Below are 42071 nucleotides of genomic sequence, written 5' to 3'. Positions count from 1 at the left end.
CCCGGCGGGGAACCGTTGCTCCCGGGTGCCGGCGGGCCCGCCGGCGACCTTGCGGCGGTGGCGATGGAGCCGGCGGGGGCGGCGCTCCGCTCGGTGGCCGGCGAGCTGGCGGACTCGCTCCAGCAACTGACCGGCCCCCGCCGCGCCTCGTACGGATTCGCCCAGCAACGTGTTCGTAGCACTGAAGTGGTCTCCTCGGCGGGCCTGCACCGCACGCACACCTCAACGTCCGCGCTGCTTGATCTTTCCGTGCGCGAGCCGGACGGTGACGCTGCCGCGTGGACCGGTGCGGCAGGCGTGGACGTGGCGGCGCTGGGCTTGCGGGAACGCCATCAGGCACTGACCGACCGGCTCGACTCGGCGCGCCGCAAGGTGGAACTACCGGCCGGGCGCTACGAACTGTTGCTGGCACCCTCGTGCGTCGCCGACCTGATGGTGCGCTTCTATCTCGCCGCCGGGGCGCAGGACGCTCTCGACGGGATCAGCGTTTTCTCCTCCCCCGGCGGTACGCGGCTGGGTGAGCGGCTCACCGATCTGCCGATTACCGTCCGCAGCGACCCGGCCGAACCCGGGCTTGGTTGCCGGCCGTTCACTGTGGTCCGTTCCCCGGGCTCGCTCGGCAGCGTCTTCGACACCGGCGTGGCGCTGGCACCGACCCGATGGATCGACAACGGCGTGCTGAACGCTCTCGTGCAGACCAGGCACTCCGCGCGGATCTGCCGGGCTCCTCTCACGCCCTGGATCGGCAACCTGGTGATGGACGGCGCTCGCGGCGCCGGCAGCCTCGAGGACATGGTCCGCGGCACGCGCCGGGCGTTGCTGGTCACCTGCCTGTGGTATCTGCGCGAGGTGAACCCGGCCAAGCTCATGCTGACCGGGGTGACCCGTGACGGCGTCTACCTGGTCGAGGACGGTGAGGTGACCGGCACGGTACGCGACGTGCGCCTCAACGAGAGCCCGGTCGAGCTGTTGTCCCGCATCACCGAGACCGGCCGGACCGTGCCCGCGCTGCCCCGCGAGTGGACGGACGTGCCAACCCGCGTGGCGATGCCGCCCGTGCGGGTGAGCGACGTGGCCGTGTCGTGAGCGCCGGTCAGCCCAGCGGTCCGGTCACCGCCGTGACAGCACCGTCCGGCAGCCAGCGCTGGGTGCCGCCGTGGCCGTCCATGCCGGGCATCACGAGGCGGGAACTCGCGAACAGACGTACGGGCGTCGGATCCGCCGCTTCGGCACCGGCGAACGAGCGGTAACCGCCGGTGCAGGCAGGATCTTCGGGGAAGACCTCGTGCAGGGCGGTCAGATAGGCGTGTGCGGCCGGGCTGCCGGGGTCGAAGTCGAGACCGGTGACCTGACCGGCCGGCACGTCGAGCAGTTCCGCGCTGAGCAGCCAGGGGGCCAGGTAGACGCCTTGGGCAGGCAGCACGTCGGCCGCCACCCGCCGCAGTATGCCGTCGGCCGTGGACCAGCCGGAGGTCAGCAGATAGGGCACCCGGGAGTCGCCCGGACCGGTGATCCGGACCCCTGCGGCACGGGCGCGTGCCCGGACCGCAGCGGCTGCCTGCACGCCACGCGGGCTGGTGTCGCTGGCCAACGCGATGGCCGGCACGTCACGGCCGGCGAGGAAGTCCACCGTGGCATTCAGTGCCCGGACGTCGGCCGGCGCGAGCTGCTCGTCCGGGCAACCCCGCCACGGCACGGAGCGGCCCGCGATCAAGCCGCCCGCAACGGTGGCGGCGCACTCGGGCAGATCGGCGGCTACCGTGGCGGCGGGAGCGGCCTCCCCGGCGTCGAGGTCGATCGACGTCAGCACGCCGGCCGCCCGCAACCAGATGCGGTTGCGGCCGGGAACGAGCCGGACCTCGGCCCAGCCGGCGCCGGCGCCGGGGCGCGCTGCCGTCGCGATCAGCGCATCGGCACGAGTGCCGGCTTGCGCGCCCGCGGTGAGCAGGTGAACGACGTTGACACCGGGCCGTCCGGGCACCACCAGGACCGCCGGGGCGCCCGGAAGCGAGGTGAGGTGGCGGAGTACGGGGGTGGCTGCGGGCTCCGGGAGCCGGGTAGCCGCGGGACGGTTGACCAACATGCCCACGATGACGACGACAGCGGCGAGGATGGCGGCGGCCGGGGTTGCTGGGCGTCGTACCAGTACGGCCGCGGCCACAGCCGCGAGGGCCACGCCCAGCGTCACGACGACCGCCGTGGCCGGCCCCGCGAGCCATGGGCGGATGGTGTCGTCACTGAGCACGAGAACGGCGCAGGCGGCAGCGCCGAGAACCAGCAGCGCCAGGGCAGCGTGCAGGAAGCGCCACAGCCGCGCGCGGTCAACGCGTGCTGACGCTCCCGTCAGCACCGTGGTGGCTACACCGGCAGCCAGCACGGCGGCGGCTGCGAGGGGTTCGGCTGCGCCGGCGATCTGCCACGCCCGTCCTGCGCCGCCGGTGTGCAGCACCGTGACACCGGGCGCCAGCATGACGGCCGTGGCCGCGGCTGCGATCAGGCGTACCCGGCGGGACACCCGGCGGTCACCGGCCAGCACGACGACGACAACAGCCAGCAGCACGACTAGCGGCGACCACCGGCCGGTCGCGCCGGCGCTCAGCAGCCATGCCGCACCCGCGGCCAGCGCGGTGCCGCGGTGCGTCAGCCGGGTCTCGGGCGGGTCATCGTCGCTGCGGTTGCCACCGAGCAACGTCAGACCCGCGGCGGTCAGCGACGAGACGACGGCTACGGCGGACAGGGCCATGGCCGCCGCCGGGGCTGTCGTCGTCGAGGCAGCGGCCAGCACGAGGCGAAGCGTCACGGCATCCGTCCCGCCGGTGTGCCGCAACCCGCGTGGTCATCATCATCGGACCGCTGCACCGGCCGCCGGTCACGTCCGGCACCGGCGGTCCCGGCCGCGCCGGCATGCCGCCGGTCAGGGTGGGTGCCGCCGTCCAGCGACCCCGGTTCCGGCCAGGATGCCAGGGACAGAAACGTCTTGCTCGACACGGGTGACTCCTCCAAGATCGGTCAGTCGATTCCGGCATCGGGGCAGGCCCGCAGGCACGCCATGAGGGTGCGCGCCTGCACGTTGACGCATCCGCCCAGCCGCACCAGATGCAGCAGTTGGTGCGGGGTCATCCAGCGGTAGTGCTCGGTTTCCGGCACCGCGGTATCCACCTCGACCACCAGGTACCGGTTGCGGGCGTGGTACAGCCGCCCGCCTTCCTCGGACAAGGTGACCTCGACCAGCCGCCGCCGCGGTCCGGCCGCCAGCACGGCGTCAAGATGAGGCGGGCGCCGGGCCGCGTGCAGGGTTGCCGCCCGTTCGGGCACACATTGCACGGTCGGCGCGAGTTCGACCCGCCCGGGCAGGCCCGCCTCGAACCGGGCATGGACCAGCAGGTTCAGCACGCCGTACCGCCGCACTGCCAGGAAAGCGGCCAGGCCGGTCGCGACGGGCCGCAGAATGGGCTGCGCCCAGCGATCGATCTCGCGCCCCACCGCCCGCACCTCCACCCCGATGATCTCGAACAGCGGATCGCCTGGACGGTGGATCCGGTGGCTGTCGTGGCGCCATCCGGTCAGCGCCCGCAGCGGTACGGCGGTGGCCGACAAGGGGCAGCCGCGGCGCACGTCGGTGAGCCACGCCCGCAGTTCGGAGCCGGGATGGGTGGCCCGGGGCGCCGGCCGGGCGGGCGGCAGGCACGACAGCACGGAGCGCGCGGACATGTTCACCACATCGTTGAGCTGCATCAGGCGATGGATCTGGGCCAGGGAGAACCATCGGTACGTTCCCGGCGCGTCGATCTCGCCGACGTTCTCGACGATCATGTTGCGATTGCGCTTGCGCCAGAACCAGCTTCCGTGCTCGGACTGCGCGACATCGACCAGCCGGGGTTGCCGGGCTCCGCGGAACAGCTCGGCGAACAGCACCTTCCGGCCGTGATGGGCCCGCAGGTAGTTGCTGCGGGTGGCCTGCACGGTCGGCGCCAGCTCAAGCCCGTGGCGATTACCGGGCTCGGCCTTCGCCTGCAGCAGGAACTCCCGGCCGGCACCGGTCCCCCGGCTCAGCAGACCCAGAATCCCGGTCTCCGGCTGAACGAGAACCGGCTGCTCGAACTGTGCCGGGCCGGCACCGGGCTCGTATACAGCCAGCCCGGAGACGGCGAAGAAACGCCCGCTGTCATGGCGCAGGTCGCCGGTGTGCGGGTCACTGCGCCACCCCGGCAACGACGTCAGCGCGGTGCGCCGTACGTCCATCTGCGACTGGGCACGCACCGCCGAGAACCACGCCATCACATCGCTGCGGACGTCGATCCCCATGCTTTAGTATTAGATAGCCATACGCGACGACGGTCAATGGCTGCGCTACTGCTCGGCGGCTGTGCGACTCAAGGGAGCTGACCAAGGTATGGACTACGTCTATCTGGGTCGCAGTGGCCAGCAAGTCAGCCGGCTCGTGCTGGGAACCTTGAATTTCGGTGTGCGAACGTCCAAGAAGGAAAGCTTCGAGCTGATGGATGCCGCGCTCGACGCCGGCATCAACTTCTTCGACACGGCCAACGACTACGGATGGCAGCGGCACCGCGGGTTCACCGAGGAGTTGCTGGGTGAATGGTTCTCCCTCGGCGGTGACCGCCGTTCCCGGATCGTGCTCGGCACCAAGGTCTGTCATCCCATGAGCGACTGGCCCAACGACCGGGGTCTGTCCGGCCGGCACATCATCGCCGCCTGCGACGATTCGCTGCGGCGCCTGCGCACCGATTGGATCGATCTTTACCAGATGCACGACGTCGACCCGCACACCACCTGGGAGGAGGTGTGGCAGGCGATGGAGGTGCTGACCCGAGCCGGCAAGATCCGCTATGTGGGCTCGTCGAACTTCGCGGGCTGGAACATCGCGGCGGCCCAGGAACGCGCGATCCGCCGGGGCGGTGTCGGCCTGGTTTCCGAGCAGTGTCTCTACAACTTGGTCGACCGGCACGTGGAAGCGGAGATCATGCCGGCGGCCGCGGCGTACGGGATGGCCGTTGTAGCGTGGTCACCCCTGCACGGCGGGTTGCTCGCCGGCGTGCTGGAGAAGATGGTGGCCGGCACGGCGGTCAAGTCCGCGCAGGGACGCGCCCAGGTGACGTTGCCCCGGGTTCGCACCGCGGTCGAACGCTTTGAGAATCTGTGCCGCAAACTGCGTCACTCACCGGCCGACGTGGCGCTGGGCTGGGTGCTCAGCCGGCCCGGCGTCGATGCGGCGGTCATCGGCCCGCGCACCCGCGAGCACCTCGATGGCGCCCTGACCAGCCTGCGCCTGGAGCTGTCCGACGAGGTGCTCGGCGAGCTCGAAACCCTGTTCTGGTAGCCGGGCATGGACATCGTCGGCAACGGCTTCCTGGCCCGCAACCTGGCCGGCCTGGCCGGGCGGCACCGCGGCGTGGTCGCCATCGCCGCCGGAGCCTCGAGCACCGCGGCGACCGGGCCTGAACTGGACCGCGAGGCCGACCTGGTCGCTGCTGTGGTACGCGAATGCCGTCAGGACCGCCGTACCGTCATCTTCTTTTCCACGGCCTCGCACGCCCTGTATGGCAGCACCCGTTCTCCCGCGCGGGAGAACGGTCCGGTTTGCCCGGCCTCCGCGTTCGGCCGCCACAAGCTGCGCATCGAGCATCTCATCGCCGGAAGCGGTGTGGCCTGGCTGATCCTGCGGCTCAGCCACGCGGCGGGCCCGTATCAGCGGTCGCACCAGTTCTTCCCGGCCATGGTGCACGCGGTGCAATCCGGTTCGGTTCTGGTGCACCGGCACGCGGCCCGCGATCTGATCGATGTCGCCGACGTGGTACGAGTCGTCGATGCCCTGGTGCAGGCGGGCGTCAGCGGCGAGGTGATCAACATCGCGACCGGGCGGCCGTACCCCGTGCTGGATGTTGTTGCTGCTCTGGAGTCGGCGCTCGCTCGCCCCGTGGACATCGAGTTCGCCGATCGGCCACCGGCGGCAGTGACGGTGTCAGTCGCGAAACTGCACCGCCTGCTTCCCGGTCTGCGCCTGCCCGAGGGCACAAACGACGACCTCGATGACCTGGTACGCCGCTACGCCCCGCTGTACGCCGGGAGCCCCGCATGACCGGCGAGCGGGTCCTGGTCACCGGCGGCGCCGGGTTCATCGGCTCGCACTACGTACGCCGGCTGCTCGCCGACCCCGGGGATCGCGACCTGCGAGTGACCGTGCTGGACTTGTTGACGTACGCCGGGCGGCGCGCCAACCTCGCCGAAGCGCAGCACGACCGCCGTTTGACCTTCGTGCACGGCGATGTGTGCGACCCCGTGCTGACCGCCCGCCTGGTCGCAGCCCACGACACAGTCGTGCATTTTGCTGCGGAAACCCACGTCGACCGGTCGATCGCGCGGCCCCACGATTTCGTGCGGACCAACGTGCTCGGCACCCAGTACCTGCTCGACGCGGCCCGGCGTCACCACGGCGGACAGGCCGTGTTCGTGCACATCTCCACCGACGAGGTTTACGGCTCGATCGAGGAGGGCGCCTGGCCGGAGACCGCCCCGCTGTGCCCGACCTCGCCCTACGCTGCCGCCAAGGCCGCCGCCGACCTGCTGGTGCTGGCCTACCACCGGACCTACGGCCTGGACGTAAGGATCACCCGCTGCTCCAACAACTACGGCCCTCGCCAGTACCCCGAGAAGCTGATCCCCTCGTTCATCATCAGCCTGCTGGGGGGCCGGCCTGTGCCGCTCTACGGCGACGGCCGCCAGCGCCGGGACTGGCTGCACGTCGAGGATCATGTCGAGGCCGTCGAACTGGTCCGGCTCAAGGGACGGCCCGGCGAGGTCTACCACGTCGGCGGTGGCACCGAGTTGTCCAACCGTGAGCTCACCGAGAAACTCGTGGAGCTCTGCGGAGCCTCTGCGGACCTGATACGCCCAGCCGCGGACCGCCTCGGCCATGACCGCCGTTACCGCCTCGATGACAGCAAAACGGCCGGCGAACTCGGCTACGCCCCGCGGCACACCTTTGATCGGAGCTTGGCCGCCACGGTCGAGTGGTACCGCGTCAACCGGACCTGGTGGGAACCGCTCAGGTGAAGGCCGTCATGGTCGTGGGACCGCAGCGTCTGTCCTCGACAGTGGCCGGCAGGTCACCATAATGCCCGGGTCTCGCCCTCACTGGCGTCACCACAGTGGATGACCAGGCCGGAGAAACATCCACCGAAAGGGGGCCCTCCCAGCGCCGCGACACGCTAGCGTCAGATCGAGAGAGATTAATCTATGTGACTCGGGGAGGTCCGGATGAACTTGAGCAGGCAGATCGCAGCCGCCACCGGCGCGCTGATCATGCTGGCAGCACCGGTGGCGCTCGGGACGGCGTCCGCCGCTTCCGCCGCGCCGCCGGGACTTCAGCGGGGCATCACCCACGCGGAGAATCCCCGCGTTCCGCAGGGCGCAGTGTGGACGGAAGCCTACTTCCCGTCAGCGGACCACAGCGGGGTCGAGTTGCACGCCGACGTCCTGCGGCCGGAGCACCTGCCCGCCCACGCCCGGACGCCGGTGATCCTCGCGGTCGGCCCCTATTTCAGCCACGCGGGTCAGACCGGACCGCAGGGGTTTCCCCAGACCGGGCCGTCGAACCGGTTCGAGGACTTCACCAGCGGCACCGACCTGTTCGCGCGCGGGTACTCGTACGTCATGGTGGACCTGCGCGGGTTCGGTGGGAGCACCGGCTGCCTGGACTGGGTGGGGCCCGGCGAGCAGGCTGACGTGAAGGCGGCGATCCAGTGGGTGGCGAGCCGGCCGTGGTCCACCGGCAAGGTCGGCATGTACGGCAAGTCGTACGATGCGGTGACCGGTCTGGTCGGTAACAACCTGCGGTTGGGAGCACTGAAGGCAATCGTCGCCCAGGAGCCGGTGTGGAACATGTACAACTACCTGTTCAGCAACGGCGTCCCCCGGCCCAATGTGACGGGCACCCCGAACGCCTACAACGGCATCGCCACGATGGCGCAACTGCCCGACGACTCCGAGCACTACCGGGCGAACGCAGCGTACGAACAGAGCCACCCCGAGTGCCTCGCGGACAACCTCACGAACAACAACAACCCCGATCTCGACTCGCGCTACTGGCGCGCCCGCAACCTGGCCGCCCAGGCCAAGGGTACGAACACCCCGCTGTTCATCACCCAGGGCTTCATCGAGAACAACACCAAGCCGGAGGACGTGCAGGAATACCTTGCCAACCACCGCGGCACCGAGCGCGGCTGGATGGGCCAGTGGGAGCACGTACGCGGTAACGAAACCAACCAGGGGCAGCTGCTGCAGGGTCGCGCCGGCTTCTTCGACGAGGTCATGCGCCTCTACGACCGCTATCTGAAGGGCATCCAGCCCGCCGTGCACGACCCCGCCTTCGCCCTCGAGGACAACACCGGCCGCTGGCGTGCGCAACCGGCGTGGCCCATCTGGTCGTCCACGACCACGGCGAGGTTGCAGGACGGACGGTACGTCGACACCGGCGGCCCCTCGGCGCTGGCCGCCCCGGCCGGTCAGCAGTGGGACATGGAGCACGCCACCGATCCCCTCCCGCCCACCGCCCGCAGCCTCGCACCGGCGCCCGCAGGCGGCTACGTCACCTGGTCCACCCCGGTACGGCAGCGGCTGAGGATCACCGCCACTCCCCGGATCTCGCTGCGGGCCGGGGCTTCCGGCAACGTGATGGTGCGGCTGTGGGATGTTGCCCCGGACGGCACCGCGGTGATGTTCGACGAGAACGTGGCGCTGATCGAACGGGCCGGACGGGTTGCGTTCGACCTCAAGGCGACCGACTGGACCCTGGAGGCGGGTCATCAGCTCGGCGTGCAGATCGGCACGATCGGCAGCGGGAGCTGGCTGGACACCCCCAGCGGCAATACGATCCGGGTCACGCAGGCGCGGCTGAACCTTGCGCTGCAGAACCCGCGCTCCGACGTGCCGGCCCAGGGCGACCGGTCACCGTTTCTGGACACCTATCTGAGGCAGTACACCCAGACGCTCACCGGCTCCCGGGAGGGAACCTTCCGGCTCAGCCTGCGCTGATCCGGGTAGATCGGCGCAGCCCCCGCCCCGCCGTCATCAGGCGAGTTGGGTGCGCTGCGCCGGGACGACCGCCGGCACCCGCACCTGGGCCGTGAGCGCTTCCGGGCGAACCGGGGTGCGCGGGAGAGCCGGCCGGCCGGAGCGCAGCAGCGGGCGCAGGTCGGGGGCGACCAGGTGGGCGAACGCCGCCGGGCTGATCACCCGCAGGGACGCGTTGAGCTGCTCGATGACTACGCGCGCCAGGAACGCGTTGTCGGGCTGGTCCACGTACAGGATCGAGGTGATCCGGCCGAGGAAGGCACGGCAGGTCGCCGGGGCCTCGAGGCGCAGGCGGCCGTCGAGCCGGGCGAGGATCTCGGTGGGCAGGTGCGGAGCGAGCAGTTCCGCGGCGCGGGGTGGGAGGACGTCGGTGAGGGCACCGGTCACCCCGCTGACCACACGAAGGCTTTCGCGGCGCCCGTGCAACCGAGCCCTGCGCTCGACGCTGGCCAGAAGAGCATCAATTTCCACCGAGGCGTCCTTCCAAACCTGTCGGGGTGTTGCCAGAGTGCCCCAGAGAAGAACGGTCAAACAGCGATGAGGCGGACGTCACCCCACCCGGCCCGCGCTCAGACCCGGGCGTCGCCCCAGTGATTGGCCGGCCGGCGTCGTGGGACGGGCGGGCGCCCGGGACCATCGAGGCGGGTGGCGATGCGGTGCAGCGCTCCGGCGGCGAGGCGCCGGATCCGGCCGGGCGCCGGGGCCGCGACCACCGGGCTGTCCGGCAGGGCCGAGGTCATGAGCCGAGGTGACGTGCCGTCGACCAGGGGAACCAGGGCGAGCTCGTACATCGACTTCTCCCTTCGCTGATGCGGGCTAAGCTTGCTTCGGTAGCAACATACCGCAGATGATGCTACCCAAACACCTTTGAGGGGGATCAGATGTCCGGGACGAGCTTTCCCACCCGGTACGGCGAGCTGTACGGCGGGCTCCCCTGCCTGGACTTCGCCAACACTTTGGACGGCCGTGCCACCGCCAACGCCATCGAGCTGCTGCCGGCCTGGCCCGACCTGGTCGACTGGTCGCACTACGCCGGACTGACCGGCCCGTCCACCGCCCAGCGGCTCACCGCGGCCCCGCCCGCTGCCGCCGGCGCCGTGTTCGCCACCGCGATCGAGTTGCGCGAGGCAATCTTCGAGGTCTTCGCCGCGATCGCGCACGACCACCCCGTCCCGGGCGGATCCCTGGCCCTGCTGCAGGCCCGCTACGCCGAGGCGACCACGCAGGCCCGGCTCGCACCGGGCGCAACCGCCTTCACCTGGCAGTACGACGGCGACACTCCCGGCCGGGTCTGGTGGCCGGTGGCGATCTCCGCCGTCCACTTGCTCCTCACGGGCCCGCTCGACCGGGTGAAACTCTGCGCGGCCGAGGCCGGCTGCCGGGGTCTTTTCCTGGACGTCAGCAAGAACCACAGCCGCCGCTGGTGCGGCGAGGGTTGCAGCCTCGAGGCCAAGATTCAACGGCAGGCACACCGCCGGCGCAGTGCCCGCACCGAGACCGCGCGCGTCCCGTGAAACGGTTACAGCGTCCGCTCCACGGTTGGCGAACCCTCGCCCGGCGTGATCGGGTAGGGCATGCTCTGGAGCCGTAACTTCCTCTATTTCTTCGTGGCCCGAACGGTTTCGGTATTCGGTGACGCGATGTTCACCGTGGCCTCCGCCCTGGCCATCGGCGCGGTCTACGGCTCCACCGGAGTCGGCTTCACCCTCGCGGCGTGGATGATTCCGTTCCTGTGCTGCATCCTGCTGGGCGGGGTCCTGGCCGACCGGTTCAGCGCCCGCCCGCTGATGATCGGCGCGGACGTGGTCCGCCTGTTCGCCCAGGGCACCATCGCGGCGGCCTTCTTCGTCGGCACGCCGTCGTTGTGGCTGCTGGTGGTGTGCTCCGCGGTCAGCGGCGCAGCGGCCGCCATGTTCCAGCCCGGGGTCAACAGCATGGTGCCGCTGGTGTCCTCGGACCCGCACCGCGCCAACGCGGTGATCAAGGTGGCGTACTCGTTCGCCCAGCTCCTCGGCCCGGCCGCCGCCGGTTTGCTGTACGGGCTGTTCGGCGCGGCCCCGGTGTACGTCGTGGACTCGGCCACCTTCGTCATCAGCGGCGTGTGCCTGGCGCTGCTCCGGCTTCCACCCGTCACCGCGACCGCCGGTTCCACCATGCTGCGCGACCTCAGCGTGGGCTGGCAGGAGTTCCGGTCCCGGACGTGGATGTGGAGCGTCATCCTGGTCTGGGCGGCGTACGGGATCGTCCTGATCGGACCGCTGGTGCCGCTGGGGTCGGTGCTCATCAGCGAACGCCTCGGCGCGCCGGCCTACGGGTGGATGCAGTCGGCCATCGGCGCCGGCACCATCATCGGGGGCCTGATCGCCCTGCGGGTGCGTCCGATCCGGCCGCTCGCCGCGGGCGCCGTCGCGATGTTCGGTTACGCGCTGCTGCCGCTGGCCATCGCGCTGCGCGGCTCGTTCACGATCCTGCTCGTCGCCGCCGCCGTCAACGGGTTGGCCTGGGCCTTCTGGGGGGTCATGTGGCAGACCACCGTGCAGACCCAGGTGTCGCCGGAGGTGCTCAACCGGGTCACGTCGTACGAGGTGTTCGGGTCCAACGGCAGCCTGCCGATCGGTCAGGCGCTGTCCGGGGTCATGATGCGCTTCGTCGGCGGTGAGCGGATGCTCGGCATCTCGGCGGTCATCAGCGTACTGGGCTGCGCGGTCCTGCTGTGCATCCCCGCCGTCCGCAACCTGCGTCAGGCCCCCGCACCGCAGCGCGACTTGATGCTCAAGCCGAGCTGAACCGGCCGCTTACGGTAAGGCCATGACGAAAGCCGAGGCCGTGGGCGAATCTGTGGTGGTGATCGGCGGTGGCATCCTCGGGCTGGCCGTCGCCCGTGAGCTGATGACCCGGGGTTCGCCCGTCACGGTCTGCGAGAAGGAGGACCGCTGGGGCGCGCACCAGACCGGGCACAACTCGCAGGTCGCGCACGCCGGGGTGTACTACGCGCCCGGTTCGGCCAAGGCGCGGCTGGCGGTCGACGGCAACCGCTCCATCGTGGCCTACGCCCGCGAGAACGGTGTCGCCGTGCAGGTCTGCGGCAAACTTGTCGTGGCCACCGAGCCGGGCGAGGTGGGCCGGCTCACCGCGCTGGCTACCCGGGCCGCAGCCAACGGGGTTCAGGCTCGGCTGCTGGACCGGGCGCAGGCGGCAGAATTCGAGCCGCATGTCGCGTGTGTGCGGGCCCTGCATGTCGCCTCCACCGCGGTGGTCGATTATCCGGGGATCTGCGCCCGGATGGTGGACGAACTCACCGCGGGCGGCGGCGATCTGCGGCTCGCGACACCGGTCACGGCGATCCGTCAGCACCGCAGCCGGGAGCTGGAGGTGGACACGCCGGGCGGGGTGATCCGGGCCGGACGCCTGGTCAACTGCGCCGGTCTGCAGGCCGACCGGGTCGCCCGGATGGCCGGGATCCAGCCGGGCGTTCAGATCGTGCCGTTCCGCGGCGAGTACTACCAGCTACGCGACGAGGCCAGCCACCTCGTTCGGGGGCTGGTCTACCCGGTCCCTGATCCGGCCCTGCCGTTTCTCGGGGTGCATCTGACCCGGATGCTGGACGGCACGGTTCACGCCGGCCCGAACGCGGTCCTCGCCCTGCGCCGCGAGGGGTACCGCTGGCGGGACATCTCCGTGCGCGACCTCGCCGCAGCCGCGGGTTATCCCGGCCTGTGGCGCTTGGCCGGGCAGTATCGCCGCAGCGCCACCGAGGAACTGCTCCGGTCGCTGTCGCGGCGCCGGTTCGCCGCCAGCCTCGCCAGGCTCGTACCCGGTATCGGGCCCGCCGACATCGTGCGGGCCGGTTCCGGCGTCCGCGCGCAGGCCTTGAACCCTGACGGCACACTGGTCGACGACTTTTTGTTCCGCGAGGCCCCCGGCCAGGTGCACGTGCTCAACGCGCCCTCCCCTGCCGCGACCGCCGCGCTGGAGATTGCCCGGACCGTCGCCGACCGCGTCCTCAAGTCCTGAGTTTCAAGTTCTAAGCCACGCCGGGGCCGGTGCCCCAGATGGCGTCGAGTTCGTCGCGGCGGTCGATGCCGAGCTTGCGGTAGATGCGGGTCAGGTGCTGCTCGACGGTGCTCATCGTGATGTAGAGCATGCTGCTGATCTCGCGATTGGTGTAGCCCTGCGAGGCCAGCCGGGCCACCTTTGCCTCGGCGCGTGACAGCGGGCCGCGGCGGGCCTTGCGGGCCGGGTCGGTGGGGTTCACCGGTTCTGGCGCGCGGCTGGCGGTGCGGCTGCGGGACACCTTCTCGGCGCGGCGTTGCACGCTGCGGCCGGTGGCCAGTTCACCGGCTTCCTGGTAGGCGCGGGCCATGGCGTCCAGGGCGCGGGCGTGCTCCAGCGACTCGCCGCGCTTCTCCAGCAGGGTGACGGCTTCCCGCAGCAGTGGCAGACCTTCCGGTTGGGGCAGGGCCTGAGCGAGCAGGCGCAGCGCCCGGCCCCGGCTCCACAGGCCGCTGGCCGGGATCGCGTCGAGGTGCTCGCGGGCCAGCCGGCGGGCCGAGTCGAGGTCGCCGAGCCGCAGCGCCGCCTCGGCCAGGTCGGCGCGCCACGGCAACAGCCCGGGCGCCTCCAGTTTCCAGGCGGTAAGGATCTCGCCGATGGCGCGGAAATCGTCGGCGGCGGACTGCCGGGCGTTGGTCGCCAGGTGATGCTGGCTGCGGGCCCGCAGATAGAGCAGTCCGTACGGGCTGCGGGTCAGGCACTGCGGCAGTGGCGCCGCGAACGCCGCAGCCACCTCGTCGTGGCGGCCCGTCTCGGTGAGCGACATCAGCAGCACCGCGCGGGGCACCGCCGCCAGCACCCCCCATTCGAGGTCGCCGACCAGGTCGATGGCGGTGCGGGCGCGCCCGATAGCGGTATCGAAGTCGCCGGCCCAGAACGCCACCTTGGCCTGCGCGGCGGCGACCAGCGAGTGCCACTGCGGCGGGTCACCGGCGCTGAGCTGACCCGCAAAGCGCCGGGTCCACGCCAGGATCTCGTCGGTGCGTTCCAGCGAGAGCAGCGTGAACAGGGCCAACTGACCGACTTCCAGGTCGGACTCGTGCGGCAGCACCCGGTGCAGCACCTCGACCGCCTCGGCGGTGGCCGCTTCGGTGTCCCCCGCGGCCAGCAGCCTCATCAGGGCCACGGCGCGTGGCAGCCACGGGTACATCCCGATGATCAGCTCGGGGCGCAGGTCGGAGCCGGGCAGGGCGGGCGCCTCGGGGAACACGTGACGCACCCACAGCCGGCTGACCGCCAGCTCCACCTCAGCCCGGTCGTCGCCGGCCCGGTCCGTTGCCAGGTCGAGCAGTTGGCGGGCGCCGGGGGTGCGGCCCTGCCAGGCGAGCAACTGGGCCAGCCGGGCAATGCGGTGAGCGGGCAGCTGACCGTCCAGGGCACTGGCCGACACCAGCGCGAGCATCTCGCCGACGCGCCGCGGTTGTGCCGCCCAGGTGAGGTCGAGCAACCGCGCCCGCAGCTCCGCGCGTTCGTCGCGCCCGGCCGTCCAGCCCAGGGCCAGGTTCAGAAAGCCGGCGGCTTCGTCGAAGTCGCGGGACTCGATGGCCTGCGCGGCGGCATCGCGCAGCACATCCAGCGCCCAGGGTTGCATCGCCTCGCCGGTGGCGACCAGGTGCTGGGCCACGACCCGCATCGGCGCGCCCTCGGCGTGCAGCACCTCGGCGGCCCGGCGGTGCATCGGGCGCATCGCCTCGGGTTCCAAGCCGGCGGCCACCGCGGCCTGCACCCAGGGTCGCAAGGTATGGTCCGGGGCGAGCAGGGCAAGCGCGATCAGGTCATCGAACACCGCGCCGAGGCCGGGCAGGGAGAGTTCCAGCACCTGGCTCAGGGTGGCCGGGTCGTAGTGGTCACCCAGCACCGCGATGGCCCGGGCGGCGTCCGCCAGATCGTGTTTGGCCAGGATGTGGTGCGCGGCCCGGCCGAACGCGGGACCGGCCTCGGTCATCCAGTCGTGCACCGAGTCGGCGGCGGCCAGGTCGTCGAGGGCCGCGTCGACGAGCCTGGCGTTGCCTCCGATGTCCAAGGGCAACTGCGCCAGCACGACATCGTCAACCTCGCCGGCTAGCGCCCCGCGCAGGATCTGCTCGACGGTGGCGGCGGTCAGCGGACGCAGCTTGGCACGGTTGGCCGGCGGGGCCAGGCTCAGCGTCTCGCCGTGCTCGGACATGCCGCTGCGCCAGGCGTACACGGCGAAGACGGCGTCGGGGGCGATGCGGTGCGAGAGCTCTTGCAGGAACGCTCGGCAAGCCTCGAGGTCCAGCGCGGCTTCGTCGACGATGACCGCCACGGGCATGCGGTGCCCGAGCCGGGCCAGCCGGGCCGCCACATCGGCCGGCTCGCGGGAACCACCGTCGGCCAGGCGCGCGGAGGGGGCCAGCAGCGCGGCCACGTCGGTGGTGGCCGACGCGCCCGCGAACAGCATCCGGGGATGCCGGTCGGGGAGCGCGCGCCGGGCGGCGCGTACCAGCACCGGCCGGCGCAAGGCGTCGGAACCGGCGACCACGGTGATCCCGGCCGTCTCCAGGCCGCGCAGGACCACCGGGTCGGCGAGCACGATCAGGTCGTCACCGCGTACGTCGGCGCGGACCTCGAGGCGCACCGCCGGCGCCGCCAGGGTGAACGCCTGAATCGAAACCACTTTTGCAGCCGCTTCCTTACGCAAGCAGAACTCCAAATTCCGTCCTCCGCCATAACTCCGGAGGTTTGACCAGGTCAGCACCGCCGCGGACGGCTGCGGTAAACACGTTGCCTGAACGGTGCGGCAATAGAGATGCCGGGGTTTGACCTCGGCTTTTACACGTTGTTAACAAAGCGTTTTTCACCAGGCCGGCGAACTTTTGACGAATGGGAACGCTATCACGATTGAAACTACAACGTCTAATACAAGGAATGTCCATGAGCGACACTACGGTCCGTTACCGCACCTGGCCCGTAAGACCGGCTGCACGCTGCACTTCCATCCTGACAGGGCTGTGATCTGCGGTAATCGCTACCACCCGCGCCGCAGGCGGCGAACTCCGTGACTCCCGGCGAGCCCGCGCGCACAGGCGTTAACATCTGCACGCCCAAAGTCTTCATAATCAGCTGAGGATCAAAAGGGCAGCAGTGGGCAACCAAAAGACTCTGACCACCTCCCCGGCGCCGCAGTTGGAGCCCCTCAGTCCCACAGACATTGAAAGTGGCCATTACCGATCGCCACCACAGCGCCCGCGCAAAGGGGGAACTGGGGGTTTTCAGGGGTGCCTAGGGGTGTTTCACCAGCGCATTCCTCTTGTTCGCTGGTCGGATCGAGCCGCCGCTGACATTGAGGAATCCATGACCGAAGCCCTTGAGCCCGTCGTTGTCGCCGGTACCGCGCCGGATGCCGGGGCCGCAGCGGTCCCCGCCGCCCTGCTCTGGGCGGCCCTCGAGGATGCCGGGATCGTGGTGTCGGCGGCCGAGCCTGTCGTCGCCTTTCTCACCTCCCCCGCCCCGCAGCTCGACGGCATCGCGGGGCTCTCGGTTCGTCTCGCCGCCGACCCTACTGCGGCCGCCGAGGCGGCAGTGCGATCCGGCGAGGTGCGTTTCGCAGTGGCGGCCGGGCCCGGTCGGACACCGGCCACGGTGGTGACCCGGCCCGGAAGCGAACCGGCGCCGGCGGCCGGCGGAACACCCCTCAGTGAGCAGCCGTTTGTCCCGCCGTTGCTGGTTTCCGGGCGCACCGAGGCCGGATTGCGGGCGCACGCGCGGGCGCTTTCGTCCACCTTGGAAGCCCGAGCAGATATCCGACTCAGTGACGCCGCCTACACCCTGAACGCCTCCCGGGTCGTCTGGCCTCGCCGGGTTGCCGTCAACGCGATGGACCGCGAGAACGCGATCACGCTCCTGCGCGAGCTGGCCGACGGAAGCACCCCAGTGCCGGCTGCCGGTGACGCTGGGCCAGGCGTGGTTTTCGTCTATCCGGGCCAGGGTGCTCAGTGGACCGGGATGGCCACCGAACTCGCCTCGGTGGCACCGGTGTTTCGTGAGGCGCTCGCCGAGTGCGCCCGGGAGCTGCGCCCGTGGACCGAGTTCGAGCTGAACGACGCGTTGTCCGGCGCGATCGCCATGGACCGGGTCGAGGTCATCCAGCCCGCCCTGTTCGCGGTCATGGTGGCGCTGACCCGGCTGTGGAACGCGCACGGGGTCACCCCTGCGGCCGTGGTGGGGCACAGCTTCGGCGAGATCGCTGCGGTGACCGCGGCGGGTGGGTTGTCGGTGGCCGACGGGTGCCGCCTGGTCGCCACGGTCAGTAAGGCGCTGGCCGGGTTGCAGGGCACCGGGGACATGGTGGCGGTGGCGATGTCCGAGCCGGAGATCACCCGGCGGGTCACCGAGTGGGAGCTCGATCTGGCCGTGGCGGTGGTGAACGGGCCGCGCTCGACGGTGGTGGCCGGTCCCAGCGCGGCCGCCGCCGAACTGAAGCGCCGGCTTGAGCAGCAGGGCGAGCGGGCCTGGATCCTGCCGATCAACATCGCCGGGCACACCGGTCACATGGAACCGATCCGCGACTACCTGGTAAGCGAGGTGGCGGCGATCCAGCCCCGCGCGGCCGCCGTGCCGGTGCACAGCTCAACCGCACCTGAGCCGCTGGAGACCGCGGGTCTGGACGCCGAGCACTGGTTCGACAGCCTGCGGGAGACCGCGCGGTTCTCCCGGGTCACCGAGACGCTGCTGCACGCCGGGCACCGGGTGTTCATCGAGATGAGCCCGCACCCGGTGCTGACGGTGTCGATCACCGAGACCGCGGCGCAGGCCGGCCGGGACGTGGTCGTGCTGGACACCATGCGCCGCGACGACGCCGGGTACGACCGCTTCGTCCGCGCGCTCGCCGACTCGCAGGTGCACGGGACCACGCCCGACTGGGCCAGGGTGCTTGCCGGGGCCGGCCGGGTCGCGCTGCCGGCGTACCGGCCGGATTTCGACAGCGCCGACGCCGCCGGGCCGACCCTCGCCGACCGGCTGCGGCCGTTGCCACCGCACGAGCGGGTGGCCGAGGTGACCCGGATGGTGACCGGGCTGCTGGCCGGCGGCGTCGAGCCGGATCGCGATTTCCGGTCGCTGGGCGTGGATTCGGTCGGGGCGCTCGGGTTGCGCAACCGGCTCGTCGAGCTGACCGGAGCACGGCTCGGGGTCGGTCTGCTGTTCGATCACCCGACACCGAGCGCGGTGGCCGGGGAGGTTGTGCGCGTGCTGTTCGATGACGCTGAGGACGTACCGGATGAGGATCTCGCTCCGGGTGATCCCCAGGAAGCGATTGCGATCGTCGGCATGGCCTGTCGTTTCCCCGGTGGGGTGGAGTCGCCGGACGAGTTGTGGCGCCTGATCGTCGAGGGGCGCGACGGGGTGGCCGATTTCCCGGCCGATCGGGGCTGGGATCTGGTGACGCTCAGCGATGCGGACCCCGAAACGCCCGGCACGTTCTATCCACGTCAGGCCGGGATGCTCACCGATGTGGCCGGCTTCGACGCTGATTTCTTCGGTATTTCCCCGCGTGAGGCGCTGGCGATGGACCCGCAGCAGCGGTTGCTGCTGGAGACGTCGTGGGCGGCGCTGGAGGACGGCGGCATCGACGGCACGGGCCTCAAGGGCAGCCGCACCGGCGTTTTCACGGGCATCATGAGCTTGCCGTACGGAGCCCCGCCGCACCGCGCCCGCCCCGACCTCGAGGGCTACGTCGTCACCGGCACCCTGTCCAGTGTGGCCTCGGGCCGGCTGTCCTACGCGCTCGGGCTGGAGGGCCCGGCGATCACGCTGGACACGGCTTGCTCGTCGGCGCTGGTGGCTCTGCATCTGGCCGTGCAGGCGCTGCGCCGCGGTGAGGCGGACCTGGCCCTCGCCGCGGGCGCCACCGTGATGGCCGAGCCGGGGCTGTTCATCGAGTTCAGCCGGCTGCGCGGGCTCGCCCCGGACGGGCGGTCCAAGCCGTTCTCGGCTGAGGCTGACGGGTTCGGCATGGCCGAGGGCGTCGGCGTGCTCGTGGTGGAGCGGCTGTCCGACGCGCAGCGGCTGGGCCACCGCGTGCTGGCCGTCGTACGCGGTTCGGCGGTCAACCAGGACGGCGCGTCCAACGGGCTGACCGCGCCGAACGGGCCGGCCCAGCGCCGGGTGATCCGGGCTGCGCTGCGTGACGCGGGCGTGGAGCCGGGCGAGGTCGACCTGCTGGAGGCGCACGGCACCGGCACCAAGGTCGGGGACCCGATCGAGGCGCAGGCGCTGCTGGCGACGTACGGGCGGAACCGGGTCGAGGGGCGGCCCGTGCATCTGGGGTCGGTGAAGTCCAACGTCGGGCACACCCAGTCGGCCGCCGGGATCGCCGGGGTCATCAAGGCAGTGCAGGCGATGCGGCACCAGGTGCTGCCGCGCAGCCTGCATGCCGAGCAGCCCACCGCCGAGGTGGACTGGTCGGCCGGCACGGTGGAACTGCTGGCCGATAACAAGCAGTGGACCTCGGCCGGGCATCCGCGCCGCGCCGGCGTGTCGGCGTTCGGGATCAGCGGCACCAACGCGCACGTCATCCTCGAGGAATACGAAACCCCGGCCTGCACTACCCAACCCCCCGCCTGGGTTGCGACGGCGGTGCCGCTGACGCTGTCAGGCAAAACCCCGGAGGCGGTACGAGCCCAAGCCCACGCCCTGCGCGACCACCTGCTGGCCCATCCCGAGCTACCGCTGGCCGATGTCTCGTACACGTTGATGCACGCCCGCTCAGCCTTCGCGCACCGGGCCACCGTCGTCGGCGACCGGGATCAGCTGCTGCGCGAGCTGGGTGCGCTTGAGTCCGTACCGGCCGGGGCGGGGCGGGTGGCGGGCGTGTTCTCCGGGCAGGGCTCGCAGCGCACCGGCATGGGACATCAGCTCGCCGCGGACTTCCCGGTGTTCGCCGGCGCCCTGGACGAGGTGTGCGCGCACCTGGACCCGCTGCTCGACCGGCCGCTGCGCGAGGTGATGTGGGGCCAGGACGACGATCTGCTTGCTCGTACGGAGTTCGCTCAACCGGCCATCTTCGCGTTCGAGGTGGCCCTGGCCCGGCTGTGGCAGTCATGGGGCGTCAGCTTCACCGCGCTGGCCGGGCACTCGGTGGGTGAGATCGCCGCAGCCGTCATCGCCGGGGTGCTCACCCTCAACGACGCCGCCAAGCTGGTGGCGGCCCGCGGCCGGCTCATGGGCGCCCTGCCCACCGGCGGTGCCATGGCCGCGATCAACGCCCCGGCAGCCGAGGTGGCCGCGACGCTGACCGGCGACGCCACGCTGGCCGCGGTCAACGCCGCGCAGGCCGTCGTGGTGTCCGGACCCGGGCAGGATGTCGACGCGATCGCCGAGCTGTGGCGCGAACGCGGGCACCGCACCACCCGGCTGCGGGTCAGCCACGCCTTCCATTCGGCGCTGATGGAACCGATCCTCGCCGACTTCACCGAGGTGCTCGCCGGGCTCACATTCCACGCCCCGGCCACCCCGATCAGCCCGTCGGCCGACACCGCCCACCCGATTGACAGCGCCGACTACTGGGTCGATCACGCCCGCAAGGCGGTGCTGTTCGCCGACGCCATTGACGGCCTGCCCGAGATCGACGTGCTGCTCGAAATCGGCCCGGACGCCGCGCTGACCCCGCTGCTCGACAACGCGATCCCCAGCGCCCGGCGCCGTCAGCCGGAAACCCTGGCCCTGCTCACCGCCGCCGCCCGCGCGTACGACCACGGCACCCCCCTCACCTGGCGTGCCCTGCACCCCACCGGCAGCCTGGTCACCCTGCCGCACTACGCCTTCCAGCACGAGCGGTACTGGCTGAGCGAACCCACCCCGGCCGGTACGACCCACGGCGCCGACACCTATGCGCACCCGGTGCTGACCGAGCGCACCGACCTGCCCGGCAGCGGCGGCGTCGTGCTCACCGGCCGGCTCGACCCCGGCACCGACCCCTGGCTGGCGCATCACGTGGTGATGGACACCGTCCTGTTGCCCGGCACCGGCTTCGTGGAGCTGGCCCTCGAAGCGGCCCGCGCGGTCGGCGCCGGTTCGGTGGACGAGCTGGTGCTGCGCGCCCCCATGGTGTTCCCCGCCGGGCGGCCCCGGGAGGTGCAGGTGTGGGCCGGGCCCGCCCAGGATTCCGGCCGGGAGCTGCAGCTCCGCACCCGGGAACCCGGTGGCGAGTGGACCCTGCATGCCGGTGGCCTGCTGGCCGCGCACCGGGCCGGCACCGCTGACCTGCCGGCCGGCTGGACCGAGCCGGTGTGGCCACCGGCCGGGGCGAGTAAGGTGCCCGGCGGCTCGTTCTACCCCGGCCTTGCGGCCCGTGGCTACGAGTATGGCCCGGCTTTCCACGGCGTGCAGGCGCTGTGGGTCCGCGGCAACGAGCTGTTCGCCGATGTCGTGCTCCCCGAGGGCCAGCCGACCGGCTTTGGCATCCATCCGGCGCTGCTCGACGCCGCCCTGCACGCGCTGCCGATCACCGGGGCGCTGTACGACGGCGATGACGACGTGCGGCTGCCGTTCTCGTTCAACGGTGTCTCGCTGCTGGCGGCCGACGCCCGGCAGGTGCGCATGCGCATCCTCGTGGACGAGCAGGCCGGCACCGCCCGGGCCTACGCCACCGACGTCGCGGGCAACCCGGTGCTGGCCATGGAGTCGCTGGTCATCCGCTCGGTGCAGCGCTCGCAGCTGCAGGCCGCCGGTGGCGTGGAACCGGCGGCCCACTTCACCGTCGGCTGGGAACGCCTGCCGCTGACCGCGGCCGCCTCGGTGCCCGGCTCCTGGCGGCTCATCGGCGACCTGCCCCTGGCAGTCACCGCGATGCTCACCCCGAGCGGGGACACCCCGGCCGACGGCGTCCTGATCGCAGCCCGCACCGCCGAAGAGCTGCTGCACGCCCTCGCCGAGGTCGGCTCGGATGGGCCGGTCTGGTGCGTCACCACCGGCGCGACCGCCGACGACGTGGCCGCTGCGGGCGTCTGGGGGCTGGGCCGGGTCGCGGCGCTGGAACGCCCGGAGCAGTGGGGCGGGCTGATCGACCTGCCCGCCGAGCCCGACGCGACGACGGCCGGTCTGCTCGCTGCCGTGCTCACCGCGGACGGCGGCGAGGATCAGGTGGCGATCCGCGACGGTGCCGTGCACGCCCGGCGGCTCTCGCCCGCACCGGCGAGCCAGCCGGGTGGGCCGTGGGCGCCGAAGGGCACGGTACTGATCACCGGCGGCACCGGCGGGCTCGGCGGGCACGTCGCCCGGCGGCTGGCCACCACCGGCAGCGCCGACCGGCTGGTCCTGGTGTCAAGGCGTGGCCCGGAGGCGCCCGGCGCGATCGAGTTGCGCGATGAGCTCCGCGCCGCGGGTACCGACGCCGACGTGGTGGCCCTGGACATCACCGACCGCGACGCCGTCACCGCCCTGCTGTCCACTCTGGAGGTGAGCAGCGTGGTGCACACGGCCGGGGTGGTCAGCGACATCCCGATCGGTGAGCTCACCGCGGAGCGGCTGGCCGCCGAGACCGCGGCCAAAGTCGAGGGTGCCCTGGTGCTCGACGAGCTGCTGCCGCAGCTGGACACCTTCGTGCTCTTCTCCTCGATCAGCGGCGTCTGGGGCGCCGGCGGGCAGGCCGCGTACGCCACTGGCAACGCCCAGCTCGACGCGCTCGCCCGGCGCCGGCGCTCCCGGGGTCAGGCGGCCACCGCTGTGGCGTGGGGGCCGTGGCTGGGCGGGGGCATGCTGACCGACCGCGACGAGCGGGAGTTGCGCCGCCTCGGCCTGGCCCCGCTGGCCGTGGACAGTGCGCTGCGCTCGCTGGATCAGGCGGCCGGGCCGGGGGTCACCGAGCTGGTGGTCGCCAACGTGAACTGGCCGCGGTTCCTCCCCGCGTTCACGGCGGCCCGGCCAAGCCCCCTGCTGGCCGGTCTCGCCCCGGCCGAGGTGCCCGCGGCGCCCGCCGCCCCCGGTGGGTCCGCGGTCGACCGGCTGACTGGCCTGGCGCCCGAGCAACGCCGCGCGGCACTGCTGGAGCTCACCCTGGCTCAGGTCGCCGCGCTGATCGGGCAGGCCGACCCGGCGGCGATCGACCCGGCCCGGGCTCTCAAGGATCTCGGCTTCGACTCGCTGATGTCGGTCGAGCTGCGCAACAAACTCATGGCATTGTTCGGCATCAGGCTCTCGGCCACCCTGGTATTCGATTATCCGACGCCCGACGAACTCACCGACTATTTGCTGGCCCAGCTCGATCTCGATGACAACAGCGCGGCGCAGGTGCCGTTGCTGACCGAATACGAATCCGTGGAATCAAAAGCGCTGTCGCCTTTCGTCGACGGTGCGACCCGCGCCGAGCTGGCCCGGCGGCTGCGCTGGCTGCTGGAGCGCCTCGACCGCCCGGACCCCGCCGCACCGGCCACCATCAGGGCCGATGACCTGGGATCGGCCAGCGCGGCCGAGCTGATGAGCTTCCTCGACTCGGTCTGAGCGGCCCCTACCCCTCAAGCCCCCTAACCGTTTCTAGGGGGCTTGAGGGGATTGCCGCCAGCAGTCGCGCGGTGAACTAATCCAACGGATTCCCGACCTGGAGAGAAAGCAGGCTCAATGCATCTTCTCGTCAACGGGATAGGCCATCGGGTGACCGGTGAAATCGACGTCCCGACTTCGAAATACCACGCCCACCGGGCACTCATTCTCGCCTCGCTGGCCGAGGGCGTCAGCACCATCCGCGGGCACTGCGACGCGCGGCACGTGCACTACACCGTGCAACTGCTGCGCGGTCTGGGCGTGACCATCACCCGCCGCGGCAACGCGTACGAGGTGCACGGCCTCGGCGGACGCTACCGGCCCCGCCGCGCGTCGGTCTCGGCCGGCAGCTCCGGCACCACGCTGTACTTCATGCTCGGGCTGGCCTCACTGGCCGACCGTCCGGTCACCGTCACCGGTCAGAAGTACTTCCGCCGCCGCCCGGTCGAGCCGCTGCTGCGCGCGCTCAAGCAGATGGGCGTCGAGTTGCAGTCGGCCGACAACTGCCCGCCCGTGCACATCGCCGGCGCCCGCCCGGCCGGCGGGCACGTGAAGATCCCGGGCACGCTGTCGCAGTGGATCTCCGGGCTGATCCTGCTCGCGCCGTTCGCCACCGGACCCAGCACCATCGAGGTCGAGGGTGAGCTCAACGAGCGCACCTATCTCGAGCTGACCGTGGCCATGATGCGCCAGTTCGGCCTGCAGGTAACCGTTTCCGCCGACTGGCGCCGCTTCGACGTGGAGCCGGACCAGCAGGCCCGTCCGGTCGACCTGAGCCTGCCGCCGGACATCGGCTCGGCCGCGTTCGGGGTGGCGCTGGCCGCGCTGCACCCCAGCGAGGTGCTGCTGCGCGGGCTCACCAGCCTCGACGGAAGTGCCGCGGACCACCCCGAGTTCCATTTCCTCGACGCGGCGCGGGCCATGGGCGTACCGATGCGGGTCACCGGGGGCGGCACGCTGATCCGCCAGGACGCGCCGCGGCTGCGCGCCATCGACTGGGATCTGCGGGACATGCCCGACATGCTGCCGATCCTGTCGGCCATGGCGGCGTTCGCCGACGGGGAATCGGTGTTCGGCAACGTCGCGCACACCCGGCTCAAGGAGTCGGATCGGGCCGCGGCGATGGTGCAGCTCAACGCCATGGGCGCTCAGGTCGAGCTGAGCGGCAACGAGCTGCGCATCCGCGGGGTCGATCGGCTGCGGGCGGCGCGGCTGCGCTCGTACAACGACCACCGGGTGCTGATGTCGCTGGCGATCGCGGCGACCCGGGCCGACGGCGGGTCCACGCTCACGTACCCGCGGGCTTACCGGATCTCGTACCCGGGGTTCCTGGACGCGGTGAACGGGGTGGGGGCCGAGATGTCGGTGCCGGGCAGGGAATCGGAGGACGTTTCGCGGGTGACGTTGCCGCAGTGGCTGCGACGGCGGGCTCAGGAGCGGGCCGATGAGGTCGCAGTTGTGGACGTACGGCGGGATTCCGATCTGGTTGTGACCTGGGGTGGTCTGCAGGACCGGGTGGATCGGGCGGCTGCGATGCTGCTGCGCCTGGGCGTGCGCCGCGGTGACAACGTGGCCTACCAACTGCCCAACCGCATCGAGTTCGTGGTGCTGTCGCTGGCCGCGTTGCGCATCGGTGCGGTGTGCTGCCCGATCATGCCGTTCTTCCGCGAGCGCGAGATCGCCTTCGTGCTGGGCCGGGCCCGGGCTCAGGTGCTGGTCGTGGCCGACCGCTACCGCAACCGCCGGCCCGCGCAGGAAGTGGCAGGGCTGAGCGAGCAGGATCGCGCCGGGTTGCGGCACCTGGTCGTGCTGTCCGAAGCAGACGGTACGGCCGAACTCCCCGATACCTCCGGGCTGGCCGTGCACGACTGGGACCAGGCGCTGACCGGAACCGTTGCCGACCGGGCCGTGCTCGACGAGCAGAACCCCACCCCCGACCTCCACGCCCAGCTACTGTTCACCTCGGGCACCACCGGCGAACCCAAGGGCGTGCTGCAGCCCTCGCACAACCTGGTCCGGGCCGCCGCGATGGAGATCCGTTTCCTGGGCCTGGGTCCCGACGACGCCATCTGGGTGCCCTCGCCGCTGGCCCACCAGACCGGCTTCCTGTACGGCATGGTGCTGGCCCTGGTGCTCGGTGTACCGCAGATCCTGCAGTCGGAGTGGAATGCCAAGCGGGCGCTGCGCTCGCTCAACGAGCACCGGGCGACGTTCGTGCAGGCGGCCACGCCGTTCCTGAGTGACCTGGTGGAAGCCGTCGAGCAGAGCGGTGACGTACCCGAGCATCTGCGCATCTTCGTGGCCACCGGCGCGACGGTGCCCCGCACGCTGGCCGAGCGGGCCACCCGGGTGCTGGACACCGCGGTGTGCGGCGCGTTCGGCACCACCGAGACGTGCCTGGGAGCGCTGGCCACGCCGGACAGCGAACCGGCGCAACGCTGGGGCACCGACGGGCGCGCCCTGGACGGGGTGGAGCTGCGCATCGTCGACGATGAGGGCCGCGCCCAGCCGCCCGGCGTCGAGGGCAACTTCGAGCTGCGCTCGGGGACCATGTTCGGCGGCTACCTGGACCGCCCCGGCCTGACCGGGGAGGCGTTCACCCCCGACGGCTTCTACCGCACCGGCGATCTGGCCACCCTCGACGAGCACGGCTATCTGCGGATCACCGGCCGGGTCAAGGACGTCATCAACCGCGGCGGCGAGAAGATCCCGGTGGCCGAGGCCGAGCAGTTGCTGTTCGAGCACCCGGCGGTGGCCGACGTGGCGATCGTGGCCATGCCCGACGAGCGGCTGGGCGAGCGGGCGTGCGCGTTCGTGGTGCTGCGCGAGGGCGCCGAGCTGACGTTCGCGCAGATGCAGGAGTACCTGGACGGCCGGCGGATGGCCAAGCAGTACTGGCCGGAGCGGCTGGAGGCGATCGAGGCGTTGCCGCGCAACCCGATCGGCAAGGTGCAGAAGTTCAAGCTTCGCGTGGTGGCCGCGGACCTGCGGCCGGTGAACAGCCGTACGACAGCAGAGAAGGCGATCGACATTGATGGATGAGCAGCAGTTCACCGAGCTCCGGTCCCGGGTCGAGCTGTGGGTGCGCGGGCCGGGCGAGCACTGGGCCGAGCACATCGAGGCCACCGGCGAGGCGCCCGAGGAGCTCTGGGTCGAGCTCAACGATCACGGCTTCCTGCGGATGGCCGCGCCGATCGAGTACGGCGGCCTGGGCCTGGGCTTCACCCGCTGGATGCAGCTGATGGAGATCTTCTCCCGCTCGCACGGCTCGGTACGGATGATCGTGCACGTCGTCAACGGCATCTGGCGCTCGATGGACGGCCACGCCGACGACGAGCAGCGCAAGCGTTTCGTCATCCCGTCGATCACCGGCGACATCAAGATCGCGTTCACGCTGACCGAGCCGGGCAACGGCACCGGCGCCGACATCACCACCTCCGTGGTGCGCGAGGGTGACACCTACTTCCTGTCCGGCCGCAAGCATCTGATCACCTTCGGCGTGCGCTGCGACTACTACCTGCTGGCCGCCCGCCTTGAGGGCAGCAGCGGCAAGGACGGCACGGTGGCGCTGCTGGTGCCACGCCACGCCGAAGGCATCACCGTGCAGGACACCTCGAACACGATGGGCGTGGTGGGCACCGACCACGCCACGCTCACCTTCAACCGCACCCCGGTGCCGGTAGCCAACCGCCTCGGCGCCGAGGGCGACGGGCTGGCCGTGTTCCTCGGTGGCTTCCTCACCCCCTCGCGCATCTCCGTGGCGATGAGCTGCGTCGGGCTGGCCACGCGGGCGCAGGAGCTGGCCATCGAGTACGCCCGCACCCGGGTCACGTTCGGCAAGTCGCTCACCGAGCGGCAGGCCATCCAGTTCATGCTCGCCGAGAACGCCGCCGACATCGAGGCCGCCCGCCAGCTCGTGCTGCACGCCGCGCGACGCTTCGAGCAGGGCGCCGCCGACGCGTCCATGCAGTCCTCGATGGCCAAGATGCACGCCGTCACGATGCTGACCGCCGTGACCGACAAGGCCCTGCAGGTGCACGGCGGGCTGGGTTACTGGAAGTCGCAACCCATCGAGCGGGTCTACCGCGACGCCCGGGCGCAGCGCTTCGAGGAAGGCACCAACGAGATCCAGAAGACGGTTGTCTTCCGGGAGCTGCTGCGCACCACCCCGAGCCCGGCACCGGGCCGATGAGCCTCGAAGGAGATCAGCCCATGTCCGAGCAGCGACAGATCACCGTCATCACCGGGGCCTCGCGGGGCATCGGGCGGGCCATCGCGGTCCGCCTGGGCGCGCGCGGGCACAACGTGGTGGTCAACTACAAGCGCAACTCCGACCTCGCCGAGAAGGTCGTCGCCGAGGTGGCCATGGCCGGCGGGCACGGCATCGCGGTGCAGGCCGACATGGAAACCGTCGAGGGTGTGGCCACGCTGTTCGACACCGTGGCCGGGGAGTACGGCCGGATCGACAACTTCGTGTCCAACGCGGCCGCCAGCGCGTTCAAGAACATCGTCGACCTGGGTCCGCACCATCTCGACCGCTCGTACGCGATGAACCTGCGCCCGTTCATCCTGGGCGCGCAGGAAGCCGTCAAGCTGATGGACGCCGGTGGCCGGATCGTGGCGATGAGCTCGTACGGCTCGATCCGCGCGTACCCGACGTACGCGACGCTGGGCGCGATGAAGGCCGCGATCGAGGCGTGGGTGCGCTACATGGCCGTGGAGTTCGCGCCGTACGGCATCAACGTCAACGCGGTGAACGGCGGGCTGATCGAATCCGACTCGCTGGACTACTTCTACGACGTCAAGGGCATGCCGCCGATCGAGAGCGTGCTGGAGCGGATTCCGGCGCGGCGGGCCGGCAGCGCGGGTGAGGTCGCCGAGACGGTCACCTTCCTGCTGGGTCAGGGCGCGGCCTACATCACCGGGCAGACCATCGTCGTGGACGGCGGGCTGAGCGTGGTGGCCCCGCCGTTCTTCGCCGACGCCGGCCCCGAGCTGGTGCTGCCGCCGCGGCCCACCCGTCAGCCGCAGCGGGCCTAGCACGTTGCTCACGCACGTCTTCCGGCCCGGCACCATCGGCACCCTGCGGCTGGCGCACCGCATCGTCATGGGCGCCATGCACCTCAACCTGGAGCAACGCGATGACGACGGTGCTGCGCTGGCCGCGTTCTATGCCGAGCGGGCCCGCGGGGGCGCCGCGCTGATCGTCACCGGCGGCGTCGCGGTCAGCGCGCAGGGCGCAGGCGGTCCCGGGTACGGCGTGATCAGCGCCGACGCCACCCGGGTTGCCGTGCGCCGAGTCGTGGAGCAGGTGCACGCCGCCGGTGGCCGGCTGGCGGTCCAGCTGTTCCACGCCGGGCGGTACGCGCTGCCCGGCGTGCCCGGCGTCCAGACGAGCGTGGCCCCGTCCGCGGTGCCGAGCCGGTTCGCCCGCTCGACGCCGCGGGAGTTGAGCGCGGAGCAGATCACCGAGACGGTCGGTGACTTCGCCCGCGCCGCGGTGATCGCCCGCGACCTCGGCTGCGACGCCGTCGAGATCATGGGTTCGGAGGGTTACCTGATCAACCAGTTCACCGCGCCGCTGACGAACCTGCGCGACGACGCGTGGGGCGGTGACGCCGAGCGGCGACGGCGGTTCCCGGTGGCCGTGCTGCAGGCGGTACGCGCGGCGGTGGGCGCCGAGTTCCCGGTGCTGTTCAGGATGTCCGGTGCCGACCTGGTCGCCGGTGGCACCCCGGACGACGAGGTGGCGGCGCTGGCCGTCGCGCTGGCCGGGGCCGGGGTGGACGCGCTCGCCGTCGGGGTCGGCTGGCACGAGTCGGCCGTACCGACGGTGCAGGCCCAGGTGCCCGCCGGGGCGTGGGCGGGGCGGGCCCGATCGGTCAAGCAGGCCCTGCGCGCGGGCGGGCACGGCAAGGTGGCGGTGATCGCCGCGAACCGCTTCGACCAGCTCGACCGGGCCGACGCGGAACTCGCTGCCGGGGATGTGGACTTCGTGGCGCTGGCCCGCCCGTTCCTGGCCGACCCGGCGATCGTGGCGAAGTCGCGCGCCGGGGCTGCCGGGTCGGTGGAGCTGTGCATCGCCTGCAACGAGGCGTGCATCGACCGATCGTTCGGCACCGAGACGGTGTCCTGCCTGGTGAACCCCCGCGCCGGCTACGAACTCGAGTTCCCTGTGGTCAGGGCCGCCCGCGCCGGCCGGTATGCGGTGATCGGCGCGGGACCGGCCGGGCTGGAAGCGGCGCGGGAACTGGCTCGTCAAGGCCATGACGTCACCGTGTACGAAGCCGCGCCCGAACCAGGCGGCCAGTTCCGCCTCGCCGCCGCCGTACCGGGCAAGTCCGCGTTCGGCGAGACGGTGCGACGCCGCGTCCGTGAACTGAGCACCCTGGGCGTCGCCCTGCGGCTCGGGCACCGGGTCGGTCCGGGTGACCTGGGCGAGCTGGCCTCGTACGACGGCGTGCTGCTCACCACCGGCGTGCGACCCCGGCGCCCCGAGCTGCCCGGCCTGGACCTGCCCCACGTGTTCGACTACCCGCAGGTGTTCGCCGACCCGGGCGCCCTGGGACCCCGGGTGGTCATCATCGGCGGCGGTGGCATCGCCCTTGACGTCGCCCACCTGCTGACCGCGCGCCCCCTCACCACCGGCTTCCCGTCCGGGTGGCCCCCGCCGGGTCCGGGGCCGGTGGCGGTGACCCTGATGCGCCGCGGCGGCCGGATCGGCCAGGGCGTCGGCGCGTCGACGCGCTGGGTGGTGCTGGCGGAGCTGCGCGCGGCCGGGGTCGAGATGCTGACCGGGGTGCAGTACCGGCGGATCGTCGCCGAGGGTGTGCAGGTCATCGGCGCTGACGGGCAGGACCGGCTGATCCGGGCGGACCACGTGGTGCTCGCCACCGGGCAGGAACCCGAGCCGGGCGTGGCGCAGCTGCTGCGAACGGCCGCGATCCCGTTCCTGGCGGCCGGGGGTGCCGCCGGGGCCGAGCAGCTGAACGCCGTACGGGCCGCCGCCGAAGGTTTACGCGCTGCGCGTCACGCCGGTGCTCTCGTCGCAGCCGGCGAGTGGCGGCCGTGACGGCGTACCCCGACGAGCTCGTGGTGGCGCCGGTGACGATCACCCCCACGAAACCGCTCACCCCGACACACCTCAAGGGTCTGCTCTGGACGGACGTGTTGGTCAAGGCCAGCCGCCAGCGGATCAGCACCCGGCTGGTGTGGAACCCGCGGATGGCCCACCTGACCACGCAGACCACCGCGTTCTGGCGGCATCTGGACGTCGCCGAGCCGGAAACCGACTGGAGCCGCGAAAGCGAGGCGGCGATCGGCCTGCGCTACGTCGCCTTCCACCAGGGCCGCCCGGCGATGACGGCGCGCGAGCTGGATCCGTACTTCGAGCGGGTGGAGTCACGGGCGTGGATCCACCCGGCGAGCCGGCGGCTGCTGGAGTTGTGGCGCGCGCAGATGGCCCACCTGCACGTGACCGATCCCGGGCTGACCACGGCGCGACCGCTGGCCAGCGACGCCGGCACCGCGCTGGCGCTGCTGCACGAACGGCGGCTGCTCGTGGACCACCGCCGGTTCGGCGGGCCGGTGCTGGTCGACGGCACCCGCTGGGGTCTGCCCGTGCGCCAACTGATCGGGGCCGACGGGCACGCCAACTACCTGCTGCCGATCCTGCGGGAGCTGCTGCCGGCGATCCGGCCCGGCCGGCGTTTCCTGCTGGTGCACGACAACGGCTTGCACGCCGATTATCTGCTGCTCGACCGGGTGCTGACCGTGTTCGGCGCGAGCGTGGCCCGGCTCGCGCTGAGCCGGGTTCAGGTCGCGGGTAAGGCGCAGTCGAGCAAGCTGGGCGGCTGGGGCGGGGTCACCTTGGGCGATCTGGCAGCGACCCCCGGATCGGCGGACGTGGCGGCGTACCGGCTGGGCATGCGGTTGTATTTCGTCGGTCTGCTCGACCGTGTCTCGGCGCAGGACTTCCGGCTGGACCTGTTGCGCCGGTGCGTCGGGCGGGCGGCTCGCATCCTGGCCCAAGAGCCCGGCGAGTTCAAGCCCGGCACCGTCCCGGACCATCCCGGCGGGTACGCCGACCCGCACCGCCTCACCGTATCGCTGCTCGGCCGCCGGGTCCGCGGCCTGCCCCCCGAACTGCGGGAGATCTTCCTGTGACCGACTTTCAGGAGTTGCTCGTCGCCGGCGCGCTCGCCCGCGTGGAGGCCGTCGGTGATCAGGCCGGTGGCGGGTTCGGCGCGAGCGTGGTGGTCGAGGACTACACCCCGCAGCAACTGGTGCCCGGCGTGGTCGCCTTCGTGCAGGCCCTGTCCGAACCCGACGCCGGCACCTGGACGCGAGCGTTCACCCGAACCGCCTTCCTGGCCGGCAACCCCAGCAGCCTCGCCGGGCGGTTCCCGTCCGCGCTGCGCAGCGCCGACGGCAAACTCGCCTGGTACGGACCCGGCCCAGACGGCGAGCGGCGCACCATGTCGCGGATGCTGCGCACCTTCGAGGGCCCCGGACCGGTCCCTTGGTGCGGCGCACCACCGATCGTCGTGCGGCTACCCGGCGCGGCCACCGGGGTGCAGGTCCGCGCCGAGATCGCCACGGACGGCGTGTCCGCTGCCGCCTATCTCGTGCACGTGCATCACGCGTTCGCCGAGGCTGCCCTGCGCGGGCTGGTCGGACCGGGCGACACCGTGCGCATCGAACACCACGGCGAACTCGCCGGACGCCGGCACCATGCGCTGCTCGACCCGATGGTGGCGCATGGTGTGCAGCCACGGATCAGCCAGGACACCCGCGATCCCAGCCGGCTGCGCCTGTACGCGATGTTGACCTCGAAATGCCGAAGGGGGCACCCATGCTGACCGTTGCGCTGCCCGCCGCCTGCCGGTGGCACAGGATCACGGTGGAGGTTGCGGGATGAGCGGCGTCGTCCCGGGCCGGGGCCTGTACACCGAGGAGGCCCGGCAACGCCGCCTGGGCTGGCTGCGGGATCGCACCGGACTGCCGCTCGCGGTGGCCGGGCGCACCTCGCTCGACGCGCAGGCGCTGACCGGCAACATCGAGAACTTCACCGGCTCGGTGGAGATCCCGGTCGGGCTGGCCGGGCCGCTGCTGTTCACCGGTGACACCGCGGTCGGCGAGATCGTCGCACCGCTGGCCACCACGGAGGGTGCGCTGATCGCGTCGGCGGGCCGCGGTGCGCGAGCGGTCAGCGAGTCCGGCGGGGTGGTCACCCGGGTGCTGTCGCAGCGCATGGCCCGCGCGCCGGTGTTCGAGTTCGACGGCATCGCGCGGGCTGTCGATTTCACCGCCTGGGTGCAGGAGCACCGCGAGGACCTGGAAACCCAGGTACGGCTGGTGTCCCGGCATGCGCGGCTGGTGGAGCTGGATCCGTACCAGATCGGGCGGTTCCTGCATCTGCGCGTGGTGTTCGAGACCGCGGATGCGGCCGGGCAGAACATGACTACCGCCGCGACCTGGCAGATCTGCCGGTGGATCGAGTCCACGCTGCGCGACGACGACCGGTTGCGCCCGGTGGCCACCATGCTCGAAGGCAACATGAGCAGCGACAAAAAGGTCAGCGCGGTGTCGATGCTGGCCGGGCGCGGCACCCGGGTCACCGCGGAGTGCCGCCTGACCGCCGAGGTGGTGCGCTCGGTGCTCAAATGCGAGCCGGAAACCGTGCTGCGCCGCCACCACGCGGCCCTGCTCGGCGGTCAGCAGGCCGGGATGACCGGCTACGGGGTCAACGCCGCCAACATCATTGCGGCGCTGTTCGTGGCCACCGGGCAGGACATCGCCAGCGTGCACGAGTCGGGCGCCTCGATCCTGTCGCTGGAACCCGACGGTTCCGGGCTGCGCGCCACGATCCTGCTGCCCAACCTGGTCATCGGTACGGTCGGTGGCGGCACCGTACTACCCCACCAGCGCGAATGGCTGACGGTGCTGGGCTGCGCGGGCGAGGGCGGTCTGCGGCGCTTCGCCGAGATCGTGGCCGGGTTCGCGCTGGCGCTGGATCTGTCCACGATCGCGGCCATGGCCGGCGGGCAGTTCGCCGACGCGCACCGCCGCCTGGGCCGGGCCCGGGCCGTCGAGTGGCTGCTGGCCGCCGACCTCAACGCCGAGTTGCTGCAGCCACCGATGGCCGAGCGGGCCGGCGATCCCGCACTGGTGGTGCAGTCGGTGCGGCTCGGCACCCAGCTACGCGGTGAGGGCATTGCCAGCGAGCTCGGCGAACTCGGCGAGCGCCGCAAACTCACCGGCCTGCACCCGATGCGGGTGCGCTGGCGCCCCGGCACTGGCACCGGGACCACCACCGATCTGGTGGCCAAGGTCAAGCCGCGCGGCGACGAGGTGATCAGCGGCATTGGCATGATCACCTCGCTGTGCGGGCCGGAGCTGGCGCAGGCGTGGCAACGCTGGGGGGCGCGCAGCGACTTCGCCGGCACACATCGGCGGGAGCTGGCCGTCTATCGCCGTGACGAGCCGGAGCTGACCCGGTTGCTGCCCCGGGCGTACGGCATCATCGAGGACGACCGGCGCGAGGCGTACGTCATCCTGATGGAACGCTTTGCCACGCCCGGTGGTAGCTGGGATGCCGCGCGCATCGACCGGGCGTTGCGAGCGATCGGTGCGGTGCACGGGCGCTGGCTGGGCTGCGACGAGCAGGTGCTGGCCGAGGGCTGGCTGCACCGCGAGACGGGCACCCGGACGCTGGTCGAGGCGCGCGAGCTGTGGGAGGCGCTGGCCCGTTACAACGCCGCCGAGCTGCCCGCGCTGGCCGGCGGTGAGCGCCACAAGGCGGTGCTGGAGATGGCTGCCAGCGTGGACTTCTGGGAGTCCGAACTCGCGGCCATGCCGCAGACGGTGGTCCATAACGACTTCAACCCGCGCAACGTCGTGGTGCCGGGCGAGCGTGTCATCGCGTACGACTGGGAGCTCGCGACCATCGACGTCCCCCAGCGTGACGTCGCCGAGTTGCTCGCCTTCACGCTGGGCCCGCAGGCCACGGCGGCGCAGGTGGAGCATCACTTGCGCGTGCACCGCGAAGCCGTCGCTGCCGCCTCCTCCGAGGCCGCCGCCCTGGTTGCCGCCACGGACTGGCACCAGGGCTACCGGCTGGCGCTGCAGAAGGCGATCCTGACGCGCTTCCAGCTGTACGCGACGGCGCACGTGCACCGCGAGCTGGCGTTCCTGCCCGCCCTGCTGACCTCGGCGTTCCACTTGTGGGAGATCGCGTGAGCGTGGTGCTGACCGGCATCGACGGCAGCGGCAAGAGCACGGTGGCGGCACGGCTGCGCGAACGCGACGGGGTGGCGGTCGTGCACGCCATCCGGGCGCATGAGGACCCGCTGAGCCCGTACGCCGCGCTGTCGCGGCATTTGGCTGCCGCCTCCGCCGTGGCCGACCGCCTCGGCCGCGCCCCGCTCAAGATTGCGACGCTGTACCTGCAGTTGTGCCTGTACCCGCCGCAGGAGCAGGCCGCCCGGGCCGGGGCACGGACCGTGGTCGCCGATCGGCATCCGCTGGTCGACCCGATGGTCTATCTGCCGCTGTACGCCCGGATGCGCGACACCGCCGACCCCGGAACCGACGCCGCGCAATGGTGGGCGGGCCAGCCGGAGGAAACCGCAACCACGGTACGCACGTGGCTGACCGAGTGCACCGGCGGTGACGACGTCTGGGCGCTCGGACTGCGGCTGCTCGATCTGGCCGCGCTAGCCCTGCCGCAGCTACTGGCCGAGCTGACCCGGCTCTTCCCGGTGCCCGCCCCGCAGCGGGTGGTGCTGCTCGATCTGCCGGTCGAGGAAGCCCTGGTCCGCATCAAGGGCCGCACCCCGGCCGCGGAGCTGCACGAGTCGGCCGGCGCGCTCACCGCCATCGCCACCGCCTATGACCGGGTGCTGACCTGGCTCGCCACCTCGGTGCCGGTGGTGCGCATCGACTGCGCCGCACGCACTCGCGACGACGTGACCGACGAGGTGGCCCGCGCGCTGTGACGCGCGGGCCCCTCACCGCCGTCTACGCGTCGCCGAATTCCCGGTCGATGAGGTCGAAGATCTCGTCATCCTCGGCCGCGTCCAGGTCGTCGGACGCCTCGGCGCCCGGTCCGAGCATCCGAGCCAGCGCCTGCAACCGGGCCGCCAGCCCGGCGCGCAGCGCATCGCCGGCGGGCAGCGCCTCGATGCGGGCGGCCAACCGGTCGACGTCCTGCTCGATCCCTGCGCCGGCGCCGTTGCCGGCCGGAGCCAGGTCGGTGCCGAGCCGCTCGGCCAGCGCCCGCGGGGTGGGGTTGTCGAAAACCAGCGACACCGGCAGCTCCAGCCCGGTGGCCCGGCGCAATCGGTTGCGCAGCTCGACAGCGGTCAGCGAATCCACGCCGAGCTGACGGAACGACTGATCGGTGTCGACCGCCCCGGCATAGCCCAGCACCGCAGCCGCCTCGCCGCGCACCAGCGCCAGCAGAGCTTCGTGGCGTTGGGTCTCGCCCATGGTGGCCAGCCGCTCGCGCAGACCGGAGTCACCTCCGGGCGTACCGGTGGCGGCGGCCCGGCGTCGTACCGGGCCGGTGAGTTCCTGGAACAGTGCGGGCAGATGGTCGCGGGATCGCAGCGCGGCCACGTCCAGCCGGACCGGGGCGAGCACGCCGTCATGGCCGGCCGCCAGCGCCGCGTCGAACAGCTCCAGCCCCCGCTCGGAGGGTAGGGGCAGCACCCCCGAGCGGTGCAGGCGACGCCGGTCGGCCTCGTCCAACTGGCTGGTCATGCCGCTGGCCTCGGCCCAGAAGCCCCATGCGAGCGAGAGCCCGGGCCGGCCCTGCGAGCGGCGCAACGCGGCCAGGGCGTCGAGGAACGCGTTGGCAGCCGCGTAGTTGCCCTGCCCCGGCGCGCCCATCAGGCCGGCGGCAGAGGAGAACAGCACGAACGCGGCGAGATCCAGCCCAGCGGTTTCCTCGTGCAGCACCCAGGCGGCCTCGGCCTTGGGGGCGAAGACATGGGCCAGGCGCTGCGGGGTGAGCGAGGCGATGGTGGCGTCATCGAGAACGCCGGCGGTGTGGACGACGGCGGTCAGGGCGCGCTCCTGGGGGATGGCGGCGAGCAGGCGGCGTACCGCATCACGGTCACTCACGTCGCACGCTGCGACCGTGACGTCCGCACCCAGCTCGGCCAGTTCCTTTGCCAGCACGTCCGCACCCGGCGCGTCCGCGCCTCGACGGCTGACCAGCAGCAGGTTCCGCACGCCGTGCTGCTGGGTCAGATGCCGCGCGACCTGCCCGCCCAGCGTGCCGGTGCCGCCGGTGATGAGCACCGTGCCGTTCGGGTCGATCGGTGCCGGAACGCTGAGCACCACCTTGCCGATGTGGCGGGCCTGAGCCACGTACCTGAAGGCTTCCGGCGCCTCGCGCACGTCGCGGACGGTCAAGGGCAGCAGGTGCAGCGCTCCCGAGGCGAACAGGGCCAGCAGTTCACCCAGCATCTCGCCGATGCGCTGCGGGCCCGCCTCGGCCAGGTCGAACGCCCGGTACTGCACGCCCTGCGGGGTACGGATGTCGGTCTTGCCCATCTCGATGAACCGGGCACCCTCGCCGCACAACGCCAGCGACGCGTCGACAAAGTCCCCGGCCAGCGAGTTCAGCACCACGTCCAGACGGCGGTCGCGGAACGTCTGCGCGAACTCGGTGGTCCGCGAGTTCGCCAGGTGCGCGTCGTCAAAACCGTTACGCCGCAACATTTCCTGCTTGCCCGGGCTGGCGGTTCCGAAGACCTCGGCGCCCAGGTGCCGGGCCACCTGGACGGCGGCCATGCCGACGCCACCGGCCGCCGCGTGCACGAGCACCCGTTCACCGGCCTGCAAGCGGGCCAGGTCGACCAGGGCGTAGTAGGCGGTCAGGAACACCACCGGCACCGAGGCGGCCTGCGGGAACGTCCAGCCGGGCGGGATCGCGGCCAGCGTGCGGGCATCGGCCACCGCGCTGGTGCCGAACGAGCCGGTCATCAGCCCGAAGACGCGGTCGCCGGGAACAAAACCGGTGACGTCGGCGCCGCATTCGACAACCACGCCGGCCGCCTCGCTGCCGGGTACGCCGCCGCCGGGGTACATGCCCAGCGCGATCATGGCGTCGCGGAAATTCAGGCCGGTGGCGCGCACGGCCACCCGGACCTGACCCGGTTCGAGGGCAACGCTTTTCATCGCAGCGAGCGCGAGGTTGTCGAACGAGCCGGGTTCGCTGAGCTCCAGGCGCCAGGCCGGTTGGTGTGGCGGGGTGAGGACGTCACGCTGATCGGGGCGGAGGAGACGGAAGACGTACGGCACCCCGTCGCGGATGGCCAACTGCTCCTCCCCCGAGGCCAGGGCCGAGCGCAGCACCGGGCCCTCGTCCTCGGTGTCGGCCAGCACGAAGCGCCCCGGCCGTTCGGACTGCGCCGATCGCAGCAAACCCCACACCGCCGCCGCGTACGGGTTCACCGGCCGGGCCCCGTCGCCCGCCGCCACCGCGTAGCGGGTCAGCAGCACCAGCCGCGGCCCGTCCTCCGGCCAGCTCTGTACCAGGGCGAGTGCGTCCTCAAGGGTGCCGTCGAAGCGCTGGATGACGTCGCCGGCGGCGGTGTCCGGGGCGGCGGCCAGCGCCGGGCGGGCCAGCCAGGCGGGCCGGTACAGCTCGTCGGGTGCGTTACTCGGGGGCGGGGTGGCCGGGGATCGCACGGTCAGCGCGTCGACGGTGAGGATCGCTCGGCCCGCCGGGTCGCTCAGGGCGAGCGCGAACGTGGTGTCCCCGGTGCGGGTGAGCCGCACGCGGGCGGTGGTCGCGCCCTCGGCGTGCAGGGTGAGGCCTTCGAAGTGGAAGGGCATCAGCACGTCGCCGGAGGCGTCCAGCGCGATGGTGTGCAGGGCGGCGTCGAACAGCGCCGGGTGCAGGCCGAAGCCGTCCACAGCGGTGTCGCCGGGCAGGCTCACCTCGGCGTAGGTTGCGGTGCCGTCCGACCAGGCCCGGCTGAGGCCTTGGAAGAGCGGGCCGTAGTCGAGGGCGTTGTGGGCGTACCGGGAATGGAGGTCTTCGGTATTGATGGGTTCTGCGGCGGGCGGCCAGGACGGCAGCTCGGGGTCGGCGGACGGGACGAGCGGGCCAGCGGTTCCGTCGGCGTGCCGGGTCCAGGGGGCGTCGGTGCCGTCGTCGAGGCGCGACCAGACCGCGACCGCGCGCAGCCCGTCGTCACCCGCCTCACCGACGGTGACCCGCACCTGGCGGGCGTGACCATCGGTGAGCTCCATCGGCGCACTCAGCGTGAGCTGCTCGACGCGTGGGGCCCCGGCGAGGGTGGCAGCGTGCAGGGCAAGCTCGGCGAAAGCGGTGCCAGGAACCAGAACCTTGGAACCGACAACGTGTTCGGCCAGCCACGGGTGGGTCGCGGTGGACAGCCGACCGGCGCACTGCAGGGCATCACCGTCGGCCGAGACGACCAGCGCGGCCAGCATCCGGTGCCCGGCCGCGGTCAGACCCGCACCGGTGACCTGGGTGTCGCCCAGCGGCGCGTCCGGCCAGTAGCGGCGGCGCTGAAACGGGTACGTGGGCAAGCAAACCCGGCCGCGGTCGGCGGGCAGCACCGACGCCCAGTCGACGCTCACACCCCGCACCCACGCGGCGCCCAGGGCATGCAGGAAGGCACCCCAGCCACCGTCGTCGCGGCGCAGGGTTCCGCCGGCCGCCACCGCGGAGCCCAGCGTTTCCACGATCCCGTTCGCCAGCACGGGATGCGAGGACATCTCCAGGAACGTGTCGTGGCCCTGCTCGGCGAGGGCGGTCAGGGCAGGCGCGAACAGGACGGTCTGACGCAGGTTGCGATACCAGTACCCGGCGTCCAGGCGCGCGGGTTCGACCCACTCCAGATCCACGGTGGAGAACATGGGAGTCGACGCTTCCAGCGGGTGCAGCCCGGCCAACTGCTCGGCCAGCGTGGCCTCGATTTCGGCGACCTGGCTGGAATGCGAGCCATAGTCCACCGGGATCCACCGCACGTACGTACCGGCCTCCTCGCGTCCGGCGGCAAAGCGGCGCAGCTCGTCGATGTCCCCGGACACGATCGTGGCCTCGCTGGCGTTCACGGCGGCCACGGCCAGATCGGGGTAGCCGTCCAGCCAGCCGGTGACCTCCTGCTCCGCCGCGCCGACCGACAGCATGCCCCCGGTGCCGGACAACACCCGCAACGCCCGCGACCGTACGGCCACAACCCGAGCAGCATCGGCCAGACTCAACGCCCCGGCAACGTAGGCAGCCGCGATCTCGCCTTGCGAGTGGCCCAGCACCGCGTCGGGTTCCACACCGTACGAGCGCCACAACTGAGCCAGCGAAACGTTGACAGCGAACAGCACCGGCTGGATCACGTCGACCCGCTCCAGCGACGGCGTTCCCGGCTGGCCGGTCAGCACGTCGAGCAGCGACCACCCGGTGAGGGGGTCGAGCACGGCCGCGCAGCCGGCGAGGCTGTCGGCGAACACCGGCGAGGCGTCGAGCAGCCCCCGGGCCATGCCCTCCCACTGGGTGCCCTGGCCGGGGAACACGAACACGATCCGGCGACCGGCGTCGGCAATCCCAGCAATGGGCGCGTCGGCACCGGTCAGCACCGCGCGGTGCGGGAACGGGCTGCGCCGGTGCCACAGCGCGGCAGCCGCCTCACCCGGGTCGGCATCCAGCTCGGTCAGCTGGCGGATCCGGGCGGTCAGCGCCTCGGCCGAGCGCGCCGACACCAGCCACGGCACCGGACCGCTCGACGGTTCGATCTCCGGCTCGGCAGCCTGGGGTGCCTCTTCGAGGATCACGTGGGCGTTGGTGCCGCTGAACCCGAACGAGGACACCGCCGCGCGCCGGGGTTCGTCGCCGGGGGCGGGCCAGTCGCGGGCGTCGGTGAGTAGCTGCACCGCGCCCTGCGACCAGTCGACGTGCGGGGTGGGCTCGCTGACGTGCAGGGTGCGGGGCATGAGCCGGTGCTGCAGGGCGAGCACCATCTTCATCACCCCGGCAACCCCGGCCGCGGCTTGGGTGTGGCCCAGGTTGGACTTGACCGAGCCGAGCCACAGCGGGCGGTCCGAGGCGCGGTCCTGGCCGTACGTGGCCAGCAGCGCCTGCGCCTCGACGGGGTCGCCGAGCGTGGTGCCGGTACCGTGCGCCTCGACCAGGTCGACCTGGCCGGGCGACAGGCGGGCGTCGGTCAGCGCCTGCCGGATGACGCGCTGCTGGGCCGGGCCGCTGGGGGCGGTCAGCCCGTTGGAGGCGCCGTCCTGGTTGATCGCGCTGCCCCGGATCACCGCGAGGACCCGGTGGCCGTTGTGCTGGGCGTCGCTGAGGCGTTCCAGCACGAGCATGCCAGCGCCCTCGGCCCAGCTGGTGCCGTCGGCGTCGGCCGAGAACGACTTGGAGCGCCCGTCCGGGGCGAGTCCGCGCTGCTTGCTGAACTCCAGGAACACCGTCGGGGTGCTCATCACGGTCACCCCGCCGGCCAAGGCCAGCGTGCATTCGCCATGCCGCAGCGCGTGGCACGCCTGGTGCAGCGCCACCAGCGAGGATGAGCAGGCGGTGTCCACGGTGAACGCGGGGCCCTCCAGCCCGAGGGCGTACGAGATGCGCCCGGCCAGCACCGACACTGCGTTACCGGTGGCCAGGTAGCCGGCGGTGTCCCCCGCGGCGCGGGCCAGGTCGGTGTAGTCCGACATCCCGCCGCCGACGAACACCCCGGTGCGGCTGCCGCGCAGCCCGGCCGGGCCGGTGCCGAGGCGTTCGAGGGCTTCCCACGCGACTTCGAGCAGCAGCCGCTGCTGCGGGTCCATGGCGACCGCCTCGCGCGGGGAGATGCCGAAGAACTCGGCGTCGAAGCCGGCCGCCTCGTTCAGGAAGCCACCGGCGTTGACGTAGCTGGTGCCGGGGCGCTCGGCGCTGGGGTCGTACACCGCGGCGAGATCCCAGCCGCGGTCGTCCGGGAAGCCCGCGATGGCGTCGGTGCCCTCGTCGACCAGCCGCCACAGCTGCTCCGGCGTGCTCACCCCGCCGGGTAGGCGGCAGCTCATCGCGACGATCGCGATGGGCTCGGCGGTGCGCGCTTCCCGCAACTGGTTGCGGGTGTCGGCCAGCTCCGCCGTGACGCGCTTGAGGTAGCCGACGAGTTCCTGTTCAGCAACCATTGCTCAGCTCTGTCCTTCGTTCGGCGCTTGGTCCAGCCAGGTGTGGATCGCCGCGGCAGCCTCGGCGGCGTGCTCGGCAACGATCGTGCAGTGGTCCCCGGGCACGCTGACCCGGGTGTGCGGCAACGGCCACTGCGCCCGCCACTCCCCCGGGATCGGCGGGACTTGCGGGTCCCCGGCGATGCAGTCCTCGGGGGCCCCGAACAACGGGGGGGCTTGGGTCGGGGGAGGCTGCCACGGCCGGGACAACGCCCCGGACG

At 71.9% G+C, this 42071-nt stretch carries 23 protein-coding genes and 1 pseudogene; 17 read left to right on the top strand and 7 right to left on the bottom strand.

The window, feature by feature from the left end; genetic code table 11:
- Window positions 1–1086 (top strand): metallopeptidase TldD-related protein (locus TFC3_RS11365; protein ID WP_067499022.1); only part of this gene is annotated, 1086 nt, incomplete at its 5' end.
- A gap of 7 nt (window positions 1087–1093) precedes the next feature.
- Here TFC3_RS11365 and TFC3_RS11360 read toward each other — a convergent pair.
- Window positions 1094–2800, bottom strand: coding sequence for a hypothetical protein (locus tag TFC3_RS11360; protein WP_153040189.1), 1707 nt, complete (start codon window positions 2798–2800; stop codon window positions 1094–1096).
- A gap of 209 nt (window positions 2801–3009) precedes the next feature.
- Window positions 3010–4305: an NDP-hexose 2,3-dehydratase family protein gene (locus TFC3_RS11350; protein ID WP_067499017.1), complete on the bottom strand. Its 1296-nt coding sequence runs from the start codon at window positions 4303–4305 to the stop codon at window positions 3010–3012.
- An 88-nt stretch (window positions 4306–4393) separates the two neighbouring features.
- Here TFC3_RS11350 and TFC3_RS11345 point away from each other — a divergent pair, with 88 nt between their 5' ends.
- The 4 genes from TFC3_RS11345 (at window position 4394) to TFC3_RS11330 (ending at window position 9051) form a co-directional block, all read left to right on the top strand.
- A complete protein-coding gene (locus TFC3_RS11345; protein ID WP_067499015.1) occupies window positions 4394–5338 on the top strand; it encodes an aldo/keto reductase in 945 nt (314 codons plus the stop codon).
- Window positions 5339–5344: 6 nt separating this feature from the next.
- Window positions 5345–6097 carry an NAD(P)-dependent oxidoreductase gene (locus TFC3_RS11340; RefSeq protein WP_067499013.1) on the top strand — a complete coding sequence of 251 codons (753 nt, stop codon included), beginning with the start codon at window positions 5345–5347 and terminating at the stop codon, window positions 6095–6097.
- On the top strand, window positions 6094–7071 hold the full coding sequence (gene rfbB / locus TFC3_RS11335) for a dTDP-glucose 4,6-dehydratase (RefSeq protein WP_067499011.1): 978 nt from the start codon (window positions 6094–6096) through the stop codon (window positions 7069–7071). The genes TFC3_RS11340 and rfbB overlap by 4 nt, the downstream gene beginning before the upstream one ends.
- Before the next feature lie 204 nt (window positions 7072–7275).
- Window positions 7276–9051 (top strand): CocE/NonD family hydrolase, encoded by a 1776-nt coding sequence (locus tag TFC3_RS11330; RefSeq protein ID WP_067499009.1) that lies wholly within the window; start codon window positions 7276–7278, stop codon window positions 9049–9051.
- Window positions 9052–9087: 36 nt separating this feature from the next.
- Here the strand turns inward: TFC3_RS11330 and TFC3_RS11325 are convergent, their stop codons facing one another.
- Together TFC3_RS11325 and TFC3_RS11320 are read right to left on the bottom strand one after the other, a co-directional pair.
- Window positions 9088–9561 carry a DUF2267 domain-containing protein gene (locus tag TFC3_RS11325; protein WP_067499007.1) on the bottom strand — a complete coding sequence of 158 codons (474 nt, stop codon included), beginning with the start codon at window positions 9559–9561 and terminating at the stop codon, window positions 9088–9090.
- A gap of 98 nt (window positions 9562–9659) precedes the next feature.
- Complete coding sequence (locus TFC3_RS11320; protein WP_067499006.1) at window positions 9660–9881, bottom strand: hypothetical protein; 222 nt, start codon at window positions 9879–9881, stop codon at window positions 9660–9662.
- Between the two features lie 90 nt (window positions 9882–9971).
- Here TFC3_RS11320 and TFC3_RS11315 point away from each other — a divergent pair, with 90 nt between their 5' ends.
- Genes TFC3_RS11315 through lhgO form a run of 3 tightly spaced genes read left to right on the top strand, consistent with a single transcriptional unit; the run spans window position 9972 to window position 13104 of the window.
- Window positions 9972–10604: an ABATE domain-containing protein gene (locus tag TFC3_RS11315; protein WP_067499004.1), complete on the top strand. Its 633-nt coding sequence runs from the start codon at window positions 9972–9974 to the stop codon at window positions 10602–10604.
- A 60-nt stretch (window positions 10605–10664) separates the two neighbouring features.
- Complete coding sequence (locus TFC3_RS11310) at window positions 10665–11876, top strand: MFS transporter (protein ID WP_067499002.1); 1212 nt, start codon at window positions 10665–10667, stop codon at window positions 11874–11876.
- 22 nt (window positions 11877–11898) lie between these two features.
- The gene (gene lhgO / locus TFC3_RS11305; RefSeq protein WP_067499001.1) at window positions 11899–13104 is read left to right on the top strand and encodes an L-2-hydroxyglutarate oxidase; all 1206 of its coding nucleotides are present in this window, start codon (window positions 11899–11901) and stop codon (window positions 13102–13104) included.
- Between the two features lie 10 nt (window positions 13105–13114).
- Here lhgO and TFC3_RS11300 read toward each other — a convergent pair whose 3' ends face one another.
- Window positions 13115–15781 (bottom strand): LuxR C-terminal-related transcriptional regulator, encoded by a 2667-nt coding sequence (locus TFC3_RS11300; protein ID WP_067498999.1) that lies wholly within the window; start codon window positions 15779–15781, stop codon window positions 13115–13117.
- 677 nt (window positions 15782–16458) lie between these two features.
- Between TFC3_RS11300 and TFC3_RS11295 the strand changes: the two genes are divergently transcribed.
- From TFC3_RS11295 to TFC3_RS11255, 9 genes are all read left to right on the top strand, one after another.
- Window positions 16459–23601 (top strand): type I polyketide synthase, encoded by a 7143-nt coding sequence (locus TFC3_RS11295; RefSeq protein WP_067498997.1) that lies wholly within the window; start codon window positions 16459–16461, stop codon window positions 23599–23601.
- 117 nt (window positions 23602–23718) lie between these two features.
- Complete coding sequence (gene aroA, locus TFC3_RS11290) at window positions 23719–26682, top strand: 3-phosphoshikimate 1-carboxyvinyltransferase (RefSeq protein WP_067498996.1); 2964 nt, start codon at window positions 23719–23721, stop codon at window positions 26680–26682.
- Window positions 26675–27832 carry an acyl-CoA dehydrogenase family protein gene (locus TFC3_RS11285; protein ID WP_067498994.1) on the top strand — a complete coding sequence of 386 codons (1158 nt, stop codon included), beginning with the start codon at window positions 26675–26677 and terminating at the stop codon, window positions 27830–27832. Before aroA ends, TFC3_RS11285 begins: the two co-directional genes overlap by 8 nt.
- Before the next feature lie 20 nt (window positions 27833–27852).
- Window positions 27853–28680, top strand: a complete 828-nt coding sequence (locus tag TFC3_RS11280; RefSeq protein ID WP_201787142.1) for an SDR family oxidoreductase — start codon at window positions 27853–27855, stop codon at window positions 28678–28680.
- 4 nt (window positions 28681–28684) lie between these two features.
- Window positions 28685–30712, top strand: a complete 2028-nt coding sequence (locus TFC3_RS11275; RefSeq protein WP_067498991.1) for an FAD-dependent oxidoreductase — start codon at window positions 28685–28687, stop codon at window positions 30710–30712.
- The gene (locus TFC3_RS11270) at window positions 30709–31806 is read left to right on the top strand and encodes a hypothetical protein (RefSeq protein ID WP_067506430.1); all 1098 of its coding nucleotides are present in this window, start codon (window positions 30709–30711) and stop codon (window positions 31804–31806) included. The genes TFC3_RS11275 and TFC3_RS11270 overlap by 4 nt, the downstream gene beginning before the upstream one ends.
- Entirely contained in the window at window positions 31803–32501 is a 699-nt protein-coding gene (locus TFC3_RS11265) for a DUF6182 family protein (protein WP_067498989.1), read from the top strand. The genes TFC3_RS11270 and TFC3_RS11265 overlap by 4 nt, the downstream gene beginning before the upstream one ends.
- Before the next feature lie 55 nt (window positions 32502–32556).
- Window positions 32557–34881, top strand: a complete 2325-nt coding sequence (locus TFC3_RS11260) for a phosphotransferase (protein WP_067498987.1) — start codon at window positions 32557–32559, stop codon at window positions 34879–34881.
- Window positions 34878–35639: a hypothetical protein gene (locus TFC3_RS11255; RefSeq protein ID WP_153040188.1), complete on the top strand. Its 762-nt coding sequence runs from the start codon at window positions 34878–34880 to the stop codon at window positions 35637–35639. Before TFC3_RS11260 ends, TFC3_RS11255 begins: the two co-directional genes overlap by 4 nt.
- A 22-nt stretch (window positions 35640–35661) precedes the next feature.
- On the opposite strand, the pseudogene TFC3_RS11250 reads toward TFC3_RS11255, so the two are convergent.
- Both TFC3_RS11250 and TFC3_RS37920 read right to left on the bottom strand, forming a co-directional pair.
- Window positions 35662–41811: pseudogene (locus TFC3_RS11250) on the bottom strand (SDR family NAD(P)-dependent oxidoreductase); the annotation flags it as partial.
- 3 nt (window positions 41812–41814) lie between these two features.
- On the bottom strand, window positions 41815–42071 hold a 257-nt coding region (locus tag TFC3_RS37920), incomplete at its 5' end, for a hypothetical protein (RefSeq protein WP_236718074.1).

Source organism: Actinoplanes sp. TFC3, from assembly GCF_001553785.1.
Lineage (GTDB): Bacteria > Actinomycetota > Actinomycetes > Mycobacteriales > Micromonosporaceae > Actinoplanes.
This window is presented reverse-complemented; position numbering and strand designations above follow the sequence as displayed.

Excerpts from the sequence above, each read along its gene's own strand:
- TFC3_RS11320 (WP_067499006.1), bottom strand. The coding sequence starts at position 9,881 with ATGTACGAGCTCGCCCTGGTTCCCCTGGTCGACGGCACGTCACCTCGG.
- rfbB (WP_067499011.1), top strand. The coding sequence starts at position 6,094 with ATGACCGGCGAGCGGGTCCTGGTCACCGGCGGCGCCGGGTTCATCGGC.
- TFC3_RS11330 (WP_067499009.1), top strand. The coding sequence starts at position 7,276 with ATGAACTTGAGCAGGCAGATCGCAGCCGCCACCGGCGCGCTGATCATG.
- aroA (WP_067498996.1), top strand. The coding sequence starts at position 23,719 with ATGCATCTTCTCGTCAACGGGATAGGCCATCGGGTGACCGGTGAAATC.
- TFC3_RS11310 (WP_067499002.1), top strand. The coding sequence starts at position 10,665 with ATGCTCTGGAGCCGTAACTTCCTCTATTTCTTCGTGGCCCGAACGGTT.
- TFC3_RS11315 (WP_067499004.1), top strand. The coding sequence starts at position 9,972 with ATGTCCGGGACGAGCTTTCCCACCCGGTACGGCGAGCTGTACGGCGGG.
- TFC3_RS11340 (WP_067499013.1), top strand. The coding sequence starts at position 5,345 with ATGGACATCGTCGGCAACGGCTTCCTGGCCCGCAACCTGGCCGGCCTG.
- TFC3_RS11345 (WP_067499015.1), top strand. The coding sequence starts at position 4,394 with ATGGACTACGTCTATCTGGGTCGCAGTGGCCAGCAAGTCAGCCGGCTC.
- TFC3_RS11295 (WP_067498997.1), top strand. The coding sequence starts at position 16,459 with ATGACCGAAGCCCTTGAGCCCGTCGTTGTCGCCGGTACCGCGCCGGAT.
- TFC3_RS11260 (WP_067498987.1), top strand. The coding sequence starts at position 32,557 with ATGAGCGGCGTCGTCCCGGGCCGGGGCCTGTACACCGAGGAGGCCCGG.
- TFC3_RS11285 (WP_067498994.1), top strand. The coding sequence starts at position 26,675 with ATGGATGAGCAGCAGTTCACCGAGCTCCGGTCCCGGGTCGAGCTGTGG.
- TFC3_RS11350 (WP_067499017.1), bottom strand. The coding sequence starts at position 4,305 with ATGGGGATCGACGTCCGCAGCGATGTGATGGCGTGGTTCTCGGCGGTG.
- TFC3_RS11280 (WP_201787142.1), top strand. The coding sequence starts at position 27,853 with ATGTCCGAGCAGCGACAGATCACCGTCATCACCGGGGCCTCGCGGGGC.
- lhgO (WP_067499001.1), top strand. The coding sequence starts at position 11,899 with ATGACGAAAGCCGAGGCCGTGGGCGAATCTGTGGTGGTGATCGGCGGT.